This window comes from Virgibacillus sp. MG-45 (assembly GCF_036409425.1).
Classification (GTDB): Bacteria; Bacillota; Bacilli; order Bacillales; family Amphibacillaceae; genus LDC-1.
This window is the reverse complement of record NZ_JAXOFU010000007.1, coordinates 115,343-173,013: the sequence shown is the minus strand read 5'-3', so window position 1 is coordinate 173,013 and position 57,671 is coordinate 115,343. Positions and strand designations below refer to the sequence as shown.

Sequence of the window (57,671 nt, the reverse complement as noted above, 5' to 3'; positions counted from 1 at the left end):
ACGGTTTAAAATATTAGCAGTGGTATTGCTTGACTGGTTAGTTAGTATATTTAACTAACCAACTTATTGCGAAAAGGAGGTACTGTTTTAATTAGGATACACTAAAATGAAAGGGGTTACAAAAAATGAAAAAAACACTTTATATCTTGTTGGTTGCACTCCTTACACTTCTACCAACATCCAGTTTTGCCAAAGTTAGTGAGAAACATGATGTCGAGCTATGGAATGTTGTTAACCCGTTGCAGACAACTGTCACTTTTTTAAACACGGGGGCGCATCCAGATGATGAGCGCAGTGATTTTTTAGCTTATTTATCAAGAGGTCTTGGCGTGAAAACTGCTAGCTTAATTGCCAATCGCGGAGAAGGTGGACAAAATGAAATAGGCAATGAACTAGGAAACGCACTTGGAATTATTCGTTCTAATGAAATGGTGGAGGCTGCAAAAATTACTGGCGTGAAGGCTTTCCATTTAAGTGAAACAACTTCTGACGCCATTTATGATTTTGGTTTTTCTAAGTCACCGAATGAAACATTAGAAAAATGGGGCGAAGAAGTAACGTATGAACGATTGATTCGTTTTATTCGTACGTACCAACCAGACATTGTTATGCCCTCCTTCCGCAACGTTAACAGCCAGCATGGACATCACCGGGCAATGACAATTTTAAGTGAAAGAGCATTTGAGGATGCCGCAGATCCATCTGTTTTTCCAGAGCACCTTGAAGATGGTCTACACGTTTGGCAAGTGAAAAAGTTTTATTTACCTGCAGTATCTGAGGAAACAGCAACAACTTCCATTGAAATAGGTGATTATGATCCAATTTATGACATGACTTACCCACAGCTTGGAGAAGCATCTCGCTATATGCATAAAAGCCAAGGGATGGGAAAAGACATTCCAGCTGAGCCACGCCAAACGCACCTAGAGCTTGTAGCGTCAGTTTTAAATGATGAAGAAGCAGACCTTTTCAGCGGAATTCCGTATAATTTTGAGGATTGGGCAGAAGTCGTTGAAGCTGACAATGAACGTCTTAGTGAACAACTCGAAGCATTACAGGAAGCGCTCGAGGACATTGTTGAAGCATATCCAAATCGTGCACACGTATTGCCAAAATCTCAACAAGCTTTAAAAGATGTTCGGAAGCTATTGAAATTTAGCGAACGGGCCGACTTATCGGAAACAGTGAAGAACGATTTAGTGCATAAGCTGGAAATCAAGGAAAAGCAGCTGCAGGACGTTAGCTTTGTTGCTGCCGACCTTGAGGTTAAAACGGATATTAATTCACAAGTACTAACGCCAGGAGAAGAAGCAACTATTTCTGTTTCCATTACAAACAAGGGAGCAAAGAAAATACACCACATGAAAGCGGGCATTGCTATTCCAGAAAGCTGGAACCAGCAAAATGAAAAATATTTGAAACATGTAAAACCAAATGAAACAAAAACAGTAACCTTTAAAGTAAATGTACCTGAGGATGCTGAATTGTTTGCAGCCTATGATGATCCAATCGTGCAAGCGGAGGTATCCTTTAAAGAACAAGGCGTAACAACTGTGAAGGTTGTTGATCTTGATAATACGGTTTCAGTACTTCCAGAGCTAAGCGTAAAGCTAGATCCGGAAAATATTACGGTGAATACCGCTGCGGTGCAGGAGGAAATTCCAGTCCGCGTGAACGTTAAAAGCTATACGAACAGCAAAATAGATGGAAACGTATCATTAAAACTTCCAGATGGCTGGACGAGTGAGCCTACTCAACAAGAAGTAACGTTTCATAACCGTTTTGAGGAAAAAGAGCTGACATTTACAGTTCACCCACCGGCTCAGGTTGAAGCAGGCGATTTTTCTATTGATGCAATTGCGAGTGCTAATGGGAAAACATTTACAAAAACGGTGCAGGAAATAAAGTATGAGCACATTAACGATTCCTATTTCTTATATGAAGCTAAGGCAGATGGTGTAGCGTTTGAATTACTAAAGCCAGATAATTTGAAAGTTGGTTACATTGAAAGTGGATTTGATAAAGTTGCCGACTACCTTCAAAATGCTGGATTTGATATTACAAAGCTAACTGAAACCGATTTAGCTACTGGCGACTTAACTCAATATGATACTATTGTCACTGGAATTCGAGCGAACCTTTCACGCGAGGATCTCGTTCAAAACAATCCTCGCCTACTAGAATATGTAGAAAATGGCGGACACTTAGTTGTGCAATATCATAAGCCTTGGGACAATTGGGATACGAATAGCTCTGCGCCTTATCAGCTCGAAATTGGTCAGCCTTCGATTGAATGGCGTGTTACAGATGAAAATGCAGCCGTAACCATGACCAAGCCAAATCATAAGCTGTTCAACTATCCAAATACCATAACCGATCGTGATTGGGACAATTGGGTACAGGAACGCGGCCTGTATTTTCCAATGAATTGGAGCGATCAATATGAAACCTTCGTTCAGATGGCAGACCCAGGCGAAGAAGCATTTGATGGTGGAATTCTCCTCGCTAATTATGGCGAAGGAACATATTTATATACAAACCTCGTCTTTTACCGACAAATTGATAACCAGGTGCCAGGTGGATACCGCATATTTACAAACTTGATTAGCTATGGAATAGAGGAATAACCTGTCATCAGTATGAAAACACCTCGCCTTGGTTGGCGAGGTGTTTCTTTCCTCTTCAGGTGGATGGCTATGGAGTGGCGTGGCATGATTGAATGCATTAACTGATTCTCAGAATAAAAACTGGCAGGCCGTCTCATGTGAAATTGGGTGGTTCTTGATCGAGTTGAGCCCTTTCTTGATCGTTTCACCCTGGTTCTTGATCGAGTTGAGCCCTTTCTTGATCGTTTCACACGATTCTTGATCGACTTCAGCCCTTTCTCGCTCGACTGTCACCTTGTTCCAGCTCGTTGTGTCGTTTATCCCACTTGATCTGCGTCCACGCACGTTAGTCTTTATTTAAATGAGCGTGTTGCTGCAACTGCTTTTTGCCAGCCGCCGTACAATTCTTCTACTTGAGCTGTTTCCATCGTATTTTCAAAGACCTGGTCGACCTTCCATTGCTTGGCGATTTCTTCTTTATCCTGCCAATATCCTACTGCAAGGCCTGCTAAATATGCCGCTCCTAAAGCAGTTGTTTCTTGAACTACGGGGCGTTCAACAGGCACACCGAGCATATCACTTTGAAATTGCATGAGTAGATTATTTTTTACCGCACCGCCATCTACGCGGAGCTTTTTTAAATGGATTCCAGAGTCAGCGATCATCGCATCAAGGACGTCTTTTGTCTGGTAGGCAAGTGATTCTAATGTCGCGCGGATAAAATGGGCTTTTGTCGTCCCTCGTGTCAAGCCAAATACAGCACCACGGGCATCACTATCCCAATATGGCGTTCCAAGACCGACAAATGCTGGTACCATGTAAACCCCATCCGTTGAATCTACGCTGTTAGCGAAAGCTTCACTCTCCGGTGAACTATTGATCAGCTTCAAGCCATCACGCAACCATTGAATAGCTGAACCTGCAACAAAAATACTTCCTTCTAATGCATATTCCACCTTGCCGTCTACACCCCAGGCAAGTGTCGTTAGTAGGCCATGCTCGGATGAAACACCTTTGTCACCTGTATTCATGAGCATAAAGCAGCCTGTTCCATAAGTGTTTTTTGCCATGCCTTTTTCAAAACAGGCTTGCCCGAACAATGCTGCCTGCTGATCACCAGCAATACCTGCGATTGGAACCTCGTGACCGAAAAAGTGATAATTCACTGTTTTCGCATATACCTCTGATGACTGGCGAACTTCAGGAAGCATACTCATTGGCACACCAAGAATATCTAACAGCTCCTCGTCCCATTTAAGGTCATAAATATTAAACATCAGTGTTCGCGAAGCATTAGAGTAATCTGTAACATGCTCCTTTCCTCCTGAAAGCTTGTAAACGAGCCACGTGTCAATCGTTCCAAACATGAGATCGCCATTATTCGCTTTTTCGCGTGCTCCATCAACATTATCTAAAATCCATTTCACCTTCGTCCCGGAGAAATACGCATCGATTAACAGGCCCGTCTTTTCACGAAACAAGTCATTATATCCTTGTTCCTTTAACTCATTACAAATCGGCGCGGTTTGTCTTGACTGCCAAACAATCGCCTTATAGATTGGCTTTCCTGTTTGTCGATCCCAAACAACCGTCGTTTCCCGCTGATTCGTTATACCAATACCAGCCACCTGTGTTGGCTCAACATCTGCCTTTCGTAGCACCTCAGATATACACGCTAGTACCGATGTCCATATTTCATTCGCATCATGCTCTACCCAGCCTGGCTTTGGAAAAAACTGCTCAAACTCCCTTTGGGCAGTTTCGACTATTTCTCCTGCATGATTAAACAAAATGGCTCTAGAACTCGTAGTTCCTTGATCGAGCGCCATAATATATTGCTGTTCCATAGAATCTCCTCCTATTTTCTAATATATCTGCGTATGACTTTTTTAATCGCTCAACGATGTTTTGTTTGTCTTCATTTTTTATATAAACATATTCTACCGAAAAATACCTTATCTTTGTAACCGTTTGCTTTTTTTCGTTGCTAAAACAGCGTTGTCCAACCTAGCTTAGCTTTTGTTCTACGTCATTTGCGAAAGAGCGTCCCTTTTTCAATTCTGCATTCACTGCACCAACGATTACAATGGCTGTTAATGCACTCATTATCCAAAAAAGCGCAGAAAAGTTACCTAAAAATAAAGCTTGATAAAATAACGCACCATAAATCCCTCCAAAAATTGGTCCAACAACTGGTATCCAAGCATAGCCCCAGTCTGAATCCCCTTTTCCTGGAATAGGAAGTAGTGCGTGTGCAATTCTTGGTCCTAGATCACGCGCTGGATTGATTGCATATCCTGTTGCACCACCTAATGACATACCGATTGCGACGATGAGCAAACCAACAATGAGTGGATTTAATCCTTCGGTAAATTCATTTGCTCCAATAAACATGAGCCCCATTAATAAGACAAATGTCCCTACCATCTCACTAATAAAGTTTGAAAAGGGACTTCGAACTGCTGGAGCTGTTGAAAATACTGCAAGCTTAGCCGCTTTGTCCTTTGTTTTTTTCCAGTGTGGTAAGTAGTTGATGAAAGCAATCCCTGCGCCAAGCATCGCCCCAATCATTTGTGCCACGATATACAATGGCACCTTCTCCCAAGGGAATTCACCTGCAACAGCAAATCCGATTGTTACTGCTGGATTGATATGGGCACCTGATATACTTCCTACCGCATATACGCCCATTGCTACTGCAAGTCCCCAGCCAATTGTTATGACGACCCATCCAGCACCCTCTGCTTTTGAATTTTTTAATACAACACCAGCAACAACACCCGCTCCGAAAATAATTAGCACCATCGTCCCAATCATTTCTGCTAAAAATTCAGACATATCCTTCACCCCTATATTTTCTTATTTTCAAGTATGCATAAATACCTACAACCTTTTCTAAAAAATAAAACACATCATGATTCTCCACCCCTTTTTGTAACTACCCTTTTTTCTTACCATGCAATCCTTCATTTAAAATAAAGTTCGTTGTCATATGATATTCGACTTAGGACAGGTTTTATGTCTGTTTATTTTTTCTGCTTTTAACATAATGCTTTTGCTTTAGTGGGAAGTTAGTAGTAAAGAAACAATTGCGTAGCGGAACGCCGCTTGAATCCATTTCCCCGAAGTATTTTTAATTGATGACTTTTTTATCATCTACAACAAAAAAGCTCCTATTCAACATTAAGAATAGGAGCTTTTGTATACTATCGTTTAAAGAAAGTTATTCATTTTCAATAATGATTTTATTTAGCTTTAAATTTACAGTATTTGCTAATGTATCACCTACTGGACAAGTATCTTCAATAAATGCCACAAATTCTTCTACTTTTTCTCTGGGTGCATCCGTTTCGATATGAATATTGTAACGAATGTCACTATACCCTTTTCGTACATCTGCTATTTGTAAAAATCCATCTGTATCAAGATCGCCTTCTACTTCAACCCAGAAGTTGGTGAATTCCATTTTAAATTTTCTTGCAAACGCACCAGCAACAATTGCCTGACATGCACCTAATGCACCGAGCACTAATTCTACTGGATTCATTCCTGTATCAGTTCCACCGAGGCTTTCCGGTTCATCTACTGTTATTTCAAAATTTCTTGATTTCACCTTTACTTTTACACCTTCCTGTAAATATGCTGCTGCTTTAAAAATAGTTTTAGGCATGGATAAGATCTCCTTTCAAAATGCATTTCTTAGTACACTTATATTGTAATTCTCCTAGCCGACATATACCATGGATAGATTGTGAAATATTGAGCAAACTTTTAACGTTTATCGAGCAACTTACTGGACATTTCATTTTTCAACCCTTTTTTTAATATATTGCTTCCTTTTCTTGCCATGAATGAACGCTTATTAGAATACGTTTCAAATTTTACATCCCTCATTTCGCTTTTCGCTTCTTTAAGTTCCCACAGCAAATGTAATTTATCCTGTTATTACTTTCCTTAAATAAAAGTACCTTTCAAACGCAAAAAGAAACTCCGATCACTCGAAGCTTCTTAGTTAATCATTTTAGTTTTTCGGGTAACGTATGGATCGATTCGATTAACAAGTTTAATTTACTTTCAATTCGATGGAGTAGATAAAAGGTTACTACGATTGGAAAGCCAACCTCAGTTATGAATTTTATCCAAGCGTCCATTCCATTTCCCTCCTTCGTTGAAAAAACAGACCAGCTTTATGAGCTGGTCTTGTTCACATCAGAATCATAACATGGTGATCGTTATACTAATTGAATTTCTTCTACAATATGCTCAACTACACGAGCACTTTTCTTAGCAACGAGGTTTCCACCCTTCGATGTAAATGCTCCTTGTGTAATGATCTCGTCCATTACTCGTGAAACCTCTGTAGGATCCACAGGCTCTAGTGGTTTATCTAATGCATAGGTGACTGTCTTTCCTTCCGCATTCTCAAACTTAAGCTCCAACTTTTTCATCTCATTCTCCCTCCCATCATCCCTTTTTTAAAACGTGCTTCTTATGCTTGACGAATGTCCGAGCTGTCTTTTCGTTCAATTCTGTAGAGCGGGCGTTGCTGTAAGCCAGCAATTGCCGTTGCAACAGCATACAATTGATTTGCTGTCGCAGCAAAATTCACATTGTTGAACGACTTTGCCTTATAAATCGGCTTCCCTGTGATGGCGTCGTCTCCATCATATAGAACAAGACGCAACTGCGAATTCGTCATATCTGCTACTGCCATCTCCCCCACCTCCTTTCACTGCTAATATCGAAGGTGGGCGAAAAAAAGGGGCGCTTCATATTCTCTCATATCGTTTAATACCAGCTGAAGCAGTTAAAAACCTGCCACCATTTCATACTTCTATTCGAATACACTAACAAAGAGAGACTTTTTCCATTTCCATTTAAAAAAGCCTTACGAAAAAATTCACTTTTTTCATAAGGCTTATTAGCTATTAGCTCTTTTTTAACAGGATTCGAAAAATAAATTCAAACGCCTTGCCAATTCTTTTTATACGGAAAGGCTGTTTAATAATGCGGTATAACCACTCTAAATTTAAATTAATCCATTTCTGTGGTGCACGCTTTACTTCTCCAACGAAGGTATCGAAGCTCCCTCCGACCCCTATAAACAATCCTTTTTGAAAAGCATCGATATGATGAGCAATCCATTGCTCCTGTCTAGGCATTCCTAAAGCAACGAATACTAAATCCGGAGCCGCTTTACGCATATCATCAATTAACATTGGATCATTTATGTCTGTATATCCGTGCTGATGTCCGACTATAGTAATATTAGGGAATTGCTTTTCTACCTCAAGGACCATTTTTTCATTTATATAGTCCTTTCCTCCAAGAAAATAACAGCGTAACCCTTGTACATGCGCAAAATTTAATAAGTCAAGCATTAAATCATAGCCAGCAATTCTTTCTTGTAATGGCTGCTTTAAATACTTGGCAGCAAGTAATATCCCCGCTCCATCTGGCGTAACAAAATCCGCTGACTGGAGCACTTCTTTATAAGAACGTTGTGCTCTTCCTTGCATGACAATTTCTGGATTTGCTGTCACAACAAAGCACTTTTGCTGTCGATTTAAACGTGGATACAGCTGATGATGAAGAAAGTCCTTTTTTGTCATATTTATAAATTGTATATCCATAATGGAAACTGTTTCATGATGCTTCATTTCATGTAACCTCTCTGCTTTATCAATGGTCATCGTAAAACTCCCCACATCCAATATTTTACACTACGTTTTTTTAGGTTTGTCGACAATTGTAACGTCTAATTATTATAGATGTAATAAAAAAGCAATTTACGAAAAACTGAATTCATAGTAAAATAAAGGTTAGCTTTACATTCGCTTAACATTAGCAATCTATTATTTTATCATGATACATGATACCATTATCGGGCAAAAATTTCTATGTGAAAATAATGATAACACTGCCAATAAAGCAGAGACTAGAAATACCTATACACAAAGGGAGAATTTATAATGTATAAACAACCAACGTCAAATTCACGGATTGTGAGACGTGTTAAAAAACGTAAGCTTAGAAAAAGAATATTTTTTATCGCCGTTCCGCTTCTCGTTTTTTTATCCGCTTTTTCCTATTTCACTTACCTATATATAACGGCAGACTCCGTTTTTTCAAAATCCTATCAAGATGATGGAAGAGAAAAATCAGAGCTTCGTGACAAGGTGGTCAATCCAAGTGATGATAATGTGTCCGTTTTGATCATGGGTGTTGATGCGAGTGACATCCGTAATAATGCGGACAATTCAAGAACAGACACAATGATGGTAGCAACACTAAATATAAAAGAAAAAAGCGTGAAATTGCTTAGTATACCTCGTGACTCACTTGTCTACATTCCTTTTGATGGCAGTGAAACAAGGATTAATCACGCCCATAGTAAAGGTGGGACTACAGCTGCTGTTGAAACGGTAGAAAATTTGTTAAATATTCCGATTGATTACTGGGTAAAGGTGAACTTTAATGCTTTTATTGATGTCGTCGATGCAATTGATGGTATTAAAGTGGATGTACCATATGAATTTAGAGAACAGGATTCCAATGATGTGGCAGGAGCTATTCATCTTTTGCCTGGAGAACAGCAACTTGATGGAGAGGAAGCACTCGCTCTAGCACGTACACGTAAGCTCGATAACGATATTGAGCGCGGAAAAAGACAGCAGGAAATCATAAAAGCAATTGTTAAAAAAGCGGTTTCGATGAACTCCATCTTAAAAATTGATGACGTGATGGAAGCAGTTGGAAGTAATATGACAACGAATATGAGCTTTAGTGACATGAAGAGCTTTATCTCTTATGGCACAAGTGGTAAAAATCTAAAAATCGACTCATACTCTCTTGAAGGAGAGGACTACTGGGTATATAATCCAAAGCGCATGTATTTCTGGAAGTTAGACGAAGAAAAGCTTGTAGAAACTAAAGAACTCCTACAGCAGCATCTAGATGTAAAATCTATTGCAACTCCTAATGATGCTAGTACAACAGAGCATGCAAGCCCAAATTAAGACATTAATACAAAATGATCCATGTTTCCCACGGAAGCATGGATCATTTATTTCTCTAGACCTCCCCTATTACAGCAAAAAACCTTTCAGCATCCATGCTAAAAGGTTTTTCTTTTTATTGCTTATGTCGTAGCCCCTTAACAAAATTCGTTAGCGGCTTATAGTTACTATTAATGAGCTCTAGATTCTCAATTAATACTTGAATGACAAGCATTGCAATAACGAAAATTAATACAGAGCCCCAAACCGTTGTCATCGAAAAGAGAATCGCTGCTAAGCTAAACATCGTACTTAATCCATAAATAAATAATACCGTTTGCTTATGTGTAAATCCAAATTTAATTAAGCGGTGATGCAAGTGAGCGCTATCTGGACTGGACATAGGCTGCTTATTAATAAAGCGACGGACCATCGCAATTAATGTATCGGAAATCGGTACCCCTAAAATAAAGATAGGAATAACGAATGAAATGATCGTTACATTTTTAAATCCGAGCAACGCTAATACGGAAATCATATACCCTAAAAACAATGCTCCTGTATCACCCATAAATATTTTTGCAGGAAAAAAGTTATAACGCAAAAAGCCAAGTGTACTGAAAAAGAGAATGATGGCAATTGTCGCTACATAAACCTCTCCCATGATAATAGCCATAATCGAAATCGTAAAAAGCGCAATGGAAGAAACGCCTGCCGCCAGCCCGTCCAAGCCGTCAATAAGGTTGATTGCATTCGTAATTCCAACAATCCATATTAATGTAATTAAGGAGCTTAGAAAACCAAACTCCACTTGCCCACCGAACGGTAAATTAATAAACTCAACCTGCAAGCCAGCCCAATATACGACAAGTCCGGCAGCTAAAAACTGTACCGCAAATTTAACCTTTGGTGACAGCGTATATAGATCATCAAAAATCCCTAAAATAATAATGAGTACAGCACCACAAATAATGGCAATATGGTAATCATTATATGGTTGAAGCACAAAAAGGCCGACTAAAAAGCTAATAAAAATGATTAGTCCACCAGCGGTTGGGATCGGTTCTTTATGCACTTTTCGGTAATTCGGTTTATCTAATAAATGAAATTTTTTACTATGTTTAATTAACACCGGTGTTAAGAAATAGGATGTTATAAATGATAAAAATGCTAACACGATAATATTAATCAATTTGGCCACCTCATTATAAAAGCCATTCCAATCAACAAAACAGGAACTTTCATTTCTCTTTCTTCATTATAAAGGTTAGAACGAAAATTCTCCAATAAAATTTACATTGCCTTAATATTTCCCTAAAAAAATAAAATCATTCCTTTTTCTGCTTTTGAATAAATATTGCTAGCTTGTCAATAACTGTTAAGATGAAACCATTATTAGCTTCCCGAGAGAAAGAAAGGTGAAGTCATGCAACCAAATAAGCTAGTTAGTATTATCGTTCCAGTGTATAACGCTGAACAGCAGCTAACACATTGCATAACAAGTATTCTACAGCAAACCTATCCACATATTGAAATCATTTTAGTTGATGATGGCTCTACTGATAACAGCTTGAAAATTTGTTACTCTTTCTCACGCTTAGATCCACGCGTCATTGTCATTCATCAAGCCAATGCTGGTCCATCAACAGCTAGAAATAATGGTATAAAAAAAGCGTCAGGCGATTATATTCAATTTGTAGATGCAGATGATTATATCGATCGAGACATGACAGAAACACTAATCAAGCATATAAGCAGTGATACGCCTTTTGTTATTTGTGGATATCGCTCATTACAAAAAGGAAAACGGTCATTGATGCATACCAATTATATTCCACCTTTAGATGGAAGCTTTTCTAAAGCAGAATTTTTACAACAATTTGGCATGTTGTACACCAAACTGTTACTGCATTCCCCTTGCAACAAGCTTTATCAAACGCGTAATTTAAAATCTTCTGCTATTCAATTTCAAAAAGGGCTCCAGCGTGGAGAGGATTTATTGTTTAATCTCGATTATATCCGTACCTGTGAAGCTATGTACCTTATTAGCAAGCCCTTATATAACTATGTTATCTCTCAGGATGATACATTGTCTCGTAGCTTTAACAACAGCCTTATGGACAACCAAAAGTATTTATACTCGTGTGTAAAACAATTTTTAATCGAGCACCAAGTTTTTCATGGAGCAAATAAAAAATATGTTGAACAATCTTATATGAATAGTATTGTGAAATGCTTAAATAATGTGTTCCATCCTGCATCCAACTATTCTACGGAAGAAAAGAAAGCTCAAATAACTAACATTCTCGAAGAAATTCCGGAAGATAAACTGCGCTATTATTCGGGTGGTGTTCAAGCCCGTCTCATGAAATTCTTTATACGCAAGCATTCTACTCAAGGGATTTATGTCTTTTTTAAAGCAAAGCATTTTCTAAAATCAAGAATGCTTCCGTTATTCTATCTCTTAAAAAGATTGAATTTGAAAGAAGAAAAAAATAGTAAAGGAAACCTGCAATGAAAAAAATAATGATTTATGCCTATACGCAATTTAACCTTGGCGATGATTTATTTATAAAGCTGTTATGTGAACGGTATCCGAGCGTTCAATTTCTTTTATATGCCCCAAAGAAATATGAACTTCTATTTAAGCAATGTATTAATTTAACCGTTTACCCGAGTGATACACCTTTTGAGAAAGGAAAACGATTACTAGGGAGAGCGCTAAAGCTCCCTTTCTCAAAGCCAATTGCGTTGTCAAAACGATGCGATGGGATCGTTCAAATTGGTGGTTCGTTATTTATTCAACGAGTTGGCTGGAAAAAAGAACTTGCTATGAGGAGGAAAATGCATATAAAGGAAAAACCTTATTATCTACTCGGAGCTAACTTTGGACCTTATGATGATCCAGCCTTTTATAATGCTTACAAGCGATTGTTCGCAGCTTATACAGACATTTGCTTTCGAGAAGAACATTCCTACCGGCTGTTTCAAGCGCTTCCGAATGTTCGCAAGGCGGATGACATTGTATTTCAACTTAAACCTGAACGCATACAATCAACAACAAATAATGTGTTTATATCTGTTATAAAACCATCTACACGAAAGGAGTTTGCTGCTTATGATGAGCCGTATTATGAAAAAATTCGCGATATTGCACTTGCACTAATTCAAGAAGGCTATCAGATTACACTTACATCTTTTTGTGCATTTGAAGGAGATGAAGATGCCGTGAAGCAGATTCTAAACCTTATTCCAGCAGCGAAACGATCTTCCATTTCAACGCATTTTTACCAGCATAATATGGAAGAAACCTTACATATCATTGCGCAATCCTGCTATGTTATTGCAACCCGATTTCACGCGATGATCCTTGGTTGGGTGTACGAGAAACCTGTCTTTCCAATCGTATATAGCCAGAAAATGATACATGTCATGGAGGATGCTCAATACAATGGCACATTTGCCCTTCTCCAGCAAATAGCAGCGCTTGATTCTAGGGAAGTCACTTCTAGTATGGAAACAAATACGTTATCTATTCAAAAACAAGCTAACAGTGCTCCACAGCACTTTCAGGAGCTTGATAAATTGTTATTGAAAACAGAAACATGATATTGACAAAGGAATCGAAAAGCGATGAATAATTTGTTTAAGAATACATTCATTTACGGATTTGCTAAGCTTGGCACAGGAGTCTTAGGGATTCTTATGCTCCCAATCTATACACGCTATTTCTCACCAGCCGAATTCGGTCTTTGGGATGTTGCTGCAACGACTGGAGCTTTAATAACCCCATTTATTACATTTGAGCTTGTAGCTGCTGTATATCGCTGGCTTTTAGAAGAAAATTGCGAATCGAAGCGAGCAGAAATAATTACAACAGGCATACTTGCCATTATACGTAATACGATTATGTTTAATGTGCTTGCGATTGTGTTTTTCAGCTTTTATTCCTTTCCGTACGCTTGGCCTGCACTTGGTTTTATTAACATTCTTATTGTAAACAGCTTTATGCAACAATGTGCGAGGGGATTACGATATAACAAGCTGTTTGCAATGATGGGCATCATTCAGATGGGGATTACACTCCTATGTATGCTTTTCTTTATGTTCGTTCTCCAGCTTCGCGTGGAGGCTTTTTTCTATGCGGCTATGATTTCTGGATTCGTGGGGAGTCTTGTTTTTTGGAAACAGATGAAAATGGAGCGGTATGTTTCTTTATCCGTTTATTCAAAAGGACTGTTAAAACACTTTTTAGCTTATTCGATGCCTATTATTCCAGGTGCTGCGAGCTGGTGGATTTTAACGATGTCTGATCGTTACTTTATCAGCGCATTTCTCGGCATGGAGATGAATGGATTATATGCTGTTGCTAATAAAATTCCAGCAATGCTCCTCTTAATTAATTCTGTTTTCTCTCTTGCTTGGAAGGATAGTGCGATTGTTACCTTCCATACTACGAATAAAGATGATTATTATTCAGATGTATTCAAGCAATTCTTCAGACTAATCATCACCTCAGTTATCTGTCTAACACTTGTTGCCAAACCACTATTAGCAATCGCTGTTTCTAGTTCCTATTTTGATGCATGGAAATATATCGGCTTTCTTATGCTCGGAACGGTATTTCATGCTTTTTCATTATTCTGGGCTGCTGGTTTTCATGGTGCCAAGCAAACGAACCAAATTTTTTGGTCAACTGTAGTCGGCGCGCTTGTCAATGTTGTCATTAACCTACTTCTTATATCACTTCTTGGATTATACGCAATCGCCATCTCGACATTTGGTGCATTTTTGCTAACTTGGTTATTACGAATAAAAGGGGCGAACAAGCTTTTCCATGTAGAGCTTCCTCAGAAGGATATGGCTATCTTATTTCCGCTTGTTGGAATTTCCATTGCCCTGCCTTTTATTCTTTCCAAGCTATGGCTAGCGATTAGTATCTTCTTTTCCATTTTATTATTTATCGGTTTTAATTGGCAGCTCATAAAAAATGTATATAAGCAGATTAAGCACATAATGAAAAAGACTTCCACATAGCTTTCTCAAAAATCAAATGCCCCCCGATATCTTTCTTGTGATATGATGAAACCAATCTATTTTTTCAATTCAAGAGGTGATTGACAGTGGTTTTAAATTTCGCCCATCGCGGCTCATTAACAGAAGCACCTGAAAACTCCATTCCTGCTTTTCAAAAAGCTTTAGAGCACGGAACACAAGCGATCGAGCTGGATGTCCAGCTTACAAAAGACAATCAGCTCGTTATTTGTCATGATCATAAGTTTACCCGTTACAACAACCAAGTTAAAGGACGAATAAAAGATTATACCTTACATGAAATAAAGCAAATCGATATCAGCGCTGCATTTGGAACAGCGTATAAAGGAACTTCCCTGCCAACCTTACAGGAAGTGTTAGACCTTTGCCCGAAAGACATCATCCTTAATATTGAAATCAAAAATATTCCCGTCATTTACGATGGCATTGAAAAAATACTTATCGATTGCCTTCGAGCAAACAATCGCTTGGAAAATATCTTGATTTCTTCCTTCGATCATCTAGCTCTACAAAAAGTGCAAGCCTTGGAGCCTGGATTAGAATTAGGAATGTTGTTTTATTATCGGATGCTACGCCCTTGGGAATACGCTAAACAAAGCGGACTTCGGATAAGCAATATCCATCCAAATCAAGTATATACAGACCAAGAATTTGTTGAAAGCTGTAAAGCGCATGGGTTTAAGGTATATCCGTATACAGTGAACGACACGAAAAGATATGAGCAGCTGCTAGATTTTGAAGTAGATGGCGTGTTTTCAAATAATCCAGCGATCTTCCGTGCGGACAAATAGAAAAAGAACCACATAAAATTCAGGTATAAATCCTTGATTTCATGTGGTTCTTCAGTTTCTACAAATGACTTAAATGCAGAGTAGCCAATAGCTCTTTTATTTTCTTTCAAACAATTCTACTAACAATAGTGACACAGCACCGAGTAGAGTGGCATCCTCTCCTAAAGTAGTAACGACTACCTCTGTTTGCTTTGCATCCGGGGTGAGTGCACGTTGAGCAATCGTTTGCTTTATACTTGGCAAAATGTATTGCGCACTGTTCATTACACCGCCGCCGAGAACGATTTTTTTGGGATTGACGAGATGAATTAAATTCGTTAATCCAACACCGATATAAACTCCTGTCTCTATTAATACTTCTTCATATATCGTGTTCCCCGCCTTTGCAAGTGCATATACACTCTCACCGGTAAGCCTCATCGCTTCGGAAACACCACTTTCTAGAAGGCGCTCCTGGGCACGATCTGCAATTGCAGAGCCTGTGGCAAAGGTTTGCAAGCAGCCTTGATTGCCACACGTACAAACCTTCCCATGCATGTCAATCGTCATATGACCGATTTCTCCCGCGATGTCTTGAGAGCCATGATAGAGCTTCCCACCAACTACAATTCCTGCTCCAACTCCTCGGCCAATATTTACAGCAACCATACTATCTATGTCACCATGGCCACCAAACCAAGCTTCCCCTAGTGCCATTGCACGCGCATCGTTTTCTACTTTAATTAAAACATCGAATTCTTCTTCAAGCGCTTCTTTAATAGGGACATTTGTTAACCCAAGGTTTGGAGCGAATAGTGACGTCCCATTGTCTACATCAACTACCCCATGCATTCCGATGCCAATCCCTAATATTTCCGAACGATTTAACGGTGTTTCGGCGATTATTGTATGAATACTATTTTTCAAATAGGTTAGAAACGTATCATTCGTTAAACGTGTTGGCAGCTTTTTTTCGTTCCTCTTAATAATTGTGCCGGAGAGGTCAGTAACGATGGAAACAATGTTATCTGGGCCCGCATCAACGCCAACAATATAGAAAGCAGTCCTATTTATATGTAGCATGGTTGGTTTTCTACCGCCCATCGATTGTCCACTATCGCTTTCTACTACTAATCCTTGATCGATTAGTTCCTTCACGATATTACTGACAGTTGGCGGAGTAAGCTTTGTATCTTTGGCAATTTGAGCTCGGGAAATCGGCTCTGCTGTCCGTATTTTATTTAAAATAATCGATTTATTTACAGATTTCATTAATTGAAAGGTTCCACGTTGCATAGCCGTTCCTCCGAACATTATGTACTTCCACGTCTAAAATAGAGCATTGCGCGAGATGAAAATCATTTCTAGTTACCTATATACCGCATAGGATGAGAATGGATTGACCTTTACTTTTCAGTATATCATTCATTATAACGTAGAGCACAAGAAAGGGGCATTTCGAATAGCCTAGCATAAAAACGCGTTTAGTTAATGGAGGATTAAAAGCGAACGATGATTACGCACATTAAATTTATAAAGGAAGATGCCTTATCGCTTGGCACCTCCCTTGCTTAATTAATTTTTATACAGCAATTCCGATCGGTGAGAAGATTACATAGATAATGATCATCACAGCAATCGCGGCTAGACCAACTGGATACGCAAGCTTCCATGGATTTAAATCCACTGCTTTCTTATCTTCAAGAACAAACGCCGTATCCCTTGGCTTTACTTTACCCATAATTAACATAAATACCGTACAAACTACAAACAAGATTGCTAGAATATGAAGATAATGAACTCCCGTATCCCAGAATAATTGTGTAATTCCATAGACTATAATGAATGCACCCAGTGCAATCTTCGCGGCAATGGCAGGTACACGCTTTGTCATGTATCCAACAATTAGTATCGTAAAGATCGGTACATTATAAAAACCGTTTACCATTTGGAAATATTGAAAGAATCCTTGTGGCATCAAATCAATCAATGGCGCCATACACATCGCAAAAATAGCAATCAACGTTCCAAACACTTTACCATGCCGGATAAGTACGTTGTCCGATATATTCGGTTTCACGTATGGCTTATACACATTCAACATGAATAACGTTACCGTTGAATTTAAACCAGAATTAAAAGAGGATAAAATTGCTCCAAAAAGGACAGCCGCAAAAAATCCTACAAGTGGCAATGGCAATACATGATTGACAAGTGCTGTATATGCGTTAATTGGTGCTAGCTTATCACCTAGTAAGTTGAACGCTATAATTCCTGGCAAAATTAAAATGAGTGGTCCAAGCATTTTTAAAAATGCTGCAATTAATAGCCCCTTTTGTCCCTCTTTTAAATTTTTTGCGGCAATTGCTCGTTGCATAATATGCTGGGCAGTTCCCCAATAGAACAAGTTTACTAAAAGCAACCCGGTAAACATCGTTGAAAATGGCAATGGTTCTTTATCTCCACCGATTGCATTTAGTTTTTCCGGTGTATTTTCAATAATCGATTGGAAGCCAGCAATTGGTGAACCATCTCCTAGAAACGCAAGTCCGAGAATAGGAATGAGCAAACCACCGATTAATAAACCAATACCATTTATCGTGTCAGATATCGCAACCGCTTTCAATCCTCCAAAAATAGCATAAATTGAACCGATAATACCAATTAACCATACGGTAATCCATAAAGCGGCTGTATCGCCCACTCCGAAAATATCTTGGACATGAAACATCTCTCGCAATGCAACCGCACCTGTATAAAGAATGGGAGGCATTAAATTAAGGACGTAGCCGAACAAAAATAATATCGTAACAAATAATTTCACACCTGGATCAAAACGTTCCTCAAGAAAATCAGGAATTGTCGTTATTCCACCTTTTAAATATCGTGGAAGTAAATAAAACGCTACCAAAACAAGTGCTAATGCTGAACCAACTTCCCATCCCATTGATGCAATACTGAATTCATATCCCTCTGCATTTAGTCCGACAAGCTGCTCTGTTGATAGATTCGTAAGCATTAATGAACCAGCTATTACCCAACCTGTTAAACTACGTCCCCCAAGAAAATAACCATCTGATGTCGTCAGATCTTCCTTTCGTGTTTTTAAATAAGAAATAATTGCAACTAAACCAGTAAACAACAGAAATGAAGCAATGGTTATAAAAGACACAATAAATCTCCTCCCTTTTATCATGTAATAATTTGCTCGTATACGTTATGTATCTCGTATCCGCTTTCAAAAATGCTCTTTTTAATGAAAACGCTATCTTATTTCCTCGTTATGATTCATTAATTAATTAAATTAATTAACTTTTAACATCCTAACACTAAGTCGTTAAAACGTCAAATCTATTTTTGTTTCTATTACAGTTATAGCTTACGAGAAAGGTTGGACGGTTGCAACTTCAATATCACTATTAACCTATTATCCCCTAATGAAAAATCTACTTTCGAAGCGATAAGTTGAGCTACTATTCACATTTACGTCATCTATTGTAATCCCTTTCATTTTATTTCCCTTTACGTGTTGAAATTACCTATTGTTCATTGTAATATTGACTTAATTAAATTAATTAATAAAGTTATTGAATCATATTTATAGTTGCAGGTTGTCCAATCCAGGTTCCAGCTGGATACTTCGCTTCTAGCTTTCACGCATTAATACTCAGCTTTCTATTTACTTAGTCCTGTAATGGCTGCTAATTATGAAATTTATTCTATCTACTGTGTACAAAATTTAACAAAGAAAATCACTTAAAGAGGAGTTTTTAACATGAAACCAGACCTTATTACCCAATTTAAATCTATTTTTCAAACGAATGAAACACCTGAGGTTTTCTTTGCACCGGGACGAATTAATTTAATCGGAGAGCATACCGACTATAACGGTGGCCATGTTTTTCCTGCAGCAATATCATTTGGAACCTATGCAGTTGGAAAAATGCGTCAAGATCAGAAGCTTCGCTTTTATTCGCTTAATTTCCCCGATAAAGGAATCATTGAATGTCAATTAAATAGATTAGACTATGCGAAGGAACATGACTGGGCCAACTATCCTAAAGGGATGATTCTAGCGTTTAAAAAATTAGGCTATGACATCCATTCCGGGATGGATATTCTATTTTATGGGGATATTCCAAATGGCGCTGGCCTTTCTTCCTCTGCTTCCATCGAAATGGTCACTGGCGTTTTACTTGAAGAATTTTTCGCATTAAATATTGACCGTGTAGCCATGATCGAGCTTGGCCAGCAGGTAGAAAATCAATATATCGGTGTAAATAGTGGGATTATGGACCAGTTTGCAATTGGTATGGGCAAGAAAAATCACGCCTTGCTTCTCGATTGTCAAACGCTCCATTATAAATATGCCCCTATTAAGTTAGATAACCATGTCATTATTATTATGAATACAAATAAAAAGCGAACATTAGCAGGTTCAAAATACAATGAACGCCGTGAACAATGTGAAACAGCACTAGAGGAATTGCAAAAACAGCTCTCAATCAAGACCCTTGGCGAATTAACCAACGAGCTTTTCCTTTCCCATCAACAGCTAATTACCAATGAGATAAACCGAAAAAGGGCTCGTCATGCCGTAACAGAAAATCAACGTACCCTTCAAGCACTGGAAGCATTGCATGAAGGAAACTTAACAGCATTCGGAAATCTAATGAATGCGTCACATCAATCCTTAAAAGACGATTATGAAGTTACCGGTATAGAGCTCGACACGCTAGTTGAAGCCGCACAAAAACAGCAAGGTGTTGTTGGAGCTAGAATGACAGGAGCTGGATTTGGTGGCTGTGCAATTGCCATCGTTGAAAAAGAACAGCAGGAAGCATTCCAACAGCATGTAAATGACATCTATCAAAAGAAAATTGGCTATGGTGCTACCTTTTATATAGCAAGCATTGCCGATGGCGCGAAAAAAATTGAAAGTAGCAAGGTTCTATAAAAGAACGGCTAACTATAAATCTGAGGAGGACTTTTCATGCGTGTTTTAGTATTAGGAGGAGCAGGATATATTGGTTCCCATGCAGTTTATCAATTAAAGGAACAAGGCTATGATGTGGTAGTTGTCGATAACTTACAGACAGGACATCGACAGGCACTCCATCCAGAGGCTATTTTCTATCAAGGAGATATTCGTGACATTTCCTTCTTACGTGACGTCTTTCAAAAAGAAGCGATCAATGCTGTGATTCATTTTGCGGCAAACTCGCTTGTTGGCGAGTCAATGGAAAAGCCACTCCAATATTTTGACAATAATGTTTATGGTACACAAGTATTGCTACAAGTAATGGTGGAGCATCATGTAAAACATATCGTCTTCTCTTCTACTGCTGCTACTTATGGAGAGCCTGAAGCAATTCCAATTAACGAAACAATGCCAACAATCCCAACAAGCACTTATGGAGAGACTAAGTTAACAATGGAAAAATTAATGAAATGGACCGCTGAGGCGCATGGCATTACCTATGTCCCCCTTCGCTACTTTAATGTGGCAGGTGCAAAAGAAACAGCAATTATTGGCGAAGATCACCGCCCTGAAACCCATTTAGTTCCTATTATTTTACAAACGGCTCTAGGACAACGCGACCATATTACGATATTTGGTGAAGACTATGATACACCTGATGGGACATGTATTCGCGACTATGTACATGTTGATGACCTTATTGATGCCCATCTACGCGCACTCACTTACTTACTTGATGGGGGAAAAAGCGATATTTTCAACTTAGGTAGTAGCCAAGGATTTTCAGTAAAGGAAATGATTGATGCAGCAAGAGATGTAACCGGCAAGCCAATCCCTGCTATTCTTGGCCCACGGCGTCCTGGTGATCCAAGTACGTTAATCGCAAGCTCGGACAAAGCAAAGAACATCTTGGGCTGGAAACCCACTAGAACCTCTATCAAAAAAATTATGGAAGACGCTTGGAGATGGCATTCTTCCCATCCAAATGGTTATGAAACGGATGTGACAACATGATTTACGCATATATTACAAGTTTAATAAAGGAAGGAATAAATAAAGAACTCATCACACCAGTTGATCGTATTTACGTTCGCAATCGCATCATGCATTTGCTTGGAATTTCTTCATTTCCTGAAGATGCGCCTGAAGCAGAGGAAACTTCCATTCCAGAACTCTTAGAGGCAATCGTTGATTGGGCGGTTTCTGAACATGTCATTGAAGATATGTTAGCCAATAAAGAAATCCTATCTGCAAATATAATGAACTGTTTTGTTGCCAGACCTTCCGTCATCCAACAGCAATTTAAAGAAAAATACAGCCAATCACCTGTTGCCGCAACCGATTACTTTTATGAATTAAGTAAAAATAGTAACTATATTCAAATGAAGCGGATCCAAAAGAACATTCATTTTAAAGCAGAAAGTGCTTACGGAGATTTAGACATCACGATTAATTTATCGAAACCAGAAAAAGATCCCGAACAAATTCGCAGAGAGCGTGACATAAAGCAATCCGGGAACTATCCGAAGTGTGTCCTTTGTGTAGAAAACGAAGGCTATAACGGGAGGTTTGGACATCCAGCACGGGCCAATCATCGGGTTATCCAAATTCCACTGCTTGGTGAAAATTGGTATCTGCAATATTCTCCCTATATGTACTACAATGAGCATAGTATTCTGCTCGCTGAAGAACATCGGGACATGAAAATTGATCAAGCTACATTTAGACGATTAATCGCCTTTACAGAACAGTTTCCACATTATTTTATTGGTTCAAATGCAGACTTACCCATTGTCGGTGGTTCTATCTTAAGTCATGATCATTATCAAGCGGGGCGCTATGAATTTGCAATGACCAATGCTGCTTCTGTAATGAAGACCGATCTAAAGGAATTTCCATCAGTAAAGGCTGCTATATTAAAATGGCCTTTATCAGTCATTCGCTTAAACAGTGCTAATCCCGAGCAGCTAGCTGAGGCAGGTGGACACATTTTAAATGTGTGGAAAAACTACTCAGATATGGAAGCTAATGTGCTGGCATATTCTGAGGACACGCGTCATAATACGATCACTCCGATTGCAAGGCGACGTAATAACGAATTCGAGCTTGATCTCGTCCTGCGCAACAATCGCACGACCGAAGCCTATCCAATGGGGATATTCCATCCGCATGCTGATAAGCATCATATTAAAAAAGAAAACATTGGTCTCATTGAAGTGGTGGGACTTGCTGTCCTTCCAGCTCGTTTAAAGGACGAACTCGCCGAGCTCAAAAAATTCTTATTAGACTTACCATGTAATGTTGCATCCCACCATGAGGCATGGGCACTTCAATTAAAAGCGACTTATGGCAGCATGAAGGATCCAGCTACTGTAGATGCTATCGTAGAAAAGGAGCTTGGCATAAAGTTTGCCAGCGTACTTGAAGATGCAGGTGTTTTTAAACAAACAGATGCTGGCATCGTAGCATTTCAACGCTTTATCAATGCAGTGAACAGCTAAAAAAGTTGGACTTAAGAGTATGGTTTAAAAAAGTAATGAAAGAAAGTAGATAACAGGCAGCGCAGAATTAGGTTGCCTGTTAATTTCTTATACATAAAGAGGAGTCAACAGAATGCGTATTGCAACTAAGCAGGTTTGCGACAAATGGATGCTTTATACACTCGTTAATGATCATGGAATGGAGGTAAGCCTGCTAAATTACGGTGGAATCATTACAAGGATCATTACACCAGACAAGGATGGAAATCGAGAAAACATTGTACTTAGTTATGATAATCTAGCGGAGTATGTTGAAAACCCTAATTACTTTGGTGCGCTAATCGGCAGAATAGCAGGTAGAACTGCCAATGCAGTCTTTACACTAGATGGAGTCCAATATAGGTTGGATACAAACGAAGGCAATCATCATTTGCACGGGGGAGCGCATAGCTTTAGTAAGGTTGTCTGGGATGTAGAGACGTTTATTACGGATAATATGGCTTGTGTGAAACTGATACATGAAGCAAGTGATGGCGAAGGAGGATATCCAGGAAATTTGCGAACAGTTGTTACTTATTCGCTATCCAACGCGAATGAACTTGAAATCGATTACCAGGCACAATCAGATCAAAATACAGTATTAACACTAACGAACCATAGCTATTTTAACCTGCGTGGCAAGCTTGATACAACGGTTCATAACCACCATGTGTTTATTGCCAGCGATGAAACTCTGGAATTAGACAACGAACTTATTCCGACCGGGAAAAGACTAGCGGTGACCAATACTCCTTTTGACTTTCGAAATGGAAGATGGTTACGAGATGGCTTCTCGTCAGACCATCTTCAGAACAGAATTGTTGGAGGTGGCTATGATCATTATTTTATCTTTCAAGAAAATAAGAAAGAACAAGTGAAGGTAACTGAACCTGTAAGTGGCCGGACAATGACAATAACGACAGATCAACCAGGGATGGTTATGTATACTGCCAACGGATTACAGACAGGATTAAAGCTAGCAGGAGGGTTATCTAAAAAGCATTTAGGTGTATGCTTTGAAACACAAGGCTCTCCCGCTTCTTTACAGCATAATGACTTATCCTCTATTCGACTTGAGGCGGGAGAATTGTATCATAAAAAGACTGTGTTTCAATTTGGCGTGGAATCATAAGAGGAGGGACATCGTTAAGCTGATGTTCCTTTTTTCTTCTGGATTTACATTAAGTTAGCGTCTCGTGTGAGGTTAGGTGTGCATCGATGTTTAAAAATTTACTATCAAGAGAAGATGTCTTGAACAACTCGTTCTGATGCCCTGCCATCCAAGTGATCGAAAAACCTGCTTTGAAAAGCAGCTAGTGTATCAGTAGAAAGCGAATTATTACGCAACACATCGATTAGTTCTTCCGTACTCCTGACAATCGGTCCTGGAACTAGCGATTGGTAGTCATAATAAAAATCGCGTTCTTTTTGATAATCGTCCATATCATACGGGTAAAAAATCATTGGTTTATGAAGCAAGCTATACTCAAAAAACACCGCTGAATAATCTGTTATTAAGATGTCAGCAATCACTAACAGCTCCTGAATAGAAAACTCATTCACGATAGGAAAAACAAAATGCTCCTCATCTGACTGTAGTACAACATCGTTCCGCATGTATGGATGCAAATGAATAAGCAAGGCATATTCACCTTCTAATGCCATTTTTAATTTATTTAAATCTAATGGAACTTGATAAGCCTCTTGATGATGGCTTTTCCCTCGATAGGTCGGTGCATACAATAGCAGCTTTTTATGACTAAGCATTGGATATTTCCGATAAAATGTATGTTTTGCTTTTTGAATTTCCGACTCGTTATAAAAGAAATCAGACCTTGGAATACCTAATGGTTTAATCCGGTGCTCTTCCATCCCAAATGCGTTTGCAAAAAACGGAATCACCTCTGTCGCACTTACATATGCCTTTGAATAATTCCCGTGGACCGGTACATGCTTTACATAGTTTGCGCTTGGCCCAAAAGGCTTCCCAACTGTACTTAAGCCAAACTGCTTTAATGCACCTGCACTGTGCCACAATTGGATCACTTGGACTTCCTTTCTAGGCTTAACTAAATACAAAAGCATATAATAATCATCCACGATAAAATATCCTGATGTGGCAAGGTAATAGCAGCCCTTTAGCATATGAAGCGTATATTTCACCTTACTCATTACACCTCCCTTAAAAGTTGCAAACAAAAGAACTGCTTCTTTTTCTGGGAATTGATTTCTCATCTCGTTATAAACATAAAACAGATTATCCTTTAATACCGTTGATCGATAGGAAGCAAAGACAACACGATTACGATTCACCTTAAAGATGAAGCATAGGCAACGGTAAAAGCTATTAAGAATAAATTTAATGATTAGCGTAGGGAAAAGCTTTAACAAACTCATAAAGAACGCTACCTTTCTATACCAAGGATTTCTTTGTAAATATAATCTACTTGCTTGGTTAATACTTGTCCCTGATTTTCCTTAGAATAAAATATACCTAATACTCGTTCTCTTTCTTCTTTATATAAGTTCGGTTGTGCTACCGCTTTCTTTAATTCAAGCAATAGATCAGAGAAACCTTCGACTTTCGGACCTGGAGTGACGTCAAAATAATTAAAATACATCTCATTCGATTTTTGTAAATATTCTTCTAAATCGTACGCATAAAACAGCACAGGTCGATTTAACAGCAGATAATCTGTATAGCAGCTGGAATAGTCGGTTATTAGGATGTCTGCATACTTTAACAAAAGCTGTGGATCAAAGGAGGAATTACTAATATCAATAATGTTCTCATAATCTTTCGGTATCTCGCCACTGCTATACATATGTCGTTTTATGAGAAAGCGGTAGCCCATCTCTTTGCAGGCTTCACTTAATGCACGAAAATCGATAACTAATTGAATATTCTTCTCGTATTTGCCAAATTTGCGATGAGTTGGCATATATAGAATAACTTTTTCATCGCGAATCCATTCTGGGATTTCACGATCCTCTTCAGAATGTGTAAAGAACACATCGTTTCGGACCTGACCTAGCTCTAATACATTTTCTTTTGGAACAAGAAAGGTTTCTGGATAATAGGAGCTTACACGCTCGCTTGTAGAAACAACAAAATTTTGATTCGCTTGATTGGTTCGCACGACTAACTTTCCGAACAACCGCTTCCACTTATTACTTTCATGTAACACTTTATATGAAAAAGTACTCTTATTTGCGCCCCATACTTTTTTTAGTCCAACTCCATGCCAAGTGTTATAGGAAATCGCCCCACCTAAAAAGGATTTACTAAAATCGTCATTAATTGAATGAGAATGCACAACTAACGTTGCACGCAGCTGATAATAGATACCACGCCATGAATGATGCTTCCATGAAAGGTAGCCTTCAGCTCGTAATTGCTCAACAACGCGATCATTTTTTGAAATCCAAACACAGGTAAGGTCTGGGTGTTTTGTCATCATTAAAAATAAAAACTTCGAATTCCCTCGAAATCCTTGCCCGCTTTCTCCGCCAAACACGACTAAACGATTGGATTTTGGTATTAATCGAGATAAAAAATGAATCACAACAACAATGCTGCGTTTTCCAATTAATCGCCCTTTTTTTATCATTGACTTGTTTACTGAAATGAATATAAGGATCAACAAGCCAATTTGGATTATGTCTACTATGTTCATAGAATCTCCTCAATTATCTAGAAGTTGTTTGCTCTGTTTGCCTTTTAGCTACTTTTACCACTTGCTTTCGAACAACGATATTCTGTCCGTCTAAACAAACACCACTCTCTGACAATAAATGCCCAACAACTTCACCTACATGGCTTGGTTGCATGATCGTAGTAGGATCTTCATCTGGCGCTAGAATTTTCCGAAGCTCTGTTGCACATCTCCCAGGAGATATGCAGTACACTAAAATGCCGTAATCAGAAAGCTCCTCTGATAACGTCTGTGAAATACTAATCAAGGCAGCTTTTGATGAAGCATATGCCAACCATCCAGGACGAGCAGAGCTTCCAGCAGTTGAAGCAACATTTAATATTTTGCCACCATTCTTTTTCATCCACTTGACGACTTCCTTCGTAATATTAAATAAGGAATGCACATTAATCTTATACGTTTTTTCCCAATCCTCCACCGTCGTCTCTAATAAAGATTTCGGATTCGCATAGCCTGCCACATTGATCAGCATATCAATACTTCCATATTTCGCTCCAATATGCTGTATTTCCTGCCTTACAGTATTAAAATCTGTTAAGTCGATTGGAATGATTTCAATTTGCTTGTTTCTGTTCATTAACGTAGATGTCTCTTCCAAGCCTGTTTCTGTACGCGCAAGTAAGATAATATTAGATACATCGTCCTGATTACTCAATTCAATCGCAATGGCCCTACCAATACCGCGACTTGCCCCAGTAACAATACATGTTTTTGACATCAAATAACCCCCATTGATATATAATCCTTGTAAATTATCTCTGCAATCTTTCTATCTAATGGTTTAGTAATTTTAATATTGTATTCACTACCAGCCAGTATTTCAATCGTAGAATGGTAGTAATGATAATAGAGACTTGCATCCTCTGTAAATATTTGTTGGTCTTTCCGAGCACATTCATGCGCATACAATAATTGCTTTGCATTATATTTATGCGGTAATTGGACATTAACTAGCTGGTCTCGACGTAAATTTCCTTCTACAGTCGTTTTCCCTTGTAAAACAGTAAAAGGAATATCCAAACCAAAGATAACGTTTTCATTTTTAATATGCATTAATTGCTTGTACTGCTCTACCGTCACAAAGGGGCGTACTGCTTCATGAATAATGACATGATCAGCACCTTTTGCATAAACCAATCCATTATATACTGATTCCTGCCTTGTCTCTCCACCCGCAATACAGTGAATCGGCTTTGAAAACCCATAGTCTTGGATAATCGCTTCTGTCTTCTCGATAAATTGTTTTGGACATGGCATGATCACTTCTACCACTTCATCAAGCAATTCCACTTTCTCTAAAATATGAATAAATATTGGTTTTCCAGCGAGTAGGAGAAATTGTTTGGGAATATTCACCTGCATCCGCTTCCCAATTCCTCCCGATAATAGAATGAAGCTATATTTGTTCATTTCTTCCCTCCTTTCATAGGTAAATTTTAGTATAGCAAATGCATCACGCAAACATTGTCGGAAAATACTGATTTTTATTTTTTCGTTCGACAAATTGAACATATTTTAACGAAGCCTGGAAGTATCAACCCATCTTTTACAAAAATCATAAAAAACTGCACCTTCAGTTGTTAGATGTTGACTAACAATTAAGGTGCAGTTCATAATAATGAAACCTGCTTTTCAAAATATTTACTTTATATATGTTATTCGCCTATCTCCTACGCTTTAGTGCAATAAAAAGCAGCCCAATTAAAACTACTATTAACAATCCAATAATATAAAATTGCATACTATTTGATTTAGCCTTTGATGCTAAAACATCTTCATTAATAATATCCGTTAATGGTAATCGATATACCTTCGAATCCTGACTTCCTACAAACAAGGTATCATTTACTATTACAGGTCCAGCTGGAGCAAGTTTTCCATTTAACTTCTTTTTCCCTAGCTCTTCACCTGAGTCAGCATCCAAAGCATATACATATCCTAGTGTATTAGAGAAATAAACTATCCCATTTTGAGCAACAGGTGGCGCTTTCATTACTTCATTCTTATACTTCCAGATTTGCTCACCAGTTTTTAAATCATATGCATAAAAAGTTTTGGTAATCGGACTACCTACATAAATTTTATTATCATATATCATTGGCGCACCCGATTTATTATTACTCACCATTTCTCCTTTACCTAAACTTTTCTTCCAAACTATTTTTCCGTTCTTCCTATTTAAAGCATACATAAAATGTTCAGGTGTTTCTCGGTTTCCTTCAAGAGCGGTGGTAACAACTAAATTACCATGAACTGCTGGAGGAACATCGTCAAGGCCTGCAATCACCTTTGGAAATTCAGTTTGCCATACAAATTCATCTTTTTTAAGACTATATGCAGAAAATGTATATGGAGTTGGGCGGCCTCCACCAAAGAATAAAGTATTCTTATGCACAGCTGGTGAAGACATACTAATAACTGAGCCAATATCCGATTTGTGCACAAGCTCACCATTATTCGGATTTATCTTATATAAAGTTTTATCTCCCGTTACAATATAAACTGATTCTTTATACACAACAGGTGTTGGCATTACTTCTCCATCTGTATTATACTTCCAAAGAACTTCCCCGGTTTCAGCATCCAACGCTAAGACGCCACTCTCTTCCGTACCTCGGATTCCATTTTCCTGAAAAAACCGATTGCCAAACCCTACAAAAACTCTTCCATCTTGGTAAATCATCTCAGAATGAATCCAATTGGGCGCTTTAGCACTCCATATTTGCTCTCCATTCTCAATATCAAAAGCAAACAAATCCCCTGTATTGTGATTTCCTATAAACAATCTATTTCCTACTATCACAGGAGTTGCTCGCACTTCATCTAGCGTATCATATGATAATGCGCTTAAAGGTTCTGAATCATTGTCATAGACAGCATTTTTATCACTACTATAGCGATATTGATTCCATTCGTCTGGACCAAATGAATCTGCAAATAATGTAGTAGGAATAAAACTAACTAGTAAAGCTATAAAAACCATAAAATTTATTTTTTTCAATTCTATCCCCTTCCTATTCCAATGTCCTTCTCCTTATACTATTCTAGTTAAAATATTTTTTTTGACCAAAAGATTAATATATTCATTTCGACAAATAACCTGCATCTTGTCGCTAATATAAATTTCTCTATCTTCAATGGGAATATTTATAGTATAATTTATTCTTGGGTTCATACATTAACATCAGTACTAGCATTAACCCATTCTTATAATTAAAATTTAAATTTCCTATTCCCATCCTACCACAATTACATATTAGTTCACGAAGTATTTAATGTAAATAACGGAGTGATTTAAAAGAAAGGAATTACATCAATGGTATTTAGCTCTAGTGTTTTTTTATTTTTATTTTTACCAATCGTCTTAATCACTTATTTTGTTGCACCAAAACGTCTTAAAAATTTCGTGTTGCTTGTTGCTAGTCTATTTTTTTATGCTTGGGGAGAGCCCAAGTTTGTTTTCATTATGATCATCTCAATTATCGTTAATTATATATTTGGTATTGTAGTAGATTTAAATAGAAATAACCGATTAAAAATAAAACTTATACTAGGATCAATGGTATTTATTAATCTTCTTATTTTAGGTATCTTCAAATATATGAATTTTATTATTGAAAATATTAATTCTATTTTAGACACATCCCTTAGCAATCCTAATATCCCATTACCTATCGGCATTTCATTCTTTACATTTCAAGCGATGAGCTATGTTATCGATGTGTATCGAAAAGATGGTAGTGTACAACGAAACCCGTTTAATCTAGCGTTATATATCTCTTTATTTCCACAATTAATTGCAGGACCAATTGTTCGTTATCAAACCGTAGCCGCTCAAATAAATAGTCGTGTTTCTGATTTACCACGGATTTTATATGGTATTAAGCGGTTTATTATTGGATTAGGTAAAAAAATGATTTTAGCTAACAACTGTGGCTTTGTTGCAGATCAAGTTTTTTCGCAAAGCACCAACGATATGTCATTAGGTATTGCGTGGATTGGCATTATAGCTTATACATTGCAAATTTATTTCGATTTCTCTGCGTATTCCGATATGGCTATTGGCTTAGGTAAGATTTTTGGTTTTGATTTTCTTGAAAACTTTAATTATCCATATATATCAAAATCTGTGACTGAATTTTGGAGAAGATGGCATATTTCACTCGGCTCATGGTTTCGAGATTATTTATATATTCCATTAGGTGGAAATAGAAAAGGACAACTAATAACATATCGAAATTTGTTTATCGTGTGGTTGGCTACTGGTATATGGCATGGTGCAAGCTGGACATTCATCGCTTGGGGGCTTTATTACGGTGCATTAATTATGCTCGAGAAGGCATTCTTGGGAAATCTCCTACAAAAGATACCAAGAATCTTCCAACATGTTTATACATTAGTCCTTGTAATGATTGGATGGGTATTCTTTAGATCCGAAACATTTTCCTATGCATTTTCCTATATTGGAGTAATGTTTGGCTTACATGGAAATGAAATTTGGGATATTGATGCACAATTCTATTTCTTTCAATATGGAATTATCCTGATGATTGCAATATTTGGTGCAACACCTATCCTGTCCAAAATTTTCGAAATGATTGAAGTGAGATCTCAACATTCTATGATAATGCGTATCGTTGGAAGAGATATTGGAATTCCTTCATTCATTTTCATTGTTTTTCTAATCTCTATATCGTACACCATTGCGAATACTTTTAATCCTTTCATCTATTTTCGATTTTAAATCATTTAAGAATTGGGAGATATTATGAGAAAATCAATTGGAGAAATAATACTTGCAATAGCCTTCGTTTCCATAATCTTTGGCTTCGGAATGTGGAGTCTATTAAAAGAGGATGATTCATCATCTGTTTTAGAAAATCGAAAGCTTTCACATAGACCAGACGCTACTGTTGAAAACTTATTTTCTGGAGAATACTTTAAACAATTTGAAACTTATTATAATGACCAGTTTCCGTTAAGAAGTTTGTGGATCGAGAAAAAAACAGAACTAGAGAAAACCGCATTTCAACAACGCTTCATTAAGTCAACTTATATTAGTAAAGATGGGTACTTAATTCCAACATTAGTTTCTAATGATAAACAACGAAGTCCTGAAGAAATAGCAAAAAGAATCAAAAGTTTTGCTGCAAATATTAACAATAAGAAAGTTGATGTTTATTTTGCCTTAGTACCAAACAAAACAACAATGATGGAGGATAAATTACCAACGTATATACGTAGTGAGGCTAATGTTTTATCTGACAGGTTAATTGATGCACTGTCAAATAATAATAATATTGTTCCATTAGATATACGAGATACCATTAAGCCCCATATGAATGAAGAAAATCTTTATTTTTACACTGACCATCACTGGAAACCGAGAGCAGCTTATTATGCATATGCTTCGATTATTAATAAAATAAAAGAAAAGCACTCTATTGTTTCTCCAAAGCATCTTAACGATTTTGATTGGGAAGAAAGTGAGGTAGAATTCCTTGGTTCAGATGCCAGGACAACTACCGAAGCATATGTACGAAACCCTGATACAATCACTATAGTAAAGCCAGCATTTCAAGAACAAGAATTAGATATTTGCTTTAATGGCAAGTGTGGAAGATCATTCAATGATGAACGTTATCTAAAGCTGAAAGATAAATATACAAATCGATATAAAACCTATTTCTCTGGTGATGTGGATGAAGCAGTCATTCAAAATCCTAATATAAAAGATGACCAGAAATTACTTATCTTAAAAGACTCCTATGCGAATCCAATACTTCAATTCATAGCTAGGAACTTTAGTGAAACAAGAGTTTTGGACTTAAGGCATTATAAAGAAAATAGTATTTATCAGTATATTGAGGAAAACAATATCGATTACGTATTATTCATTCATAATATTAATTCTTTAGTAACAACGCCTAGTTTAACAAATATTAAATAGAACTTTCATTCTCTATAGGAAAAGGGATAAAGACACTAGTTCTTTATCCCCTTACTGTTCTTTTATATTCGTCTCGTTCCTTTTTATTCATTTTTTTCCACTTGTTAAGAAATGACTCATACTTTGGAATAACTTCCTCTACAGTACCATACTCTTTTACTTTTCCGAATTCCAACCACAAGATTTTATCACAGAATTGCTTCATCTGCCCTATTGAATGACTAACAAAAATCATTGTTTTTCCTCGATTTTTAAATTCTTTCATCTTATCAAGGCTTTTTTCAGCAAAGGCTTTATCTCCTACAGACAATGCTTCATCAATAATCAATATATCCGGATCAATCGTAACCGAAATTGCAAAACCAAGACGAGATTTCATCCCACTGGAATACGATTTTACTGGCTGATCAATAAACTTTTCAAGCTCAGAAAACTCAATAATTGACGGTTCTAAATCAATTATTTCTTTTTTACTAAAGCCAAGCATTAATAATTTCAACTCAATGTTTTCTCTTCCAGTTAAATCTCCCTTTAATCCAGCTGCAACTGCAATTAAAGCGACTTGTCCATTTATTTGAACATTGCCGAAACTTTCGGGTACAATACCAGCGATGATATTGGAAAGGGTAGATTTTCCAGATCCATTTATTCCAATGAATCCGACAACATCCCCTTTTTCTGCTTCAAAACTAACATCAGTTAAAGCAAAGAAGTCTTCCCCAAAGCTTTTAGGGGTCAATAAGTCTAATAACCTTTCCTTCGTTCCATTATATAATTTATATTTTTTTGTTATGTTCTGTACGATTATCGCTTTATCCATATCATCACAAGCCTTTATAAATAATCAATAAAGTGTCTTCTAAATTTAACATGCAAAATTGAACCGAATAAAAATAGGACTAATACAAGACCCCAAAAATACAGTGTGTACTGCCAATGATCAATAAAATACCAATCAGATCCTAATAAAGCGTGGCGATAGCCTTCTATTAGGTAATATAGTGGATTTAATTTCAATATCGCTATAATAGTTTGATCCTCTAAAATTGTGATTGGCCATAATACTCCAGACAAATATAGTCCCATACGTAATGTTGAATTAAGAAACATGTGCACATCTCTTATGATAGTTGATAACGTTGATGTAATAAGAGAGATAGCAAAAACAAGGCAGAAGGTTGCAAATAAGTAATATATAATTTGTAAATAATATATATTAAAGGTAAATCCATAGAATTGAAGGAAAACTATCGTTATAATTAGCATCGCTATATGAATGTATAACTTAGAAAAAATAACGTAATTAGGTATAACACTCATAGGAAAGTTCATCTTCGAAAGCATTCTTAATCGAGAATATATGGATTTAGATCCTTGAATTGTAGATTGATAAAAAAATATCCACAATATAAATGCTACTAAAAGCCATGCGAAAAATGGAACACTCTCGCCATTCATTTCAACAGGACCTTTTTCTCTTAATGTGCCGAATACAAACCAATAAATTAAGATTTGAATCGTTGGATTAATAATCTCCCAGAGAATTCCTAAGTAATTATTTTTATTTTGGCTCTTTAGTTCATACAATGAAAGCCTTCTTACAAGATAGAAATTTTCTATTTGTTCTCTTAAAACTGTAATTGCTGATTTCATTGATAATATCCTCTCAATACTAGTAAGAGTTGTTCATTACACGTTATTAAATTATACAAGCATCACAAGTAAAAGACAATAAAAATTAGGCTTTGTGCACAAGCCCAATTTCTAGTAGTTCTTTTTAAACAGTTTTTATAAACCTTTCAGTAATGATGTCCATTGTGCTGCATACTTTTCTACGCTAAATCGTCTATTAACTTGTAAGGCATTTTCAGATAGTTCTTCCCTTACTTTTCTATTATTCATTATCTTAATAATTCGATCTGCTAACTGCTCTTTATTTCCTCGTTCAACTAAAAAGCCGTCAATTCCATCGCGAACGATATCACTTGGACCATATTTGGCATTGTAAGAAACAACTGGTGTTCCTGCGGCTAAGCTTTCAGTTAAAACCATTCCAAAGCCTTCAAAATCAGAGGTTAAAACCGAACAAGCAGCTGATTTATATATTTTTGTAGTGTCTGCTGTAAAGCCTTTTAGTTTCACATTATTCTCCAGTTCAAGTTCATTGATTATTTGAACCAGTTTATCCTTTTCCTTTCCAAAACCATATATATAAAACTTTGCTTTAGGTATGCTTTGCACTACAATTTTAAATGCGCGAATTGCTTCATCTAATCTTTTTTGACTAACATAGCGAGCTAACGAAACTGCCAGGTGTGGATCAAAAGATGAATCAATCTCTTTTATTGTACGCTGATTAACTTGCATTGCAGGGTGTGGTATAACAACGATATTATCGTTTCTACCATACTTCTGTTCAATATCTTCCTTTTGTTCCTGTGTTAGACAAACAATTTTATGAAATGAACTTTGATTTTCTAACAAGTCTATATATTCATCTCTTATCTCAGCACTAGCATCAAATGGTTTCTTAAAGTGGTTATTATGTATAACAGCGACTTTTTTTACATTATTCCCTAAACTTTGAACTAACTTATCTGTAGGCCGGTTATCGACTAAAACAACTGGATTGGAAATCTTATTTAATCTCCGTTCTAACCAAACCTTCTTTAGCGCATCCATCGATGCATATTCTTTTGGCTCATTTTCAAATAATACCACTCGCGATTCTTTATTATTATTCGGATTGATCCATACAGTTAGATAACAGTTTCCCTTTAGATCAAAATATCGATCCAGGCGAGATTTATTAAGCATAAAGTCCATATGCCTCATTCTATATAAATAACCGTTCAGATCATATTCTTCTCTTGTTACTCTATGTCTCGATTCATTCATGTGGTCAATAAATAATAAGTTTCCATTTTTATCAAACCTTTTATACTTAACATAAAGACCATTTTTATAATAGCGATAAGAAGGATTATCTGGCTTCGCATCTTTAAAATGAACTAAGCCCTTTTCCGAAACTGAATGTTTAATCTTTCTTTTCATTTTATTTCTAGGCTTGAAGTCTTCGAACAAATTTAGTACTTCTACTTTCTTATTTAACAATCCTGTTTTATATAGCGTATCAATAATTTGCTTGAAATTTTGCTGGTATAGAAAAGTGAAAATATATACTTTATCAAATTTTTCTGCTAACGTATTTGCTCTTGTAAAGACCGCTTTCGTTAGCCCTCCTCTAACTACATTCAATGAATTAACTAAAATAATTGGTGTATTCTGTTTCATTAGAACCATTCTCCTCTCTTCTTCAATCGTAATACAACTATCAATAATTGTTGTTTTTCTTCGGAGTTTGTAGATTCTTAATTAGTTTTTTTGTAAGGTAGATTTTAAATAGTTTAATAACGGTTCCCTTAACTCTTCTTTAGTTAAAGCAATAGCGATATTGGTTGTTATAAATCCTATTTGCTCCCCTACATCATATCTATGACCTTCGAATTCATAAGCGTATACTGGCTGAATTTGATTCAACTTTTCTATAGAATCTGTTAATTGAATCTCTCCTCCAGCTCCAATTGTTTGTTCTCCTAAAAATCGAAAGATATCAGATGTAAGGATATATCGTCCAATAATAGCTAGATTTGATGGCGCCGTCCCCAGTGGTGGCTTTTCAATAAAACGATTTACATTGTATAATCTACCTTCATTAAAGGAAGGATCAATAATACCATACCGATTTGTTTCAGTATCTGGAACCCTTTGTACACCTATAATAGAGGATTGTTTTTTATCAAACTCATTTATAAGTTGTTTTAAACATGGCGTTTCGCTTTGTACAATATCGTCACCAAGTAATACTGCAAATGGTTCGTCTCCTATAAACTTTCTAGCAGACCAAATAGCATGTCCTAAACCCATCGGTTGTTTTTGCCTTATATAATGAATATCAACTTTTGCAGATTTTTTTATTTTTTCAAGCAGCTCAAATTTTTCTTTTTTAATTAGGGCATCTTCAAGCTCATATGCGTTGTCAAAGTGATCTTCAATTGCCCGTTTTCCTTTTCCAGTTACAATTATAATGTCCTCGATTCCTGAGTTAACTGCTTCTTCGACAATATATTCGATTGTTGGTTTGTCAACAACTGGAAGCATCTCCTTTGGCATTGCTTTCGTAGCAGGCAGAAATCTAGTTCCTAAACCCGCAGCTGGGATTATCGCTTTTCTTATAGTCATGTTTACACTCCTATAAAGTTAGTTGAAAATCTCTTTTACTACTCTTTCACTTGCAAACCCATCTTCTAAATAGCAAAACGTATCATAAAAGTACTTTAATTTATCTGACTCATGATAACCAGTGACTTCAATGTTTTTGATTTCATTTATTAAATGTTCTGTTGTTTTTATTAAAGGACCTGGCGCTTCTGTCTCAAAATCCATATAAAAACCTCGTAAGTTATCACGGTATTCTTCAATATCATATACATAAAATAGCATTGGGCGCTTTAAGTTTGCATAATCAAAGAAAACAGAAGAATAATCAGTAATTAAAATATCAGATACTAAATACAACTCTCTTATATCATGATGAAGTGAAAAATCATATACAAAACCTTTAAAATCGGATATATCTAAATTCTCGGCAACAAGATAATGCAAACGTAATAAAACAATATAGCCTTCTCCAAGCTGAGACTGCATTTGTTTTAAATCCAAGGGAATATTAAATCTATATCTTCCTTTTTCATAGAATAAATTATCACGCCATGTAGGAGCGTATAGCAAGATTTTCTTGTCCATTGGAAGATTCAGCCGTTTTTTAAGCAGTTTTATTTTGTCATTTTCATTATTGTTAAGCAAAAAATCATTACGAGGGTAGCCAGATTCTATGATTCTCTTTTTATACTGGAAGGCCCGCTTAAAAATTCTAGAAGAGTAAGCATTAGGCGATATTAAATAATCCCACTTTTTCGCTTCATTAATAAAATTAAATTTATACTGTTCTGTATCCGTACCAGGCATATGAACTTGTTTCATATCTGCAGCTAATTTTTTCAATGGTGTTCCGTGCCATGTCTGTATATATGATGTATGCTTTGGCTTTTTAATCCATAAGGGTAAACGACTATTGGTGATCCAGTATTTAGATCTAGCCATTAATACTACCCACCTTAAGGATAGACGCTTCACACATCTTATATTTTCATGTGTGAAGCTTTCCAAATATCGCTTATCTGCGCTCCAATACATTATATATTGAGGGTACTTATCTAACATATATTCATATATCGCCCTTGGATTATCACTAAATTGTTTACCCAGAAAGCTCTCAAACATAATAATATCTTTCGCTGGTAATTTACCTATAAGAATAAAAAGCAATCGATATATTGTTGACACCAATTTAGATATTACCCTTTTTACCATTAACTTACACTCCTTAGGAGAAATCATGATGTAAAAGTAAAAGAACAGTAATAGATAGTGAAGGATAGTGATTGATCTTACACTAAATGTCCTTTAAATTTACTGAAACAATCGATCTACTACTCGCTTACTCGCATTTCCATCCTCAAGAGAACAATACGTTTCGTAAAAATCATTATATTTTGCTTTATATTGTTGATTCATCTGTTCGATGTGCAATATATTCTCTATTATTTGATTTGTATCATAAACAAGTGGTCCAGGCGCCTCTTTCTCTAAATCCATATAAAACCCTCGGACATCATCTCGATAGTGGTCTAAATCATACGTATAGAAAATAATTGGTTTTTTAGTGTTTGCAAAATCAAACATGACAGATGAATAGTCAGTAATTAAGATGTCCGTAACCACTAACAAGTCTTGGATATCTGGATAGCTAGATACATTATATACAAAATCCTCCAGTGTTTCATCTATCTCTATTTTACTACTTATCACTACATGCATTCGAAGCAATAGCACATAATCATCACCTAGACGTTCCTTCATCTTAACTAAATCCATATTTAAGTCAAACGAAAACTTATTTTTCTTTTTCGCTTGATCATCACGAAATGTAGGGGCATATAAAATGATTTTTTTATCCGATGAAATGGAAAGCTTCTCTTTAACCTTTGAATACACCGTTTCTTTATGACTTCGATAAAAAATATCATTTCTCGGGTATCCTACTTCTAAAATCTCTCCATTATATTTAAATGCACTTCTAAAAGCTCTCGTCGCATAATTACTAGGAGATATTAAGTAATCCCAGTTTTTAACTGCTTCTCCAACTCTTTGTACATAATCATCGCTTCTTCCATGAACCTCTTCAATGTCAAACAACATTTTCTTCAAGGGGGTTCCATGCCATGTTTGAAGATACGTAGTTTGTGCACGCTTTTTAATATAAGTAGGGAAGTTTTGATTATTCACCCAATACCCTGCTCGTAATAAATAATAATAATATTGTGGACTAAGTCTTTTCACATATTTTGTATGTTCATCATCAACTAAAAGGTTTTTGTTATAGACCCATACTTTTTTATAAGGCAACTTCCTTGCCACGATTTCATCATAGATATTTTTAGGACTATCACCAAATTGTTTTCCAATACCACTTTCAAACAAAATTAATTTTTTGTCGACTGGGATTAGCTTAGAACCAATCTTATAAAAAAGTCTCATGCTTGGGAAATACAAATCACTTTTGCGATATTTGTTAAAAAGCGCTTTTAATAGCATTTTCAATTTTGGACTTTCAAGCAGCCTTCTTTTTGCTTTATGATTGATAACTACATCATAAATTCGTTTAGAAGACTGTTGATCTCTATATTTTATAAATTTACTAGCCCTCTTTTTAAATTCAGGCTTCATTGAGAAATCTTGTTGCGCATATGCTTCTATAAGATCGACGATTGTAACTTCATTATCTGTTATGTCTCCAGGAAGATCATTATCCAAATCTAAATGTGAAGGTCTTTTTCCGATAAACTTTGCTCTGTCAAACTGATAGTATATAACAGGCTTATCTAAAAAGCTAAAATCAAATCCAACACTTGAGTAATCTGTTACCATCATCGCACTTGATTTGATTAAATGTTGAACATCTACTTCTCCTTGACTAATCACTCTTACGTTAGGATGTTCAAAGTGCTTGCTAAACTTCTGCATATTAGGATGTAAGCAAAAGATAATTTTAAAATTATACTTATCGGCAAGCTCATGTAGCGTGCTGTTTTCAATTAAGTTTTTATACCGATTATAATACTCACTTTCAAAAAACGAATCATCCATAACGATATAATCTCTCCATGTTGGGATGATTAATATTTGTCGTTTTAATTTTACATCCTTTTCAAATAATGAATCGAATCGAGACAAGCCGGTTACAAACACTTCTTCCTTCTTATATCCAAAATCATTGATAATCATTTCTTTTTCAGAATCAGAGCTTACCATAAAAAAGTCTGTATCAAACCCAGGCGCATCTTTTCCGTAGTTTGCCACCATATTTTTCGTACCCATCACACCGTGTTGCAAAAATATTTTGTCGGCTTTTACCTTTGCTTTAAACGAGGATGTACGTATAGGAAACAAATAATCTGGGTGATGAGATGAGATTACTTTTTTCGCAACAATAGTATTCCATATATGCTCCTTTGATTTAAAATCCAATACATTTCCATACTTCTCAGCATTTCCTTTTTCTGGTGAGCTTTTATCGATAACGTAATACACTTTTTGATTCGGGTAGTTTGTTCTAACATACTTAAAAAAAGCCAAGCCCGTATCTTGTGCCTTGTACGATCTTTCCCCAACAATCCAAATATCCTCTTTTTTATGGAATAATTGTATTAGCCAAGACCATCTCATCATCCGCTGCAAATAGTTAAACGACTCCAATGAAAAGCTGTACACTTCTAATGAAAGATTAGACGCCTTAAACGTAAAATATGGATTAACTACAATCGCTTCATTATGATCTTTTCCATATATATCTTTCATAAATAACTTTGTTCGAAAGGTTGGTCTTCCTAAACGAACATATTTCATTTCATGCTTATCATGCAAATTTAATAATAAGTATAGATCATAGACATCTTCTTCTAATAAAGACCCATTATTAATTACAGATAAATCGACTGAAATAGAAAATTTATATCGATTTAAGCCATAGTTCTTCTCGACTAAATGTGTTAAAGAATTAAATGTCACATTATGGCTCTTTAACTCAATATCCGTGTCCCTGCCTTTTAATACAAATTGACCGTCTTGAATCAAAGAATTCCTTGTAAAGAGCTTTCCTTCTAATTTAAGCACACTCTTCTTCGTCTTAAACTTTTCGATTTGTATTTTCGTAGGTGAGTCAGGTTCTAAATTCCTTGTGAGTGATAAATTTCCGTTTGTTGTAATGTAGTTAATAATTGAATGATCTTCTTTATAATAAAATGCTAGTCCATGAATATTCGTTCGATCAAATCTTCCTAACCGCATAAAATATTCTGCGTATTTTTCACCGTTTTTATCAATGATTTCCACATTCTTTTCCTTTTGTTTGTTTTTACTTAATTGATTAAACGGTACTTCTATTTTAATGTACCAATCCAGTATATCCATTTTTTTCTCATTGTCCGTCGGCAATAATTCATTTAAAGGTACTTTAAACTCAAACAGATTAGAAGGAGTTATTTTACTTATCATACGATGGATACCATTTTCTTCCCGAGAAAACAGCCATAGTTCCTTCACTGCATAATTTGTATTATTTAACAACCCTCTTATTATTAATGTGTCTTGTTTTTGAGTTATCTCCAATTTATCCTTTAATTTTTTACTGTTTTTTTTGTTGGAAAATGTAAAAAAGTTCATAAATACCCCTGCTTCGCTAAAAATTTTAGTTTTATATTTAATTATAGTATATTATTGACCAATTTCCTTTGTAAAAACAAGAATTTATTGCAATTGTAATATTTCCACCTTACACTTTCACTTCGTTTATACAATTGAATCAGTCATTATTCGTCACATTCTATGAATATTTTCCAAAATTACTTAACTTTTCCCCTAAAAATTGCGATAATAAAATGGAAGCAAAGAAAGAAGGTGGTAATAAATTATAAGCAGAGGTTATTCTGGAATAAACAATTTAATAGAAAAGGAGGCGAATAATTGTTTGTATAATTCACATCGAAAAGGACGTCTTATATTAAGAGTGTTGTTGTTTACAATTCTTGTATTTGGTTCTCTTCTATTGTTTTCAGATACGACTAAGGCGAATACAAGAATAACAGGTGTCGCTTTAAAAGCGCCAACTAATGTATATCAAAACACGTCAACAAGTTCAAAAGTCCTAAAGGATTATCCACAGGGTGCAATACTAATTTATGAGCCTTTTAATGCGACTTGGTATCGTGCTACGGTCTATGCGAATGGAAGCTGGAGAACTGGATACATCAATAAAAATGATGTAGAAAATTCAGTAACCAATCAGACTGTGCTTAAAGGTGTAGCACAAAACAATCCCACTAATGTATATAGAAACGCATCTACTAATTCTAGCAAACTCAAATCCTATTCAGAGGGTTCTATACTAATCTATAAATCTTTTTCTTCTAATTGGTATGAAGCAACCGTTTTTATTAAAGGGAAGCCAACAACAGGATATATACACAAAAGTCATGTTGAAAACGCAACACAAAACCAACAGGTTCTGTCAGGACTTGGTTTAAAGAATCCAACAGCCGTATATTCCAGCGCAAGCACAAATTCTAGTAAACTCAAATCCTATAGCATTGGCTCGAAGCTGTACTATAGTACTTTTACATCAAATTGGTATGAAGCGACGGTTTACGTCAATGGAAAAAGAAGAACTGGCTATATCCACCATTCACATGTAGAACCACCTTCTAATACGAGTGAAAGCTTTAAAGGAGTTGCTTTAAGATCTTCAACGCCAGTTTATAGAGAAGCTTCTACAAACGGTGGAGCATGGAAGTCTTATCCTGTAGGCAGTATTCTCTACTATCGATCATTCAGTAAAAATTGGTATGAAGCGACGGTTTATGTTAATGGAAAAAGAAGAATTGGCTATATTCACCATTCACATGTGGAAAACGCCGTCAAAGATCAAAAAACACTGAAAGGGATTGGGGTAAAGAATCCAACAACCGTTTATGCAGCAGCTTCAACGGGATCAAAAGCTTTAAAATCTTATGCTAGTGGGAGTATTTTGTACTATCAAACTTTTTCGAGTAACTGGTATGAAGCAACGATTTACTTGAATGGTAAACGTAGAACAGGATATATACACACTAGCCATGTGGAGGAGCTTTTACCAGGAAAGCAACAGAACTTGGATGGTCGTGCATTAAAGCGTCCAACTCATGTATATTCTCGCGCTTCTCAAAGTTCAAACGTCCTTAAAAGTTATAATCAAGGAACGATGCTGAAGTTTAGAACTTTCTCGAAAAATTGGTATGAGGCAACTGTGTATATAAGTGGAAAGCCTCGCACTGGCTACATTTATGTGGGTGACATCACTACAAAGGATATTACAAATTACACGAAATACAATTATTCCTTTAAATACATGGTTGATCGCCAAATGGCATATGGCGGAAATAAATCTGACGGAGCAGGTAAAGTTTCAGCTACAAGAGAAGAAGTAGAATATTATGTGAATCCTGCTAACTTTAAGCAAGGTACACAATCTTACTATCAGTTTCTTGACTTGACCCAGCCAGCTGGTTTAAATGCCAATGAAATAAACCAAAACATCCTTAGGGGTAAAGGTTCTTTACATGGAACTGGACAAGCATTTATTGATGCCGGTAGAAAATACAACATTAATGAAGCTTATCTAATTGCTCACACGTTACATGAAACTGGAAATGGTACTTCAACATTAGCTGCTGGAGTAAAAGTAGACTCAAAAGGAAATGTAGTTTCTGACCCTAACAAGGCTACCCATACCGTATATAATATGTACGGATACGGTGCAAAGGACTCGTGTCCTTTAACATGTGGTGCTAAATATGCTTTTGACGAAGGATGGTTTACTCCATCTGCAGCCATACTCGGTGGAGCAGGTAAAGTTGCTCAAAATTATATTAATAAGGGGCAGGATACCCTTTACAAAATGAAGTGGAATCCAGATAACCCTGCTACACATCAGTATGCAACACATGTACAATGGGCAGTTATTCAGACAAAACGAATTGCAGATATCTATAAATCTTTAAATAACTATACTCTAGTATATGATGTACCAAGTTTTATAAATCAACCTTCTCCAACTCCGGAGCCTGATACGACACCACCTCCTAATACGGGGGTCCAAGAAACTTTCCCTAGCAATATATTCGGTATCGTTTCTGTAGACTCAGGAAACTTAATGTTAAGAAAAACTCCTGATGGAGACATTATTGATAAAATGCCTAAGGGTGCTAAAATAGAAGTACTTGGCTCGAACGGTGAGTGGCTAAATGTCAAATACGGTGGAAAAACTGGCTGGGCACATGGAGATTTTATAAAACTCTTAAATCTGCTAGAGGTTACAGCAACTGGTTTATACGTACGTGACACTCCTGTTAATGGAGCACAATTAGGTCAATTGAGTAATCAATTAGTTGCTGGTGTGCTTGACAGTAATAATAAAGTAATCCGTCAAAATGAATGGTATAAGATTTATTATAATAACAAAGAAGCCTGGATTAGCGGCGGAAAGAATGGTACAGAATTCGTAAAAGTAAGATAAATAAAATGAACCGAATGCCTATCTTATTATAGGCATTCGGTTTTTAATTTTATGTTATGTTTTGTTGTCTTCTATAAAATTGATACCAACAGTGATAATTACCCATTGAAGCATAGCGATTGAATAATTGTTTTGAAACAACGTTAATTCAAAATTTTCATAGATAAGAAATCCTATAAAAAAACTTAAGGACCATCTTGCTGTAAAACTAGTCATATTTTTCAAAAGCGCATTCCATATTACAAAGATGAGAAATAGAAAAAGTAAAAACCCCAATATCCCAACTTCTAAAAGAATTTGTAAATATTGATTATGAGCAGTTAAACGAACATCCATTAATTCCCTTGGTTGGATCCCAACACCATAACCCCATAAAGGTTTTTCCATAATTTTTTGAATGATTTTTTCCCACAATATACTTCTACCTGAATACAACGATTTCCCTAAATATTCTATGCTCAACTTATTTAAAAATATTCCTAAGCTTGTTTGTTGTAACCATATGTATATCAAAATGAAGAAGCTATTAAGGGTAATTACTATTAGAAAAAGATATGGAAGAATTTTCACCTTTTTCTTTAACAATATCCAAACAATTAAAATGACGATTAAAGCTAAGACTGGTGATCTTGAATTCGTACTATACATAACAAGTAAGTTAATCATTATTAAGGATAGAAAATAAAATCGCTCTATTCTAGAACTATATTTAATGGCTATAATTTTGAAATATAGCATTGTTAGTAATAAAACACCTAAATAATTTGGATTTCTAAAGATACTTTTGAAACGAAGTTGTGAAAAATCTAATGACACCCAATGTAAAAATAGGATCAATGTTACGATACCTATCAAATGCGCAAAAATTCGAATATGCTTTGGCGTCCATCGGAGCTTCACTGCTCCAAGTATAAAAACAAAAAAAAGTGATAGCTTTAAAAAATAAATAAAATCAACATTTGCACTTGAATAATAGCTTATTGTGTACACAATTAAATACATTGCAATCGCAATATGAATAAGCGAGTCATTGGCATCCAACAATGATTTTGTATGAACAAAGTAATGCATTACATATGCAAACATAACTATTAATGTAACAAAAATGCTTATATTTCCTATTGTAATTAACGTTTCATATTGTGTTCGTACGAACGTATTGATAATTAGTAATAAACTAAGTAGAAAAATAAATCTATGATTATTAGCTCCATCAATTTCTTTCATTTTTTACTCCTTTGATTACCTCTATACAAGCTACAATTATAGTATCAAAAAATAAATGGTATAAAAAGCATTTTTTATTAATAACAAGTAAGTATATAGGTGAACTCTAACTGAATTTCATATTACTTTATCGATGTTTTCTTTATTCGTAAAACATAGTATAATAATATATTATAAGATTTGTTAAATGAAATTTGTATGTTAAGTTATTGTAACAATCTTATTGTATGATGTATAATAAACAACTTTCTTTTGGAGGTTATTATAAATGAAAAAAGTAATCACATATGGAACATTTGATTTGCTTCATACTGGTCATATAAATATTCTACGTCGTGCAAAGGAGTACGGTGACTATCTCGTTGTTGCTATTTCTTCTGATGAATTTAACGCATTAAAAGGTAAAAAGGCGTACTATTCATTCGAGCAACGCAAGGCAATCCTTGAGGCGATTCGTTATGTAGACGAAGTAATTCCTGAACATACATGGGAGCAAAAGGTGGAAGATGTAAAGGCGCATAACATTGATGTGTTTGTTATGGGAGATGATTGGACCGGGAAATTTGACTTTCTGAAAGACCAATGTGAGGTCGTTTATTTGCCGCGGACAGTTGGAATTTCCACCACAAAAATCAAACAAGATTTGAATTCAGCAAACAATGGCTAGGGAATTTGCTGTTACGGCATACCTGTTTGTTTTTCGTATTTTCTTTGAACTTTTTAAACGATTTCCCCAAAAGAAGAAAACAACATTTGTTGCTTCCTTTGGGGATAATATTTTGTTTGCTGCACAAGAAGTTGAAAAACAAACAGACGACCAAGTTGTTATCCTTTCAACCTCCCAATGTCACATCAACTTTAAGGAAATGCTAGCAACCAAACAAATACTCGCGTTCGAACCTAGCAATCTCATAAATTGGATACAATCTATTTATCACTTAGCTACCTCACATAAGGTATTTGTAGATAATTATTATGGATTTCTAGCAGCGAGTTCCTTCCGCTCCAATGTAGAATGTATTCAGCTTTGGCATGCTGCAGGTGCTATAAAGCAGTTTGGTTTACAGGATCCATCGAATCAGTTTCGTTCACAACGCGCAATAGATCGCTTTCATAAGGTTTATAGCAATTTCCATCACGTTGTTGTCGGCTCAGAACGAATGGCTACGATTTTCAAAAAGAGCTTTGCCTTATCGAATGATACTATTTTGCGTACTGGTATTCCGCGTACAGACTTTTTTTATGATTCTGAAGCTATGAATGAAGCAAAGCATATATTAGAAGATGCATTTCCAATTATTAAGAAAAAGAAAGTCATTCTTTATGCACCAACTTTTCGAGATGACAACCTAGCATCGGCAACAATCGAACTAGATATAGAGAAAATGTATAAATCGTTACGACATGATTATGTCATTTTCTTAAAGCTTCATCCCGCTATAAATGGGACGTTTGAAAATAAATTTCCGGGCTTTGTTTTTAATGTATCAAGTGACTATCGGATGAATGATTTACTTGTTGTGGCAGATTTGCTAATCACAGACTATTCTTCTATTCCCTTTGAATATGCATTGCTGCAAAAACCAATGATCTTTTTTGCGTATGATTTGGAAACATACCAAAAAACGAGAGGCTTTTGGGAAGATTATGAAACACTTGTCCCTGGACCCATTGCTTTTAACACAGATGCGTTAATTGACATCATTATGCAAGCATCGTTTGATATGGGGCGTGTTCAACAGTTTGCTAACCAGTGGAACCTTTATTCGAAAGGAAACGCTAGCAAACAGCTGATAGAGGCACTTTATGTTGAAGAGGCACAACAAGTAGAGCAACCTGTAAATATTTAACTCCGTGGAAAAAGCAACCATCCTTTTTCTTCGGAGTTATTATTTTGCTTCTATGTTGTTATGCCTCTTCGATAAAGCGTTGAATTAATTGAAAAATCGTCTTCTTTCCTGATTGAAATGGCTGGGGCTTAAAATCTTCTGCTTGTTTTAAAACAGCAGCGAGCTGTTCGCCATCCTTCCATGTTAATATGTATCCTTGCTTTAAAAACTGAGCCACGATTTCCAATTGATGATTATCATTATGCTCTCCATATTCCTTTAATCGTGGAACAGCAATCACCTTCTTCCCTTTACGTAAAGCTGTCACAACCGACCCCGTTCCCGCATGGGTAATGACTATCCTTGCTTTATCGTATAAAGCATCCATTTCCTCATAGCTCACAAATTTCTTTAATGAAAAGTATTTACTATTACAAGGGGTATGCCCGTGTTGAACAATGACCTCTTCTTTGATGAAGGCTTGTTGCTTTAAATGTTCTATTTCATTTAATAAACGATGAAATGGGAGTTCATGCGTTCCAAGTACAACGAATATCAATAGATAGCACCTCCATAACGCGCATTTGGGTATACCTTCTGCATCGATTCCCATTGCACAATAAACAAATCTGCAATCGGATAAACAAGTCTTCCAGAAAGGGTTGGTGACGTTGTTTTTGCAAAGCTTTCTATAAAAATCACTTTTTTTCGGAAAAGCTTGGCAATATAGCACATCGGTACAGCAGTATGTGCCCCGGTTGTTATAACAACGTCAGGTCGAGTACGTAGAAAAATGAAAAAGGTTTTGCATACATTAAAGGAGAATTTAAACAAATAACGAATGGGATAGTTGCGTGCACCATATACGAGTGTGGATACGGGATAGTTTTCTTTCATTTTTTCTGTAATCTCGGACTTTTCGGTCACAATATGATAATCGTATTTTTTAAAAATAGGCTCTAGCTGCATGAGCTGTGTTAAATGTCCACCAATAGATGATATTAGAAGTATTTTTTTTTGCTTCATCAACTGCTGCTCCTATCACGATAAATTTCGATTAAACGTTCTATAATTTGGTCTTGATCATATGCACGTGCCTTTTCTTCCCCATTTTGTATTAATGATCGCTGTAAACTTGTAGAGGAAAGCACTGCTTGTAAGGCTGCTTCTAATGCATCAGAATCCTTTGGTGGGACTAATATGCCTGCCCCATCGGCAAGTAAATAGCGAAGTCCTCCTACTGTCGTGCCAACTACTGGCGTATGACAGGACATCGCCTCTAAAGCAACTAGTCCAAAGCCTTCCATATAGGAAGGGATTACTAACACATTTGCTGCAGAAATCCATATAGGTAATTGACTTTGCTGCATCGGCCCATGAAAAAAAATCCCTTCTTCTGTTTGCGTCTTTCGCTTTAAGTTCTTTGCAAATAGAGGTTCCTTTTCTGCGCCGATTATATGGAGTTGGGCTGTTGGATTCGTTTCCTTATACTTCTGATAGGCTGCAACTAATTCCTCTAACCCTTTTGCCTGAATGATATTTCCAACATATAAAATGATGGACACTTGTTCATTGCAACCAATTAAATTGCGTGCTGTTTTTTTATTCATTGGATGGAATCGGCTCCGATCGACGCCCATAGGTAGTACATCGATTTTTTGTTCTTGTATGCCGTAATGTAGAACCATGTCATTTTTTAATTGATGACCGACCGCTATTATGTGATCTGCTTCTTGCAAGATGCACTTCGTTGCCTTCTGGAAGAAACGATTTTTCCTCGCCATTTTATCCATATCCCCACCGTGTGCAGTAACAATCATCCTTGCATGAAACAGCTTTTTAAATATAAGCGCGCAAAGGCCACTCGGAAAAATATAATGGGCATGAATAATCGTATATTTTTTCCCTTTCGTAACGAGTGTCCATCCAGTCCGCATAATCCACGTCATGTATTTTTGCAGCACTGCCTTCTTGTTCGAGCTTGGATTTTGAACAGCTATTACGTCGACTAGCATTCCTTTTTCCTTTAACGCTCGAACTTGGTTTTCCACAAATACCCCGAATACCGGATGCTTGCTACTAGGATACATCGTACTAATTATTAATATTCTTTCCTTTCGTTTCGTCATCTTATACATTCCTCATCTGTTCAAAGTTGGCGGGTTCACATGCATCCATAAAAAGCTAATAACGACAATAAGGTAAATACTCGCAGCAGGGGACGATAATACATGTCCTGCTACAAAAGAACTACCTAAGCCGAGACAGGTCGCTAATGCGGCAAATATGATTGGCAAGTTCCACTTACAAAGTAACAGATGGCGCAACAGCAAGATGCCAATACTTAAAAGGGGAAGAAAAAGAAGTAAACTGCCTACAATTCCGAAACCAAAAAACCAATCAAGCATGTCCATTTCTGCGAGCTTAGGCTCCTGTTCATAGTTCCCACCATATCCCATGCCAAAAAGCTTCTGAAGGAGTGGTGCTTCGCTAAATTGCATTTGCAGCTCGTCCAAGAATTCACTACGTCCGCTTAATAGCTCTGGAACTTGCTCTGGTTCGTCTTCTGGAGTGTCCTTTTGTTCTTCTTGTTGCGAATTCGTTTCTCCAAAAAAGAAGTTAAGGTTGTTTCCAATTGCTGCGTATGGAACAGCAATTATTGTCATCATAAAAAGGGTGGCGAGTATTGCTGCGTGTTTCCATCTTTCGTGATGCTTAGGGTAGCCGATAATAGCAAGAAGCAGAGCTATCCCTAAGATAACTACAACTGCTCCAAAGCTTACCTTCGTTCCAATCTCTAGCATAGAAGCGATAACGAGCACGATAAAGGGAAGCTGATATATCTTATTGTTGAAAGACTGTTCTGTCCAAAAATAGAGCAGCATCATACTAAACCCCATTGCTACAATCGTACTTAGCTCGTTTCCAGAAAAGAACCAGCCTGAATGACCTGCCTTGGAGAGCGCATCATAGGTTTTTTTTCCAGTTCCTGTTATAGTAGCAACCAGCATAATTCCGCCAATCGTTGCCATATTGAAAAAAACGAGACGTTCGATCGTACGGTTCTTTTTTAGTTGCACGTGCCATTTATTAAATACAAGTATAAATACAACGAGCAATTCTACGAAAAACATTGATTTTACAATATGAATGACTTCCTCCCCAACGGAAAAAGGATGCTTCCATCCCAAGGTAACAATAAGATGAACCACCATAAAACTAATAACGAGTAAAAAATATGAAATGAATATTTTCTTCCATTTTCCAGGGGGCAACAACAGGATGTACCAAAATCCTGCCACCATGATTCCAATTCGGGCAATTTCCGATATGGGAAGGTGAATGAATGCAGCAATATCTAAAAATGGTTGCAGCGCGATAAAATAAATGAAGCTATACTCAAGTCTCTTACGCCATTTAGTATGTTGAAGCAAATGCATGCTAGTATCCTTCCTCTATGTCCATTGTCTAATCGAATAAAGTAAAAACCATTAAACAGTATCGTCCGAAAGCGAACGGTTTATAATCATTTTTTCTTTAGAACTGAAGAAGTTTTTAAAAAACAGTCCAAGGATACCCGATTATTCGGGATACGCTTGGACTGCTTCACTTATAGGAAATATATCCGGCCGACCGATCGAATGGTATTCAAGCCCTGCTTGCTTCACCGCTGTTAGTGAAAAGCAATTTCTCCCATCAAATAAAATGGGGGATATTAAATAATGGTGATAGTTCTCTAAAGGAAATGCTTTTATTTCCTGCCAGTCGGTTAAAATGACTGCACAATGAGCCTGTCGCAAAGTCTCTTCCATCGTTGTCATCATTCTAACCTGTCGTGGCATCACTTCTTTTGCGTTTTCTAAAGCTACCGGATCATATGCATGAACTGTTGCCCCGATATTAATGAGCATTTGTGCAATCTCGATTGCAGGTGATTGCCTCATATCATCCGTATTCGGTTTAAAAGCTAATCCGAGAAGTGCAATTGTTTTTCCGTCTAGATTACCGAAGCGTTGTAGTATTTTCTCAATGAGCCATACGCGTTGCAATTCATTGACACGCTGCACTTGCTCGATAATTCGCATTTTCTGACCTGCTTTTTTACCTATTGCAAGCAATGCTTTTGTATCTTTTGGTAAACAGGATCCTCCATAGCCTATGCCAGCTCTTAAAAAGGAGGAACCAATTCGTTTATCCATTCCTACACCTTTCGCAATCTCCTCTATATTTGCATCACACTGTTCCGCAACATGAGAAATTTCATTAATAAAGCTAATTTTCATGGCCAAAAATGCGTTTGCCGTATATTTAATCATTTCAGCACTGCGAAAATCCGTTTTTAAAATAGGAATGTTTAATGGCTTATATATTTCTGCTACAACGTTCATTGCCGTTGGATTCTGCGCACCGAGCACAATCCGGTCACCTCGAAAGGCATCTTCGACAGCTGATCCTTGTCTTAAAAATTCTGGATTTGCAACAACATGAACAGCAATATCGCGTGGAGCTTCTTTTTCGATCCATCCTTGAATACGTTCATTTGTTCCAACAGGGACAGTGCTTTTCGTAATAACAACTGTATCCTGCTGTAAGTGCTGTGCAATGGCACTTGCTGCCTGTTTAACATAGCTTAAATCTGCTGAACCGTCGTTTGCTTCTGGTGTTCCTACTGCAATAAATACAAGCTGAGAATCGGTAAGTCCAACCTCATACATTGTCGTAAAGCTTAATCGATGCTGTCGTATGTTTTTTCGTATTAGCTCCTCCAGTCCCTGTTCATGAATCGGGCACACCCCTTTTGATAGCTGTTGAATTTTGGACTTATTCACATCAACGCATGTAACTTGATGACCTAATTCCGCAAGACATACCCCTGTAATCAACCCAACATATCCAGCTCCAATAACAGCTATTCTCATAATTTCCCCCTGCCATTACCGCTTTTATAAACGTCTTCCAGCAAACCATGTAAATACGGAACGAGTTCCTCTCTTAAATCACTCCGCTCCATCGCGATTTCAATTGTTGCTTGAATGAATCCGAACTTATCTCCAATATCATATCGCTTTCCTTCCACTAAACAAGACAAAACACGCTCTTGTTCATTTAAGCGATTAATCGCATCTGTTAACTGCAGCTCTCCTCCTATTCCAGGTGTTGTTACATTCAAATGTGAAAATATTTCCGGCATAAAAATATACCGACCAATGATCGCGATATTGGATGGTGCTTCTTCTGTTTTTGGCTTTTCAATAAGTGAATGGATAGGGAATATTCGTGTAGGATTAAGTGTTTGCTCTAATGGGGCGACAATTCCATACTTTGTTACAGCATCGGCGGCAACTTTTTGGACACCAATGATCGAAGTTTGATATTGCTCAAAGGCTTCCATAAGCTGAGAAAGACAAGGGCGGTTTGCAGTTACGATATCATCACCAAGTAACACCGCGAAGGCTTCATTTCCAATAAATCGGTTTGCACATCTTATTGCATCTCCCAGACCATTCGGTTCTTTTTGACGGATATAGTAAATGTTTGCTAATGAAGATATTTCACGGACCTTCGCAAGCGTCTGCTCCTTTCCCTGTAATGCAAGCTTTTCCTCTAATTCGTATGAAATATCAAAATGATCCTCAATTGCCCGCTTCCCACGACCAGTAACGATGACAATATCTTCAATCCCCGATGCAATTGCTTCTTCTACGATATATTGAATTGTTGGTTTATCAACGATGGGCAACATTTCTTTTGGTTGTGCTTTTGTTGCTGGTAAGAATCGCGTCCCCAGTCCAGCTGCTGGAATAATAGCTTTCCGAACCTTCACCTCTGATTCTCCTCTCTCTAGGATGTATGGGCTAATGCTTTATCATCGATACTTTATTTGTATGTATCTACCTTGTTTTTTAGAAATCCGACACATAAGAAGGCATGAAAAAATCGGCACCCATATGGATGCCGATGCTTTCAAATATCATTTTATCCGAACAAACCCCAAAGCTTGCCAAGCATAATATACATTTGTTCAATCCAGTAACTATACCAGTTCTCATCATCATTTTCTTTTACTTTCTTTTCAATCTCAATCGTTTCTGTTGTTACATGTCCACCAAGATCGACTACTTTGAACTCAAACTCATTTTTCCCATCCTCTAGCTCAAGCTCAATATCTTTAATCGTCTTATTAAAACCATTCATCCCATATGGTTCTGAGAGCGCATGCTTATACACTTCATCCCCATTCACAAATAGACGAATATCATCAAAGTTATCTTTAATGTTAACCGCTACATTTACTGTATCAGTTTTCACTTTTTTCTTCGCCTTCACCTTTACTTTTGCTTTTTCACTATCTAAGAAAAAGCGTCTGCCAATCTCTGTTTCATTTCCAGCCATATCTACCGCTTTAATATGGTAGAAATAGAAGCCATCCTTTGTATGCTTTACCGTTAATGAAAAGTCATAACGATCTTCCTCTGCATTATAGACGAGCTCTGCTTGCTTTCCATCTACCGTTACTTCTTTAATGCCTGATTCATCCTTTACATATCCTGAGAACACTACTTCTTTATTCGTTTCTACACCGAGAAATTCAGGTGTTAACAGGTGTAAATCAGGTATCGTCGTATCCTGTGGTTCAAGTGAAACCTCTTCTGCTACTTGGTTTCCAGCGTAGTCTACGGCAACAATTTCGAGCAGCTGACCTTCACCTAGTTCTTGGTCAAACTGATGCTCCGTCTCGCCGTTCGTATACGGGTTAGCTAAAACAGACTGTCCATCAACAAGTACATCCCAATAAGCTAGTCCACTGCCATCGTCACTTGCAGTCACTGCTACACTGTTCGCTTCTCTGTCAAAGCTTGCTTCTACTTCTGGAGCAACGGTATCAACCATAACTGGTACTTCTAACGTTTGCCATTCTGCTCCTTCATAATCAATAACAGCCTCTGCTTGCAAGTAGTACTGTCCATCTGCTGCTTGCTTCCCGCGAATTTTTCCATCCCAAGTGCGATCAGAAGACAACGAGTACATCGGGTTTGAACCACCATCATAATAATTTTTACGGACAAAGTCCTCTGTTCGGATGGTACGTACTACCTTTTTATTTTCGTCTAGTACTTGGAACTTGACTTCCTTCGCATTTCTTAAGAAGGATAAAATCATTAATGCATCATCCTGTACACCATCCCCATTTGGTGAAAATGCGATTTTCGTTGGATCAATTGCTCCTGTATTTAAATCCTCTCCTAGGAAGCCATAATTTCCTTCTCCTAGATGTGTAACTGCTCCAGTCATTTCATAATAGGAACCTTGCTCCCATAATGGGTTATCAAATATTGGAGCCTTGTCCCAATCCCCTTTAAAACCAACATATGGAACTGTTAGCTGTGGATTCGTATCACTTGGATCCGTTAATGTAACAAAGCCTTCTAACCAATAGCCATTAACAAAGTTTGATGCTAACGCTGCATCAATTTCACTTAGATCAATCGTCACTGTAATTTCTACCGCGTCATTTGCAGGCACCTCTACTGTGCTTACTTCCTCTCCATTCACGGTTGTCGTTGCCATTCCTTCTAAATCTAGGGCACCGAACAAGTTAGGTGCGACAAGAAGGTCATCTCCATTTTGAACTGGCACATCGGTTTGTGCATTTGCTTTTACTTGATAAGTTGCTGCTTGATCTGTGAAGTTTTCTGCAGTTAATGCAAAGGTCACTGTATTTTCTTTTATTTCTCTTAGCGCAACCTTTGCTTCCTCTGTCTCCGTTTCTGTAACCATAACTGGTGTAGACAAGGCTGCATGTAGCTGCATTAAGCCTGCTCCTTGACGACGTGGCGAAACGTGCGTGCCTTCAAAATCAACAATCTTCGCCGTATTCATCATGAGGTTTTTGGCACGAAGTACGCGTTCTTCATCCTCAAGTCCAAACTCTTCCTCGGTACGATTTAAGATAAGCGCTGCTCCTCCGGCAACATGTGGAGCTGCCATCGATGTACCACTCATAAGCCCATATTCATTATCATTCAATGTAGATAGAATTTGTCCACCAGGAGCCGTAATTTCTGGCTTAAAATCAAGATTTGGTGTTAAACCCCAAGAAGTAAAATCACTCATCTTTTCTGCATCTGGATTCGGTGTACCAAGCTTCTCTCCATTAAAGGTAACCGATACTGCTTGTCCATTTTTAAGAGCTGCTGCTAATCTATCTCCATCACTCTTTAGCATAAAGAGCTGTGGAATGACAATGGCATTGTCTGTAGCCATATTTACAAGTCCATCTGTATTGTTGTAAATAAATACTCCTGCAGCACCAGCGTTCTGGGCATTCAATGCTTTATCTGTAAAAGCAAGCTCCCCGCGCTGGACTAGTGCATATTTTCCTGTTAGATCCTTCCCTGCGAAATCTTCCGGCTTTCCTAATCCTGCCTCGACAAGCTCAAAGGTTTCTCCAGCAGCTTGACTTGTATTTCCTGCCGATAGGAAAGGTGCTGTTCCTGGTTCCCCATCAATACTGTATTCAACCGATTCAACTTCAATAAATGAATTTTCATACGAAGCTACTTGGACAGAATCATAGGAAAGTCCAGGTGATCCGCTTACACCATAATCTGGGTTCGATGCAAGTGGGTAGTAAAATCCATCACCTAGTTTGTTAGAATTCCCAGCAGAGATCGCCATGTATACGCCGTTTTCAACTGCACGTGCGACAGCTTCCTGTTCTGGTGAATCTTCATTTACAAACCCTGATGGTGATCCTAAGCTCATGTTCAGTACATCTGCCTCTAGCTTAATCGCATCATCAATTGCTTTAATATAAATATCACCATACGTAGACTGCATTTCAGGATCATTCCCAAATACTTTTAATGCGAGTAACTGAACCTCAGGAGCGATCCCTTTAATGCCCCCATTTTCTTCATCTCCATTAGCTCCAACTGTTCCACCGACGTGCATACCGTGCATGGATGCACCTTGGTAAATTTCACGGATTTCATCATTTTCGTCCATATAATTATAGCCATATGGTACTTTTTCCGTATAAAATTTACCAGGTAACCCTTCCTCTTCTACGGCTTCGCCTACTTCTTCTTCGGTCAGTTCAGCAGTAGAGTTATCTGTTAACACCATATCGCGATGACTTGGATCAATACCGGTATCTATGATTCCAACAACTAGCCCTTCTCCTTTAAATCCATAATCACGCCATGCTTGTTGTGCTTCTACAAGCTCCTTACTATACTTCATGTCAGGCTTTGCGATTGGACGTTCATACTCATTCACAATCTCAACCGATTTAACATTTGCAATTTGTTTGATTTCATCAATTTCCTTCTGTTTTACAGTAGCACTAAACCCATTTACAACTGCATTAAACGCTTGTAAATATTTAGGATGAATGTTTTGCTTTTTGATCGCTTCCTTTACCGCTTTTTGCTTTGAGTTAGCTTCCTTTTGAAGCTGCTTCTTTTCTGCTTGCGATAAATCCTTAAACATCTTTCCTTTTTTTGAAGCTATCTGAATTGGAGCTTCACCGTCAACTTCAATGACAACACGAACCTCTTTTTCAGGATCTACCGTTTCTTTCAACTGCTGATCAAACAGTTTTTCCTGTTTATTCTTTTCGATTGTTTTTGGCATTACTTCTCCCATTGCAAACGAAACATTGCTAAATGCTAAAAGAAAGATTAATAGAAATGCACCAACCCGCTTAAACATCAAATTCCCCCTTATAAAATGCGTGCTTTCGTAAACCTAATCCAACTCCTTTACTATGTCACCACCTCATCTATCCATGACTTAATATTCAGATATAACTGATGATAGATAATTTTTAGTATAATAACAAGAGTCCATTGACCTATCTCATTTTAGTGGTTTCTATTGGATTCGACAGATATCGTGAAGAAGCTTCATAAACTACCAGGTATAAAGTTCTATACGTGCATAATTTTTAATAGCTGCTGGAAGTAGGAACTGCTAGAATATGAGAGAGATTTGATTGGAATGGAGCGGGAGTCGGGTGGAAATGGCCCTGTTCGAGCGGGAACTACCCCAATTCGGATGAGAGCAACCCCAGTTCGGGCGAGAACAGTTCCAATTCGAGTGAGAACAACCCAATTCGATCAAGAAAGTGCTCCAAACGATCGAGAATCGGGGCAAACGATCAGGAATCGGCCCAACTCGATCAAGAAAGCGCTCCAAACGATCAAGAATCGGGGCAAACGATCAAGAAAGCGCTCCAAACGATCAAGAATCGGACCAACTCGATCAAGAAAGCGCTCCAAACG

Annotated in this window: 44 protein-coding genes and 1 pseudogene (1 of these 45 cut by a window edge); 16 read left to right on the top strand and 29 right to left on the bottom strand. The window is 37.0% G+C overall.

Going from position 1 to position 57,671, the window contains the following annotated elements; translation table 11 throughout:
• Window positions 1-125: 125 nt before the first annotated feature.
• The gene (locus tag SPK86_RS09620) at window positions 126-2,627 is read left to right on the top strand and encodes a PIG-L family deacetylase (RefSeq protein WP_330949219.1); all 2,502 of its coding nucleotides are present in this window, start codon (window positions 126-128) and stop codon (window positions 2,625-2,627) included.
• Window positions 2,628-2,959: 332 nt separating this feature from the next.
• Here the strand turns inward: SPK86_RS09620 and glpK are convergent, their stop codons facing one another.
• From glpK to SPK86_RS09585, 7 genes are all read right to left on the bottom strand, one after another.
• Entirely contained in the window at window positions 2,960-4,453 is a 1,494-nt protein-coding gene (gene glpK / locus SPK86_RS09615) for a glycerol kinase GlpK (protein ID WP_284139027.1), read from the bottom strand.
• 160 nt (window positions 4,454-4,613) lie between these two features.
• Window positions 4,614-5,444, bottom strand: coding sequence for an MIP/aquaporin family protein (locus SPK86_RS09610; protein ID WP_284139026.1), 831 nt, complete (start codon window positions 5,442-5,444; stop codon window positions 4,614-4,616).
• Window positions 5,445-5,829: 385 nt separating this feature from the next.
• Complete coding sequence (locus tag SPK86_RS09605) at window positions 5,830-6,276, bottom strand: OsmC family protein (protein WP_284139025.1); 447 nt, start codon at window positions 6,274-6,276, stop codon at window positions 5,830-5,832.
• 346 nt (window positions 6,277-6,622) lie between these two features.
• Window positions 6,623-6,757 (bottom strand): YvrJ family protein, encoded by a 135-nt coding sequence (locus SPK86_RS09600; RefSeq protein WP_284139024.1) that lies wholly within the window; start codon window positions 6,755-6,757, stop codon window positions 6,623-6,625.
• Between the two features lie 81 nt (window positions 6,758-6,838).
• The gene (locus SPK86_RS09595) at window positions 6,839-7,054 is read right to left on the bottom strand and encodes a DUF2922 domain-containing protein (protein WP_284139023.1); all 216 of its coding nucleotides are present in this window, start codon (window positions 7,052-7,054) and stop codon (window positions 6,839-6,841) included.
• A 41-nt stretch (window positions 7,055-7,095) separates the two neighbouring features.
• Window positions 7,096-7,320, bottom strand: coding sequence for a DUF1659 domain-containing protein (locus SPK86_RS09590; RefSeq protein WP_330949218.1), 225 nt, complete (start codon window positions 7,318-7,320; stop codon window positions 7,096-7,098).
• A 214-nt stretch (window positions 7,321-7,534) separates the two neighbouring features.
• Window positions 7,535-8,299 (bottom strand): WecB/TagA/CpsF family glycosyltransferase, encoded by a 765-nt coding sequence (locus SPK86_RS09585; RefSeq protein WP_330949217.1) that lies wholly within the window; start codon window positions 8,297-8,299, stop codon window positions 7,535-7,537.
• 279 nt (window positions 8,300-8,578) lie between these two features.
• Here SPK86_RS09585 and SPK86_RS09580 point away from each other — a divergent pair, with 279 nt between their 5' ends.
• A complete protein-coding gene (locus SPK86_RS09580) occupies window positions 8,579-9,625 on the top strand; it encodes an LCP family protein (protein WP_330949216.1) in 1,047 nt (348 codons plus the stop codon).
• Between the two features lie 115 nt (window positions 9,626-9,740).
• Here SPK86_RS09580 and SPK86_RS09575 read toward each other — a convergent pair whose 3' ends face one another.
• The gene (locus SPK86_RS09575) at window positions 9,741-10,796 is read right to left on the bottom strand and encodes a glycosyltransferase family 4 protein (protein ID WP_443089771.1); all 1,056 of its coding nucleotides are present in this window, start codon (window positions 10,794-10,796) and stop codon (window positions 9,741-9,743) included.
• A 234-nt stretch (window positions 10,797-11,030) separates the two neighbouring features.
• On the opposite strand from SPK86_RS09575, the gene SPK86_RS09570 reads away from it, so the two are divergent.
• The 4 genes from SPK86_RS09570 to SPK86_RS09555 all read left to right on the top strand — a co-directional run bounded on the left by SPK86_RS09570 (window position 11,031) and on the right by SPK86_RS09555 (window position 15,450).
• Window positions 11,031-12,122 (top strand): glycosyltransferase family 2 protein, encoded by a 1,092-nt coding sequence (locus SPK86_RS09570; protein WP_330949215.1) that lies wholly within the window; start codon window positions 11,031-11,033, stop codon window positions 12,120-12,122.
• Window positions 12,119-13,213: a polysaccharide pyruvyl transferase family protein gene (locus SPK86_RS09565; RefSeq protein WP_330949214.1), complete on the top strand. Its 1,095-nt coding sequence runs from the start codon at window positions 12,119-12,121 to the stop codon at window positions 13,211-13,213. The genes SPK86_RS09570 and SPK86_RS09565 overlap by 4 nt, the downstream gene beginning before the upstream one ends.
• A 24-nt stretch (window positions 13,214-13,237) precedes the next feature.
• The gene (locus SPK86_RS09560) at window positions 13,238-14,641 is read left to right on the top strand and encodes a lipopolysaccharide biosynthesis protein (protein ID WP_330949213.1); all 1,404 of its coding nucleotides are present in this window, start codon (window positions 13,238-13,240) and stop codon (window positions 14,639-14,641) included.
• Window positions 14,642-14,727: 86 nt separating this feature from the next.
• A complete protein-coding gene (locus SPK86_RS09555) occupies window positions 14,728-15,450 on the top strand; it encodes a glycerophosphodiester phosphodiesterase (protein ID WP_330949212.1) in 723 nt (240 codons plus the stop codon).
• A gap of 96 nt (window positions 15,451-15,546) precedes the next feature.
• Here SPK86_RS09555 and SPK86_RS09550 read toward each other — a convergent pair whose 3' ends face one another.
• Both SPK86_RS09550 and SPK86_RS09545 read right to left on the bottom strand, forming a co-directional pair.
• Window positions 15,547-16,725, bottom strand: coding sequence for an ROK family transcriptional regulator (locus SPK86_RS09550; protein WP_330949211.1), 1,179 nt, complete (start codon window positions 16,723-16,725; stop codon window positions 15,547-15,549).
• 286 nt (window positions 16,726-17,011) lie between these two features.
• Complete coding sequence (locus SPK86_RS09545) at window positions 17,012-18,601, bottom strand: solute:sodium symporter family transporter (RefSeq protein WP_330949210.1); 1,590 nt, start codon at window positions 18,599-18,601, stop codon at window positions 17,012-17,014.
• A 603-nt stretch (window positions 18,602-19,204) separates the two neighbouring features.
• On the opposite strand from SPK86_RS09545, the gene SPK86_RS09540 reads away from it, so the two are divergent.
• The 4 genes from SPK86_RS09540 to SPK86_RS09525 all read left to right on the top strand — a co-directional run bounded on the left by SPK86_RS09540 (window position 19,205) and on the right by SPK86_RS09525 (window position 24,061).
• Window positions 19,205-20,386 carry a galactokinase gene (locus SPK86_RS09540; protein WP_330949209.1) on the top strand — a complete coding sequence of 394 codons (1,182 nt, stop codon included), beginning with the start codon at window positions 19,205-19,207 and terminating at the stop codon, window positions 20,384-20,386.
• Window positions 20,387-20,422: 36 nt separating this feature from the next.
• Window positions 20,423-21,424 (top strand): UDP-glucose 4-epimerase GalE, encoded by a 1,002-nt coding sequence (galE, locus tag SPK86_RS09535; RefSeq protein ID WP_330949208.1) that lies wholly within the window; start codon window positions 20,423-20,425, stop codon window positions 21,422-21,424.
• Window positions 21,421-22,911 (top strand): UDP-glucose--hexose-1-phosphate uridylyltransferase, encoded by a 1,491-nt coding sequence (galT, locus tag SPK86_RS09530; protein ID WP_330949207.1) that lies wholly within the window; start codon window positions 21,421-21,423, stop codon window positions 22,909-22,911. Before galE ends, galT begins: the two co-directional genes overlap by 4 nt.
• 112 nt (window positions 22,912-23,023) lie before the next feature.
• Window positions 23,024-24,061 (top strand): aldose epimerase family protein, encoded by a 1,038-nt coding sequence (locus tag SPK86_RS09525; RefSeq protein ID WP_330949206.1) that lies wholly within the window; start codon window positions 23,024-23,026, stop codon window positions 24,059-24,061.
• Between the two features lie 104 nt (window positions 24,062-24,165).
• Here SPK86_RS09525 and SPK86_RS09520 read toward each other — a convergent pair whose 3' ends face one another.
• The 5 genes from SPK86_RS09520 to SPK86_RS09500 all read right to left on the bottom strand — a co-directional run bounded on the left by SPK86_RS09520 (window position 24,166) and on the right by SPK86_RS09500 (window position 29,646).
• On the bottom strand, window positions 24,166-25,326 hold the full coding sequence (locus SPK86_RS09520) for a CDP-glycerol glycerophosphotransferase family protein (RefSeq protein WP_330949205.1): 1,161 nt from the start codon (window positions 25,324-25,326) through the stop codon (window positions 24,166-24,168).
• Window positions 25,327-25,334: 8 nt separating this feature from the next.
• Window positions 25,335-26,606: a CDP-glycerol glycerophosphotransferase family protein gene (locus SPK86_RS09515; protein WP_330949204.1), complete on the bottom strand. Its 1,272-nt coding sequence runs from the start codon at window positions 26,604-26,606 to the stop codon at window positions 25,335-25,337.
• A 13-nt stretch (window positions 26,607-26,619) separates the two neighbouring features.
• On the bottom strand, window positions 26,620-27,363 hold the full coding sequence (locus SPK86_RS09510) for an SDR family oxidoreductase (protein ID WP_284139007.1): 744 nt from the start codon (window positions 27,361-27,363) through the stop codon (window positions 26,620-26,622).
• Complete coding sequence (locus SPK86_RS09505; RefSeq protein ID WP_284139006.1) at window positions 27,363-28,055, bottom strand: IspD/TarI family cytidylyltransferase; 693 nt, start codon at window positions 28,053-28,055, stop codon at window positions 27,363-27,365. Before SPK86_RS09505 ends, SPK86_RS09510 begins: the two co-directional genes overlap by 1 nt.
• A 253-nt stretch (window positions 28,056-28,308) precedes the next feature.
• On the bottom strand, window positions 28,309-29,646 hold the full coding sequence (locus tag SPK86_RS09500; RefSeq protein WP_330949203.1) for an outer membrane protein assembly factor BamB family protein: 1,338 nt from the start codon (window positions 29,644-29,646) through the stop codon (window positions 28,309-28,311).
• 315 nt (window positions 29,647-29,961) lie between these two features.
• Between SPK86_RS09500 and SPK86_RS09495 the strand changes: the two genes are divergently transcribed.
• Both SPK86_RS09495 and SPK86_RS09490 read left to right on the top strand, forming a co-directional pair.
• Window positions 29,962-31,389, top strand: a complete 1,428-nt coding sequence (locus SPK86_RS09495) for an MBOAT family O-acyltransferase (RefSeq protein WP_330949202.1) — start codon at window positions 29,962-29,964, stop codon at window positions 31,387-31,389.
• A gap of 24 nt (window positions 31,390-31,413) precedes the next feature.
• Entirely contained in the window at window positions 31,414-32,595 is a 1,182-nt protein-coding gene (locus tag SPK86_RS09490; RefSeq protein ID WP_330949201.1) for a DHHW family protein, read from the top strand.
• Between the two features lie 43 nt (window positions 32,596-32,638).
• Here SPK86_RS09490 and tagH read toward each other — a convergent pair whose 3' ends face one another.
• The 6 genes and pseudogenes from tagH to SPK86_RS09460 form a co-directional block, all read right to left on the bottom strand.
• Entirely contained in the window at window positions 32,639-33,415 is a 777-nt protein-coding gene (gene tagH / locus SPK86_RS09485; RefSeq protein ID WP_330949200.1) for a teichoic acids export ABC transporter ATP-binding subunit TagH, read from the bottom strand.
• Between the two features lie 14 nt (window positions 33,416-33,429).
• On the bottom strand, window positions 33,430-34,248 hold the full coding sequence (locus tag SPK86_RS09480; protein WP_330949199.1) for an ABC transporter permease: 819 nt from the start codon (window positions 34,246-34,248) through the stop codon (window positions 33,430-33,432).
• 135 nt (window positions 34,249-34,383) lie between these two features.
• Entirely contained in the window at window positions 34,384-35,889 is a 1,506-nt protein-coding gene (locus SPK86_RS09475; RefSeq protein ID WP_330949198.1) for a glycosyltransferase, read from the bottom strand.
• A gap of 81 nt (window positions 35,890-35,970) precedes the next feature.
• Window positions 35,971-36,837, bottom strand: a complete 867-nt coding sequence (gene galU, locus SPK86_RS09470; RefSeq protein ID WP_330949197.1) for a UTP--glucose-1-phosphate uridylyltransferase GalU — start codon at window positions 36,835-36,837, stop codon at window positions 35,971-35,973.
• Window positions 36,838-36,855: 18 nt separating this feature from the next.
• A pseudogene (locus tag SPK86_RS09465) lies at window positions 36,856-38,025 on the bottom strand (CDP-glycerol glycerophosphotransferase family protein); the annotation flags it as partial.
• 102 nt (window positions 38,026-38,127) lie between these two features.
• Window positions 38,128-41,439: a CDP-glycerol glycerophosphotransferase family protein gene (locus SPK86_RS09460; RefSeq protein WP_330949196.1), complete on the bottom strand. Its 3,312-nt coding sequence runs from the start codon at window positions 41,437-41,439 to the stop codon at window positions 38,128-38,130.
• A 304-nt stretch (window positions 41,440-41,743) separates the two neighbouring features.
• Here SPK86_RS09460 and SPK86_RS09455 point away from each other — a divergent pair, with 304 nt between their 5' ends.
• Window positions 41,744-44,326, top strand: coding sequence for an SH3 domain-containing protein (locus tag SPK86_RS09455; protein WP_330949195.1), 2,583 nt, complete (start codon window positions 41,744-41,746; stop codon window positions 44,324-44,326).
• Between the two features lie 54 nt (window positions 44,327-44,380).
• On the opposite strand, the gene SPK86_RS09450 is transcribed toward SPK86_RS09455, so the two are convergent.
• Window positions 44,381-45,553: an O-antigen ligase family protein gene (locus SPK86_RS09450; RefSeq protein ID WP_330949194.1), complete on the bottom strand. Its 1,173-nt coding sequence runs from the start codon at window positions 45,551-45,553 to the stop codon at window positions 44,381-44,383.
• A gap of 268 nt (window positions 45,554-45,821) precedes the next feature.
• Between SPK86_RS09450 and tagD the strand changes: the two genes are divergently transcribed.
• Together tagD and SPK86_RS09440 are read left to right on the top strand one after the other, a co-directional pair.
• Window positions 45,822-46,220 (top strand): glycerol-3-phosphate cytidylyltransferase, encoded by a 399-nt coding sequence (tagD, locus tag SPK86_RS09445; RefSeq protein ID WP_284138997.1) that lies wholly within the window; start codon window positions 45,822-45,824, stop codon window positions 46,218-46,220.
• A complete protein-coding gene (locus SPK86_RS09440) occupies window positions 46,213-47,403 on the top strand; it encodes a CDP-glycerol glycerophosphotransferase family protein (protein WP_284138996.1) in 1,191 nt (396 codons plus the stop codon). The genes tagD and SPK86_RS09440 overlap by 8 nt, the downstream gene beginning before the upstream one ends.
• Before the next feature lie 58 nt (window positions 47,404-47,461).
• Here SPK86_RS09440 and pssE read toward each other — a convergent pair whose 3' ends face one another.
• The 7 genes from pssE to SPK86_RS09405 form a co-directional block, all read right to left on the bottom strand.
• Entirely contained in the window at window positions 47,462-47,941 is a 480-nt protein-coding gene (gene pssE / locus SPK86_RS09435) for a PssE/Cps14G family polysaccharide biosynthesis glycosyltransferase (RefSeq protein ID WP_330949193.1), read from the bottom strand.
• On the bottom strand, window positions 47,938-48,408 hold the full coding sequence (gene pssD / locus SPK86_RS09430; protein WP_284138994.1) for a PssD/Cps14F family polysaccharide biosynthesis glycosyltransferase: 471 nt from the start codon (window positions 48,406-48,408) through the stop codon (window positions 47,938-47,940). The genes pssE and pssD overlap by 4 nt, the downstream gene beginning before the upstream one ends.
• Window positions 48,408-49,511: a glycosyltransferase gene (locus tag SPK86_RS09425; protein ID WP_330949192.1), complete on the bottom strand. Its 1,104-nt coding sequence runs from the start codon at window positions 49,509-49,511 to the stop codon at window positions 48,408-48,410. Before SPK86_RS09425 ends, pssD begins: the two co-directional genes overlap by 1 nt.
• A 12-nt stretch (window positions 49,512-49,523) precedes the next feature.
• Window positions 49,524-50,822: an O-antigen ligase family protein gene (locus tag SPK86_RS09420; protein ID WP_330949191.1), complete on the bottom strand. Its 1,299-nt coding sequence runs from the start codon at window positions 50,820-50,822 to the stop codon at window positions 49,524-49,526.
• Between the two features lie 141 nt (window positions 50,823-50,963).
• Entirely contained in the window at window positions 50,964-52,301 is a 1,338-nt protein-coding gene (locus tag SPK86_RS09415) for a UDP-glucose dehydrogenase family protein (RefSeq protein ID WP_330949190.1), read from the bottom strand.
• Window positions 52,298-53,206, bottom strand: a complete 909-nt coding sequence (gene galU / locus SPK86_RS09410; protein WP_330949189.1) for a UTP--glucose-1-phosphate uridylyltransferase GalU — start codon at window positions 53,204-53,206, stop codon at window positions 52,298-52,300. Before galU (SPK86_RS09410) ends, SPK86_RS09415 begins: the two co-directional genes overlap by 4 nt.
• Window positions 53,207-53,358: 152 nt before the next feature.
• On the bottom strand, window positions 53,359-57,099 hold the full coding sequence (locus tag SPK86_RS09405) for a S8 family serine peptidase (RefSeq protein ID WP_330949188.1): 3,741 nt from the start codon (window positions 57,097-57,099) through the stop codon (window positions 53,359-53,361).
• A 415-nt stretch (window positions 57,100-57,514) separates the two neighbouring features.
• On the opposite strand from SPK86_RS09405, the gene SPK86_RS09400 reads away from it, so the two are divergent.
• Window positions 57,515-57,671, top strand: partial view of a hypothetical protein gene (locus tag SPK86_RS09400; RefSeq protein ID WP_330949187.1) — the beginning only. 170 nt of this gene lie beyond the right edge of the window; 157 of the gene's 327 nt are visible here — the first part of the coding sequence; its start codon is at window positions 57,515-57,517; its stop codon lies beyond the right edge, outside the window.

What these genes read in the sequence shown, in the direction of transcription:
- SPK86_RS09490 (WP_330949201.1), top strand. Translation starts at nt 31,414, where the DNA reads ATGAGAAAATCAATTGGAGAAATAATACTTGCAATAGCCTTCGTTTCC.
- tagD (WP_284138997.1), top strand. Translation starts at nt 45,822, where the DNA reads ATGAAAAAAGTAATCACATATGGAACATTTGATTTGCTTCATACTGGT.
- SPK86_RS09475 (WP_330949198.1), bottom strand. Translation starts at nt 35,889, where the DNA reads ATGAAACAGAATACACCAATTATTTTAGTTAATTCATTGAATGTAGTT.
- SPK86_RS09585 (WP_330949217.1), bottom strand. Translation starts at nt 8,299, where the DNA reads ATGACCATTGATAAAGCAGAGAGGTTACATGAAATGAAGCATCATGAA.
- SPK86_RS09415 (WP_330949190.1), bottom strand. Translation starts at nt 52,301, where the DNA reads ATGAGAATAGCTGTTATTGGAGCTGGATATGTTGGGTTGATTACAGGG.
- galU (WP_330949197.1), bottom strand. Translation starts at nt 36,837, where the DNA reads ATGACTATAAGAAAAGCGATAATCCCAGCTGCGGGTTTAGGAACTAGA.
- SPK86_RS09480 (WP_330949199.1), bottom strand. Translation starts at nt 34,248, where the DNA reads ATGAAATCAGCAATTACAGTTTTAAGAGAACAAATAGAAAATTTCTAT.
- SPK86_RS09405 (WP_330949188.1), bottom strand. Translation starts at nt 57,099, where the DNA reads ATGTTTAAGCGGGTTGGTGCATTTCTATTAATCTTTCTTTTAGCATTT.
- SPK86_RS09515 (WP_330949204.1), bottom strand. Translation starts at nt 26,606, where the DNA reads ATGAACATAGTAGACATAATCCAAATTGGCTTGTTGATCCTTATATTC.
- SPK86_RS09525 (WP_330949206.1), top strand. Translation starts at nt 23,024, where the DNA reads ATGCGTATTGCAACTAAGCAGGTTTGCGACAAATGGATGCTTTATACA.
- glpK (WP_284139027.1), bottom strand. Translation starts at nt 4,453, where the DNA reads ATGGAACAGCAATATATTATGGCGCTCGATCAAGGAACTACGAGTTCT.
- SPK86_RS09540 (WP_330949209.1), top strand. Translation starts at nt 19,205, where the DNA reads ATGAAACCAGACCTTATTACCCAATTTAAATCTATTTTTCAAACGAAT.
- SPK86_RS09495 (WP_330949202.1), top strand. Translation starts at nt 29,962, where the DNA reads ATGGTATTTAGCTCTAGTGTTTTTTTATTTTTATTTTTACCAATCGTC.
- SPK86_RS09510 (WP_284139007.1), bottom strand. Translation starts at nt 27,363, where the DNA reads ATGTCAAAAACATGTATTGTTACTGGGGCAAGTCGCGGTATTGGTAGG.
- SPK86_RS09610 (WP_284139026.1), bottom strand. Translation starts at nt 5,444, where the DNA reads ATGTCTGAATTTTTAGCAGAAATGATTGGGACGATGGTGCTAATTATT.
- SPK86_RS09580 (WP_330949216.1), top strand. Translation starts at nt 8,579, where the DNA reads ATGTATAAACAACCAACGTCAAATTCACGGATTGTGAGACGTGTTAAA.
- SPK86_RS09600 (WP_284139024.1), bottom strand. Translation starts at nt 6,757, where the DNA reads ATGGACGCTTGGATAAAATTCATAACTGAGGTTGGCTTTCCAATCGTA.
- SPK86_RS09450 (WP_330949194.1), bottom strand. Translation starts at nt 45,553, where the DNA reads ATGAAAGAAATTGATGGAGCTAATAATCATAGATTTATTTTTCTACTT.
- SPK86_RS09565 (WP_330949214.1), top strand. Translation starts at nt 12,119, where the DNA reads ATGAAAAAAATAATGATTTATGCCTATACGCAATTTAACCTTGGCGAT.
- SPK86_RS09570 (WP_330949215.1), top strand. Translation starts at nt 11,031, where the DNA reads ATGCAACCAAATAAGCTAGTTAGTATTATCGTTCCAGTGTATAACGCT.
- SPK86_RS09550 (WP_330949211.1), bottom strand. Translation starts at nt 16,725, where the DNA reads ATGCAACGTGGAACCTTTCAATTAATGAAATCTGTAAATAAATCGATT.
- galE (WP_330949208.1), top strand. Translation starts at nt 20,423, where the DNA reads ATGCGTGTTTTAGTATTAGGAGGAGCAGGATATATTGGTTCCCATGCA.
- SPK86_RS09520 (WP_330949205.1), bottom strand. Translation starts at nt 25,326, where the DNA reads ATGAGTTTGTTAAAGCTTTTCCCTACGCTAATCATTAAATTTATTCTT.
- SPK86_RS09620 (WP_330949219.1), top strand. Translation starts at nt 126, where the DNA reads ATGAAAAAAACACTTTATATCTTGTTGGTTGCACTCCTTACACTTCTA.
- SPK86_RS09505 (WP_284139006.1), bottom strand. Translation starts at nt 28,055, where the DNA reads ATGAACAAATATAGCTTCATTCTATTATCGGGAGGAATTGGGAAGCGG.
- SPK86_RS09590 (WP_330949218.1), bottom strand. Translation starts at nt 7,320, where the DNA reads ATGGCAGTAGCAGATATGACGAATTCGCAGTTGCGTCTTGTTCTATAT.
- SPK86_RS09460 (WP_330949196.1), bottom strand. Translation starts at nt 41,439, where the DNA reads ATGAACTTTTTTACATTTTCCAACAAAAAAAACAGTAAAAAATTAAAG.
- SPK86_RS09560 (WP_330949213.1), top strand. Translation starts at nt 13,238, where the DNA reads ATGAATAATTTGTTTAAGAATACATTCATTTACGGATTTGCTAAGCTT.
- galT (WP_330949207.1), top strand. Translation starts at nt 21,421, where the DNA reads ATGATTTACGCATATATTACAAGTTTAATAAAGGAAGGAATAAATAAA.
- SPK86_RS09595 (WP_284139023.1), bottom strand. Translation starts at nt 7,054, where the DNA reads ATGAAAAAGTTGGAGCTTAAGTTTGAGAATGCGGAAGGAAAGACAGTC.
- SPK86_RS09605 (WP_284139025.1), bottom strand. Translation starts at nt 6,276, where the DNA reads ATGCCTAAAACTATTTTTAAAGCAGCAGCATATTTACAGGAAGGTGTA.
- pssD (WP_284138994.1), bottom strand. Translation starts at nt 48,408, where the DNA reads ATGAAGCAAAAAAAAATACTTCTAATATCATCTATTGGTGGACATTTA.
- SPK86_RS09425 (WP_330949192.1), bottom strand. Translation starts at nt 49,511, where the DNA reads ATGACGAAACGAAAGGAAAGAATATTAATAATTAGTACGATGTATCCT.
- SPK86_RS09420 (WP_330949191.1), bottom strand. Translation starts at nt 50,822, where the DNA reads ATGCATTTGCTTCAACATACTAAATGGCGTAAGAGACTTGAGTATAGC.
- tagH (WP_330949200.1), bottom strand. Translation starts at nt 33,415, where the DNA reads ATGGATAAAGCGATAATCGTACAGAACATAACAAAAAAATATAAATTA.
- SPK86_RS09440 (WP_284138996.1), top strand. Translation starts at nt 46,213, where the DNA reads ATGGCTAGGGAATTTGCTGTTACGGCATACCTGTTTGTTTTTCGTATT.